The organism is Geodermatophilus amargosae, from assembly GCF_041028265.1.
Classification (GTDB): domain Bacteria; phylum Actinomycetota; class Actinomycetes; order Mycobacteriales; family Geodermatophilaceae; genus Geodermatophilus; species Geodermatophilus amargosae_A.
Genome location: NZ_JABGCW010000004.1, coordinates 1 through 57,360, shown reverse-complemented (window position 1 = coordinate 57,360; position 57,360 = coordinate 1). Strand labels below are relative to the sequence as shown.

General features: G+C 75.3%; 52 protein-coding genes (1 of these 52 only partly in view). 25 read left to right on the top strand and 27 right to left on the bottom strand.

The annotated features are described in order from the left end of the window. On the top strand, nt 1–397 hold the 3' portion of the coding sequence (locus HLV61_RS05805) for a metallopeptidase family protein (protein ID WP_369253444.1). The gene continues 83 nt to the left of window position 1, outside the view; 397 of the gene's 480 nt are visible here — the last part of the coding sequence; its start codon lies beyond the left edge, outside the window; its stop codon occupies nt 395–397. A gap of 18 nt (nt 398–415) precedes the next feature. Here the strand turns inward: HLV61_RS05805 and HLV61_RS05800 are convergent, their stop codons facing one another. Then, nucleotides 416–1,330 carry a hypothetical protein gene (locus HLV61_RS05800; protein WP_369253443.1) on the bottom strand — a complete coding sequence of 305 codons (915 nt, stop codon included), beginning with the start codon at nt 1,328–1,330 and terminating at the stop codon, nt 416–418. Between the two features lie 61 nt (nt 1,331–1,391). Between HLV61_RS05800 and HLV61_RS05795 the strand changes: the two genes are divergently transcribed. Further along, a complete protein-coding gene (locus tag HLV61_RS05795; protein ID WP_369253442.1) occupies nt 1,392–2,399 on the top strand; it encodes a hypothetical protein in 1,008 nt (335 codons plus the stop codon). Here HLV61_RS05795 and HLV61_RS05790 read toward each other — a convergent pair. Together HLV61_RS05790 and HLV61_RS05785 are read right to left on the bottom strand one after the other, a co-directional pair. Further along, nucleotides 2,374–3,273: a hypothetical protein gene (locus tag HLV61_RS05790; RefSeq protein WP_369253441.1), complete on the bottom strand. Its 900-nt coding sequence runs from the start codon at nt 3,271–3,273 to the stop codon at nt 2,374–2,376. The two genes, HLV61_RS05795 and HLV61_RS05790, sit on opposite strands and share 26 nt — an antisense overlap. A 146-nt stretch (nt 3,274–3,419) precedes the next feature. After that, complete coding sequence (locus HLV61_RS05785) at nt 3,420–3,671, bottom strand: WhiB family transcriptional regulator (protein WP_170149355.1); 252 nt, start codon at nt 3,669–3,671, stop codon at nt 3,420–3,422. 304 nt (nt 3,672–3,975) lie between these two features. Between HLV61_RS05785 and cofD the strand changes: the two genes are divergently transcribed. From cofD to rfbA, 3 genes are all read left to right on the top strand, one after another. Then, complete coding sequence (cofD, locus tag HLV61_RS05780) at nt 3,976–4,938, top strand: 2-phospho-L-lactate transferase (protein WP_369253440.1); 963 nt, start codon at nt 3,976–3,978, stop codon at nt 4,936–4,938. Beyond that, entirely contained in the window at nt 4,919–5,998 is a 1,080-nt protein-coding gene (locus HLV61_RS05775; RefSeq protein WP_369253439.1) for a coenzyme F420-0:L-glutamate ligase, read from the top strand. Before cofD ends, HLV61_RS05775 begins: the two co-directional genes overlap by 20 nt. A gap of 107 nt (nt 5,999–6,105) precedes the next feature. Continuing rightward, a complete protein-coding gene (gene rfbA / locus HLV61_RS05770) occupies nt 6,106–6,978 on the top strand; it encodes a glucose-1-phosphate thymidylyltransferase RfbA (RefSeq protein ID WP_369253438.1) in 873 nt (290 codons plus the stop codon). Here the strand turns inward: rfbA and HLV61_RS05765 are convergent. From HLV61_RS05765 to HLV61_RS05750, 4 genes are read right to left on the bottom strand one after another with little or no spacing between them, the layout of a single operon-like run. After that, nucleotides 6,975–7,967, bottom strand: a complete 993-nt coding sequence (locus HLV61_RS05765; protein ID WP_369253437.1) for a DNA-3-methyladenine glycosylase family protein — start codon at nt 7,965–7,967, stop codon at nt 6,975–6,977. The genes rfbA and HLV61_RS05765 overlap by 4 nt on opposite strands. Nucleotides 7,968–7,998: 31 nt before the next feature. After that, on the bottom strand, nt 7,999–8,769 hold the full coding sequence (locus HLV61_RS05760) for an SDR family NAD(P)-dependent oxidoreductase (RefSeq protein ID WP_369253436.1): 771 nt from the start codon (nt 8,767–8,769) through the stop codon (nt 7,999–8,001). Nucleotides 8,770–8,822: 53 nt separating this feature from the next. Next, the gene (locus HLV61_RS05755; RefSeq protein WP_369253435.1) at nt 8,823–9,929 is read right to left on the bottom strand and encodes a mannose-1-phosphate guanylyltransferase; all 1,107 of its coding nucleotides are present in this window, start codon (nt 9,927–9,929) and stop codon (nt 8,823–8,825) included. 38 nt (nt 9,930–9,967) lie between these two features. After that, on the bottom strand, nt 9,968–11,215 hold the full coding sequence (locus HLV61_RS05750; RefSeq protein ID WP_369253434.1) for an acyltransferase family protein: 1,248 nt from the start codon (nt 11,213–11,215) through the stop codon (nt 9,968–9,970). 613 nt (nt 11,216–11,828) lie between these two features. Between HLV61_RS05750 and HLV61_RS05745 the strand changes: the two genes are divergently transcribed. The 3 genes from HLV61_RS05745 to HLV61_RS05735 all read left to right on the top strand — a co-directional run bounded on the left by HLV61_RS05745 (nt 11,829) and on the right by HLV61_RS05735 (nt 16,030). Next, nucleotides 11,829–13,163: a lipopolysaccharide biosynthesis protein gene (locus tag HLV61_RS05745; protein WP_369253433.1), complete on the top strand. Its 1,335-nt coding sequence runs from the start codon at nt 11,829–11,831 to the stop codon at nt 13,161–13,163. Between the two features lie 179 nt (nt 13,164–13,342). After that, entirely contained in the window at nt 13,343–14,809 is a 1,467-nt protein-coding gene (locus HLV61_RS05740; RefSeq protein ID WP_369253432.1) for a DUF2142 domain-containing protein, read from the top strand. 183 nt (nt 14,810–14,992) lie between these two features. Next, nucleotides 14,993–16,030: a glycosyltransferase gene (locus HLV61_RS05735; protein WP_369253431.1), complete on the top strand. Its 1,038-nt coding sequence runs from the start codon at nt 14,993–14,995 to the stop codon at nt 16,028–16,030. A gap of 181 nt (nt 16,031–16,211) precedes the next feature. Here HLV61_RS05735 and HLV61_RS05730 read toward each other — a convergent pair whose 3' ends face one another. The 3 genes from HLV61_RS05730 to HLV61_RS05720 form a co-directional block, all read right to left on the bottom strand. Further along, nucleotides 16,212–16,568, bottom strand: a complete 357-nt coding sequence (locus tag HLV61_RS05730; RefSeq protein WP_369253430.1) for a DUF2304 family protein — start codon at nt 16,566–16,568, stop codon at nt 16,212–16,214. Further along, nucleotides 16,565–17,281 carry a glycosyltransferase family 2 protein gene (locus tag HLV61_RS05725; protein ID WP_369253429.1) on the bottom strand — a complete coding sequence of 239 codons (717 nt, stop codon included), beginning with the start codon at nt 17,279–17,281 and terminating at the stop codon, nt 16,565–16,567. Before HLV61_RS05725 ends, HLV61_RS05730 begins: the two co-directional genes overlap by 4 nt. 160 nt (nt 17,282–17,441) lie before the next feature. Further along, entirely contained in the window at nt 17,442–18,368 is a 927-nt protein-coding gene (locus tag HLV61_RS05720; protein ID WP_369253428.1) for a glycosyltransferase family 2 protein, read from the bottom strand. 187 nt (nt 18,369–18,555) lie between these two features. On the opposite strand from HLV61_RS05720, the gene glf reads away from it, so the two are divergent. Further along, the gene (glf, locus tag HLV61_RS05715; protein WP_369253427.1) at nt 18,556–19,743 is read left to right on the top strand and encodes a UDP-galactopyranose mutase; all 1,188 of its coding nucleotides are present in this window, start codon (nt 18,556–18,558) and stop codon (nt 19,741–19,743) included. Nucleotides 19,744–19,762: 19 nt separating this feature from the next. After that, nucleotides 19,763–21,727 (top strand): glycosyltransferase, encoded by a 1,965-nt coding sequence (locus HLV61_RS05710; RefSeq protein WP_369253426.1) that lies wholly within the window; start codon nt 19,763–19,765, stop codon nt 21,725–21,727. 69 nt (nt 21,728–21,796) lie between these two features. Here the strand turns inward: HLV61_RS05710 and glfT1 are convergent, their stop codons facing one another. From glfT1 to wzm, 3 genes are read right to left on the bottom strand one after another with little or no spacing between them, the layout of a single operon-like run. Continuing rightward, nucleotides 21,797–22,696: a galactofuranosyltransferase GlfT1 gene (glfT1, locus tag HLV61_RS05705; RefSeq protein WP_369253425.1), complete on the bottom strand. Its 900-nt coding sequence runs from the start codon at nt 22,694–22,696 to the stop codon at nt 21,797–21,799. Then, on the bottom strand, nt 22,693–23,469 hold the full coding sequence (gene wzt, locus HLV61_RS05700) for a galactan export ABC transporter ATP-binding subunit Wzt/RfbE (protein ID WP_440284471.1): 777 nt from the start codon (nt 23,467–23,469) through the stop codon (nt 22,693–22,695). The genes glfT1 and wzt overlap by 4 nt, the downstream gene beginning before the upstream one ends. 2 nt (nt 23,470–23,471) lie before the next feature. Further along, nucleotides 23,472–24,305, bottom strand: coding sequence for a galactan export ABC transporter permease subunit Wzm/RfbD (gene wzm, locus HLV61_RS05695; RefSeq protein WP_369253424.1), 834 nt, complete (start codon nt 24,303–24,305; stop codon nt 23,472–23,474). A gap of 276 nt (nt 24,306–24,581) precedes the next feature. Here wzm and HLV61_RS05690 point away from each other — a divergent pair, with 276 nt between their 5' ends. Genes HLV61_RS05690 through HLV61_RS05665 form a run of 6 tightly spaced genes read left to right on the top strand, consistent with a single transcriptional unit; the run spans nt 24,582 to nt 29,789 of the window. Beyond that, the gene (locus tag HLV61_RS05690; protein WP_369253423.1) at nt 24,582–26,174 is read left to right on the top strand and encodes an LCP family protein; all 1,593 of its coding nucleotides are present in this window, start codon (nt 24,582–24,584) and stop codon (nt 26,172–26,174) included. Nucleotides 26,175–26,200: 26 nt separating this feature from the next. Beyond that, complete coding sequence (locus tag HLV61_RS05685) at nt 26,201–27,001, top strand: TIGR03089 family protein (RefSeq protein ID WP_369253422.1); 801 nt, start codon at nt 26,201–26,203, stop codon at nt 26,999–27,001. 57 nt (nt 27,002–27,058) lie between these two features. Continuing rightward, entirely contained in the window at nt 27,059–27,862 is an 804-nt protein-coding gene (locus HLV61_RS05680) for a CoA transferase subunit A (protein ID WP_369253421.1), read from the top strand. Beyond that, on the top strand, nt 27,859–28,527 hold the full coding sequence (locus HLV61_RS05675; protein ID WP_369253420.1) for a CoA transferase subunit B: 669 nt from the start codon (nt 27,859–27,861) through the stop codon (nt 28,525–28,527). Before HLV61_RS05680 ends, HLV61_RS05675 begins: the two co-directional genes overlap by 4 nt. Before the next feature lie 19 nt (nt 28,528–28,546). Continuing rightward, nucleotides 28,547–29,368: a DUF1028 domain-containing protein gene (locus tag HLV61_RS05670; protein WP_369253419.1), complete on the top strand. Its 822-nt coding sequence runs from the start codon at nt 28,547–28,549 to the stop codon at nt 29,366–29,368. A 1-nt stretch (nt 29,369) separates the two neighbouring features. Then, on the top strand, nt 29,370–29,789 hold the full coding sequence (locus HLV61_RS05665) for a GtrA family protein (protein WP_369253418.1): 420 nt from the start codon (nt 29,370–29,372) through the stop codon (nt 29,787–29,789). Between the two features lie 67 nt (nt 29,790–29,856). On the opposite strand, the gene HLV61_RS05660 is transcribed toward HLV61_RS05665, so the two are convergent. From HLV61_RS05660 to HLV61_RS05645, 4 genes are all read right to left on the bottom strand, one after another. Beyond that, nucleotides 29,857–31,026 (bottom strand): acyl-CoA dehydrogenase family protein, encoded by a 1,170-nt coding sequence (locus HLV61_RS05660; RefSeq protein ID WP_369253417.1) that lies wholly within the window; start codon nt 31,024–31,026, stop codon nt 29,857–29,859. Between the two features lie 9 nt (nt 31,027–31,035). Beyond that, nucleotides 31,036–32,223 carry a polysaccharide pyruvyl transferase family protein gene (locus HLV61_RS05655; protein WP_369253416.1) on the bottom strand — a complete coding sequence of 396 codons (1,188 nt, stop codon included), beginning with the start codon at nt 32,221–32,223 and terminating at the stop codon, nt 31,036–31,038. A gap of 105 nt (nt 32,224–32,328) precedes the next feature. Next, nucleotides 32,329–32,847 carry a 5-(carboxyamino)imidazole ribonucleotide mutase gene (gene purE, locus HLV61_RS05650; protein WP_440284470.1) on the bottom strand — a complete coding sequence of 173 codons (519 nt, stop codon included), beginning with the start codon at nt 32,845–32,847 and terminating at the stop codon, nt 32,329–32,331. A gap of 1 nt (nt 32,848) precedes the next feature. Then, complete coding sequence (locus HLV61_RS05645) at nt 32,849–34,063, bottom strand: 5-(carboxyamino)imidazole ribonucleotide synthase (RefSeq protein WP_369253415.1); 1,215 nt, start codon at nt 34,061–34,063, stop codon at nt 32,849–32,851. A gap of 228 nt (nt 34,064–34,291) precedes the next feature. Between HLV61_RS05645 and HLV61_RS05640 the strand changes: the two genes are divergently transcribed. The 3 genes from HLV61_RS05640 (at nt 34,292) to HLV61_RS05630 (ending at nt 39,360) form a co-directional block, all read left to right on the top strand. Further along, nucleotides 34,292–34,855 carry a hypothetical protein gene (locus HLV61_RS05640; RefSeq protein WP_369253414.1) on the top strand — a complete coding sequence of 188 codons (564 nt, stop codon included), beginning with the start codon at nt 34,292–34,294 and terminating at the stop codon, nt 34,853–34,855. Beyond that, nucleotides 34,852–37,167, top strand: coding sequence for an LGFP repeat-containing protein (locus HLV61_RS05635; RefSeq protein ID WP_369253413.1), 2,316 nt, complete (start codon nt 34,852–34,854; stop codon nt 37,165–37,167). The genes HLV61_RS05640 and HLV61_RS05635 overlap by 4 nt, the downstream gene beginning before the upstream one ends. A gap of 168 nt (nt 37,168–37,335) precedes the next feature. After that, complete coding sequence (locus HLV61_RS05630; RefSeq protein ID WP_369253412.1) at nt 37,336–39,360, top strand: DUF6541 family protein; 2,025 nt, start codon at nt 37,336–37,338, stop codon at nt 39,358–39,360. Between the two features lie 52 nt (nt 39,361–39,412). Here HLV61_RS05630 and HLV61_RS05625 read toward each other — a convergent pair whose 3' ends face one another. Further along, entirely contained in the window at nt 39,413–40,111 is a 699-nt protein-coding gene (locus HLV61_RS05625; RefSeq protein ID WP_369253411.1) for an SGNH/GDSL hydrolase family protein, read from the bottom strand. A 95-nt stretch (nt 40,112–40,206) separates the two neighbouring features. On the opposite strand from HLV61_RS05625, the gene HLV61_RS05620 reads away from it, so the two are divergent. Continuing rightward, a complete protein-coding gene (locus HLV61_RS05620) occupies nt 40,207–40,761 on the top strand; it encodes a GtrA family protein (protein ID WP_369253410.1) in 555 nt (184 codons plus the stop codon). A gap of 44 nt (nt 40,762–40,805) precedes the next feature. Here the strand turns inward: HLV61_RS05620 and HLV61_RS05615 are convergent, their stop codons facing one another. Beyond that, the gene (locus HLV61_RS05615; protein WP_369253409.1) at nt 40,806–43,766 is read right to left on the bottom strand and encodes an AAA family ATPase; all 2,961 of its coding nucleotides are present in this window, start codon (nt 43,764–43,766) and stop codon (nt 40,806–40,808) included. Next, nucleotides 43,763–44,929, bottom strand: coding sequence for an exonuclease SbcCD subunit D (locus HLV61_RS05610; RefSeq protein WP_369253408.1), 1,167 nt, complete (start codon nt 44,927–44,929; stop codon nt 43,763–43,765). Before HLV61_RS05610 ends, HLV61_RS05615 begins: the two co-directional genes overlap by 4 nt. Between HLV61_RS05610 and wsfD the strand changes: the two genes are divergently transcribed. Continuing rightward, the gene (gene wsfD, locus HLV61_RS05605) at nt 44,882–46,690 is read left to right on the top strand and encodes a glycan biosynthesis hexose transferase WsfD (protein WP_440284469.1); all 1,809 of its coding nucleotides are present in this window, start codon (nt 44,882–44,884) and stop codon (nt 46,688–46,690) included. The two genes, HLV61_RS05610 and wsfD, sit on opposite strands and share 48 nt — an antisense overlap. A gap of 28 nt (nt 46,691–46,718) precedes the next feature. Here the strand turns inward: wsfD and HLV61_RS05600 are convergent, their stop codons facing one another. The 7 genes from HLV61_RS05600 to HLV61_RS05570 all read right to left on the bottom strand — a co-directional run bounded on the left by HLV61_RS05600 (nt 46,719) and on the right by HLV61_RS05570 (nt 53,514). After that, nucleotides 46,719–47,474: a decaprenylphospho-beta-D-erythro-pentofuranosid-2-ulose 2-reductase gene (locus HLV61_RS05600; protein WP_369253406.1), complete on the bottom strand. Its 756-nt coding sequence runs from the start codon at nt 47,472–47,474 to the stop codon at nt 46,719–46,721. Further along, nucleotides 47,471–48,838: an FAD-binding protein gene (locus tag HLV61_RS05595; RefSeq protein WP_369253405.1), complete on the bottom strand. Its 1,368-nt coding sequence runs from the start codon at nt 48,836–48,838 to the stop codon at nt 47,471–47,473. Before HLV61_RS05595 ends, HLV61_RS05600 begins: the two co-directional genes overlap by 4 nt. Next, complete coding sequence (locus HLV61_RS05590; RefSeq protein ID WP_369253404.1) at nt 48,831–49,835, bottom strand: decaprenyl-phosphate phosphoribosyltransferase; 1,005 nt, start codon at nt 49,833–49,835, stop codon at nt 48,831–48,833. Before HLV61_RS05590 ends, HLV61_RS05595 begins: the two co-directional genes overlap by 8 nt. Continuing rightward, entirely contained in the window at nt 49,832–50,368 is a 537-nt protein-coding gene (locus HLV61_RS05585; RefSeq protein WP_369253403.1) for a phosphatase PAP2 family protein, read from the bottom strand. The genes HLV61_RS05590 and HLV61_RS05585 overlap by 4 nt, the downstream gene beginning before the upstream one ends. Nucleotides 50,369–50,598: 230 nt before the next feature. Further along, nucleotides 50,599–51,942 (bottom strand): acyltransferase family protein, encoded by a 1,344-nt coding sequence (locus HLV61_RS05580; RefSeq protein WP_369253402.1) that lies wholly within the window; start codon nt 51,940–51,942, stop codon nt 50,599–50,601. 158 nt (nt 51,943–52,100) lie between these two features. Next, nucleotides 52,101–52,628, bottom strand: coding sequence for a PH domain-containing protein (locus HLV61_RS05575; RefSeq protein ID WP_369253401.1), 528 nt, complete (start codon nt 52,626–52,628; stop codon nt 52,101–52,103). Nucleotides 52,629–52,659: 31 nt separating this feature from the next. Next, entirely contained in the window at nt 52,660–53,514 is an 855-nt protein-coding gene (locus tag HLV61_RS05570) for a biotin--[acetyl-CoA-carboxylase] ligase (protein WP_369253400.1), read from the bottom strand. Between the two features lie 19 nt (nt 53,515–53,533). Between HLV61_RS05570 and HLV61_RS05565 the strand changes: the two genes are divergently transcribed. The 4 genes from HLV61_RS05565 to HLV61_RS05550 form a co-directional block, all read left to right on the top strand. Further along, a complete protein-coding gene (locus tag HLV61_RS05565; protein ID WP_369253399.1) occupies nt 53,534–55,162 on the top strand; it encodes an acyl-CoA carboxylase subunit beta in 1,629 nt (542 codons plus the stop codon). After that, nucleotides 55,159–55,398, top strand: coding sequence for an acyl-CoA carboxylase subunit epsilon (locus HLV61_RS05560; RefSeq protein ID WP_369253398.1), 240 nt, complete (start codon nt 55,159–55,161; stop codon nt 55,396–55,398). Before HLV61_RS05565 ends, HLV61_RS05560 begins: the two co-directional genes overlap by 4 nt. A gap of 73 nt (nt 55,399–55,471) precedes the next feature. Next, nucleotides 55,472–56,074 (top strand): Maf family protein, encoded by a 603-nt coding sequence (locus HLV61_RS05555; protein ID WP_369253397.1) that lies wholly within the window; start codon nt 55,472–55,474, stop codon nt 56,072–56,074. A 153-nt stretch (nt 56,075–56,227) separates the two neighbouring features. Then, the coding region (locus HLV61_RS05550) for a serine hydrolase (protein ID WP_369253396.1) at nt 56,228–57,360 on the top strand (1,133 nt) is incomplete at its 3' end.

The following is a 57,360-nucleotide window of genomic DNA, read 5'->3' as shown; positions in this document are numbered from 1 at the left end:
CGTGCCCGACGAGGTCCCCCTCGCGCGCAGCCGCGCCGAGCAGTTCGACGACCTCGTGCTCGACGTCGTCGAGGACCTCGAGCACCGCTGGGAGCGGGAGCTGGCCGGGGTGGAGTTCGCCGTCGAGGACGTGCCGTGGGTCGACCACACCAGCCCCGACGAGGTCGTGCTCGACCCCGACGTGCTCGACGACGGCACCGTGCCGCTGGCGCGGGTGCTGCCGCCCCACCGCGAGGACGGCCGGGAGGTGCCGGCGCGGATCATCGTCTACCGGCGGCCCCTGGAGGTCCGGGCGCACGACCGCGACGACCTCGCCGACCTGGTGCGCGACGTCGTCGTCGACCAGGTGGCGGTGCTCCTCGGCCGCGATCCCGAGGAGATCGACCCGACCGGCTGACGACGCCCCGCGGCCGGGTCAGCCCCGGTCGACCGGGCTGCCGAGCTCGCGGGCCATCGCGCGCGCCTCGTCGAGGCGGGCCCGGGCGAAGGCGACGTCCAGGCCGTCCCCGCGGTCGGTGCGCGTCAGCCGGGCCACCAGCTGCTCGAGGGCGACGGCGTGCCACAGCAGCCCCACGTCGGGCTCCTCCCAGCCGGCGGTCCGCGACAGCACCACCTCGCCGATCTGCGCGCGGTCCTGCGCGTCGGGGGTCGTGGCCCACAGGGTGAGCAGGTCGCGGTGCCGCGGGGCGGAGCGGACGCCGGACCACTCGAGGACCACCAGCCGCTCCTCGCCGTCGGGGTCCCCGGCGTCGATGACCACGTTGGCCGCGCGCAGGTCGCCGTGCGCGACCTCGGACAGCGGCAGCTGCGCCGCGGCCACCCGGACCGCCCGCAGCTCCCCGAGCCGCACGCCACCGCGGACGAGCCGGGAGCCGTCCTGCAGCGTGCCGCGGGTCCGGCGCAGGGACCCGCCGGCCGGGGGCTGCCACGGCTCGCCCGCCGGGGCCGGCAGCGGCGCGATGCGCACCGCGGCCTCGACCGCCGCGGCGGTCCAGCGCGGCCCGCCGGAGGGGGCGGGGTGGACGCGGCGGGAGAGCAGCCAGCGGCCGTCGTCGGCGGCGGCCACCACCTCGGGGACGCCGACCCGGCGCTCCTCGGCCCAGCGCCGGCCGCGCAGCTCGGCCAGCAGCCGGCCGCGGCCGCTCTCGGTGACCGCGAGGTCCAGGACCCGGTCGGCGAGCACGCCCTGCACCAGGCCGAGCCGGACGGACAGGTCGGCCACGGCGAGGACCGGCTCGGACACCCCCAGCTCGGCCAGGAGCGAGACGACCCGCTCGCGTGCTCCCGACGCTGCTCCCGACGAGGCCGACCCCGGTCCGTTCTCCGCCACCCCGGGATCCTGGCAGCAGCCCCGGCGCGCCGCAGGGAGCCCGGCCGGAGGAGCCCCTGGGATGCTCCTCGGGATGGAGTCCCCCGCGCCGCTCGCCGCCTGGGTCGTGCTCGGCGCGGCCCTCCTGGCGCTCGCGGCGGTCGTCGCGGGGCTGCTGCTGACCCGCCGGCGGGACGGACCCGCGCCGCCCCCGGCGCCCCCCGCGCCGGCCCGCTCCCCCGGCCCGCGCTGGGCGGTCGACGACCTGCCCGGGTTCCTCGAGGCGCCCCCGGGGACCCCCGGCCCGCCGCCGCGGGGAGCCGCCCCGCCGCCTCTGCCGCCGGTCCCGGCGGGCCCGGACGCGGCACCGCGCACCGTCGCCGGGCTCGCCGCCGCGGTGCTGACGCTGGTCGTCGTCCTCGCCGGGCTCGCCCTGGGCGGCGGCGCGCCGACGGAGCGGGCCGCCGGCGCTCCCCCGGCGGCGACCGCCCCGCCGACGACGGCACCGCCGGCCGCCCCGACGACGGCCCGCCCGGACCTCCCGCCCGTCCCCACCGACCCGCTGCCCGGCGAGCGTGGCGCGGGTCTGCTCGCCGCGCGGTCGGTGCCCCTCGGCCGCGACGGCGCCACCGCCCGGCTGGCCCTGGGCGGGCTCGTGCTCGAGCAGCGCGCCGTCGGGGTCACCGTCGGCTACCCGTCGGTGAGCGTCAGCGTGGGGACGGACGGCACGGCGCTGGCGCACCTGCGGCTGCCGGCCTGGAACTGCCTCGGGACCACCGCGCCGGCCGATCCGCGGGCGGCCGGCTGCACCTCCACCGGGACCGAGTACGCCGACCTGCCCTCCCCGGCGCTCGGCGTGACCCGCGACGGCGGCGCGCTCCGGCTCACCGGCCGCTTCCCCACCTACGTCCGCCCCTCCGCGACCCCGCCGGCCTACACCGGGCGGGTCTACGACCTGACCGTCACCGTCGCCCCGGACGGGCCGGCCGTCGACGGCGAGGCACCCGCGGGCGGCGCGCTGTTCCTGGGCACCGAGCGGGCCGAGGCGCTGCCCGACCCGCTGCTCAGCCGGATCCGCGTCGCCGGCTGACCGGCAGCGCCGGGGCCAGCCGCGTCGCCCGGTCGAGCACCGGCCGCAGCACCCGGCCCCGGCCGGAGACGGTGACGCCGACGAGGGGCGCGCCGCGCACCGTGTCCAGCCCGCCGACCTCCGAGCGGCCCCACCACGGCAGCCGGTCGGCGCCGTCGACCAGCGTGAGCAGCCCGGCGCGCAACCGCCCGCCCACCCGGACCGTGGCGACCTCGACCTGGCCGAGGGCGGCGTGCAGGCGGGCCGCCGCACGGACCAGGTCGCGGGCGCGCGCGTCGGGCTCGGCCGCGAGCAGGTCCGGCAGCACCCGGTCGATCGCGCGCGGCTCCCGGCTGCGCAGGACCGGTCCGGAGGCGGCGTCGTCGAGACGGTCGACCAGCAGTCGGCTGCGGGAGGTGGCCACCCGGGCGTCGGGCCGCAGCCGCGCCATCTCCCGCACCACGGGGTCGCCCAGCGGCAGCCCGGCCAGCCGCAGCCGCCAGGGCCGGTACAGCCCGGCGAGCAGGTCCAGCACGCCCGCGGCGAGCCGCTCGGCGGCGTCGTCGTCGCGGGCGAGCAGCCGGCCGGGCGGCCGGCCACCGGGCAGGGGGACGCCGTCGCCGAGCAGGGTCGCGGTGACCACCGGGCCGGCCGTGGCCAGCGCCAGGAGGGCCAGCGCGTCGGGCCGGCCCGACCCGCGCGGCCCGACGGCGACCGCGGCGGGCAGCAGCCGGGGCCGGGGACGGGCCGCCTGCACCGAGAGGACGGCGGTCAGCCAGGGCGCCGCGGCGGTCACCGGGGCGGCGAGGTCCCGGGCGAGCGGGACGGCGGCGCGGACCTCGGCGGCGACGCGCGCCCTGCCCAGCACCGTCCGCGTGTCCCTGTCGCCGGTCACCGGCCCATCGGACCACACGGGCCGGCCCCGCCCGGGGACGCCGCAGCCCCCGACGGCGGTGCCGTCGGGGGCTGCGGTGGTGGACTGGGGGGTCGCACGCCGGTGTGCAGGACGTCCCGTTCAGCCCCCTGCGCGGGGGCCGTCGTTCAGATGGCGCGGCGGCGCAGGCGGCGACGCTCCCGCTCGGACAGGCCGCCCCAGATGCCGAAGCGCTCGTCGTTGGCGAGGGCGTACTCGAGGCACTCGGCCTTGACCTCGCAGCCGGTGCAGATCTTCTTCGCCTCGCGCGTGGAACCGCCCTTCTCGGGGAAGAACGCCTCCGGGTCGGTCTCGGCGCACAGCGCGCGCTCCTGCCAGGACTGCACGTCGTCGGTCAGGCCCATGCCGAGCATGCCCATCAGACCCTGGTCGGCCGACCCGCTCTCCCGGGAGACCCGATCCGACCCGCTGACGTAGTCGCTCAGCCACGAGACCTCTGCCATGACGATGCGTCCCCTCTCGCTCTCGTCCTCCGACGCGGATCCCCCCGCGCCGCACACCGCCGGAATTACACGCGTGTCGTTGCCCGAGCGTCAACTTCGCCCGGTGTAAGCGGTCGACCACACCGGCCCCACGCGTCACACCTCGTTCGTCACATCTCGTGCACTCCCTCGACACGCCCGTCGAACAGTGGACAAGTGCCCATGGGGCACGATGACTTTCGTGGAGATCGTCGTACTCGCCGGTGGCGTCGGCGGGGCCCGTTTCCTGACCGGTCTGCGGGAGGTCGCACCCCCCTCGTCGGTCACCGCGGTGGTCAACACCGGCGACGACGTGACGATGCACGGGCTGCGCATCTGCCCGGACCTGGACACCGTCGTCTACACCCTGGGCGGCGGCATCGACCCCGAGCGCGGCTGGGGACGGGCAGGTGAGTCCTGGACGGTCAAGGAGGAGCTGGCCGCCTACGGCGCCGAGCCCACCTGGTTCGGCCTCGGCGACCGCGACCTCGCCACGCACCTGGTGCGCACGCGGATGCTCGACGCCGGCTATCCGCTCTCCGACGTCACCACGGCCCTCGCCGACCGGTGGCAGCCGGGGGTCACGGTGCTGCCGATGAGCGACCAGCGGGTCGAGACGCACGTCGTGGTCGACGACCCCGCCACAGGCCGGCGCAGCGCCGTCCACTTCCAGGAGTGGTGGGTCCGCCACCGCGCCGAGCCGCAGCCGCACGCCTTCGTGCAGGTCGGCGCCGAGCAGGCCCGTCCGGCCCCCGGCGTGGTCGAGGCGCTGGCCCGCGCCGACGCCGTCGTGCTCGCGCCGTCGAACCCGGTCGTGTCGGTCGGCACCATCCTCGGCGTGCCCGGCCTGCGCGACGCGCTGCGGGCCACTCCGGGCCGCGTCGTCGGGATCTCCCCCGTCGTGGCCGGCGCCGTGGTGCGCGGCATGGCCGACCGCTGCCTGCCGGTGCTCGGCGTCGAGGTCAGCGCCGAGGGCGTCGGCCGGCACTACGGCGCGCGCTCCGACGGCGGCCTGCTCGACGCCTGGCTGGTGCACACCGGCGACCCCGCGCAGGTCCCCGGCGTGGACGTGCGCGCGGTGCCGTTGCTCATGAGCTCCCCGGAGGCGACCGCCGCGATGGCCCGGGCCGCCCTGGACGCCGCCGGTGTCCGTCTCGATGGATGAGCCGGCCGGGATCGCGGTCCTCCCGGTCCGCGGTCTGCCGGAGTTCACGGCCGGCGACGACCTGGCCGCGGCCGTCGCCGGGGCCGCGCCGTGGCTGGCCGACGGCGACGTCGTCGTCGTGACGTCCAAGGTGGTGTCCAAGGTCGAGGGCCGCGTGGTGCCGGTGCCGCCGGGCGCCGACCGCGAGGCCGTGCGGCAGCGGGCCGTCGACGAGGAGACGGTGCGCGTGGTGGCCCGCCGCGGGCCGCTGAAGATCGTCGAGACGCGGCACGGCTGGGTGGTCGCCGCGGCCGGCATCGACGCCTCCAACGTGCCCGGTGACTCGCTCGTGCTGCTCCCCGCAGACGCCGACGCCTCCGCGCGCGGGCTGCGCGACCGGTTGCGGCAGCTGCTCGGCGTCGAGGTGGCGGTGGTCGTGAGCGACACCTTCGGCCGCACCTGGCGCGAGGGGCTGACCGACGTCGCGGTGGGGTCGGCCGGCATCACGGCACTCACCGACCACCGCGGCGCCGTGGACGCGCACGGCAACCGGCTGGAGACCACCCAGACCGCCGTCGTCGACGAGGTGGCCTCGGCCGCGGACCTGGTGAAGGGCAAGCTCGACGGCGTCCCGGTCGCCGTCGTCCGCGGCCTGGCGTACGCGACGCCGGCCGAGGACCCCGGCACCCGGCCGCTGGTCCGCCTGGGCGCCGGCGACCTGTTCCCCTACGGCAGCCGGGACCTGGTGCCCAGCCGGCACCCGGCCGCCGACCTGGTCCCCCGCGACGGCGACCGCGAGGCGGTCGCCGAGGCCTTCCGGGTGGCCAGCGCCGCGCTGCCGGAGTTCCCCGTGGTCCTGCGCCACGGCGGGGAGGGCGACGGCGTGGTCGACGTCCACCTGCCGCAGCGCGCGGCCACCACCGGCGAGCGGATCGCCGCCGCGCTCAACCTGGGCGCGCTGCTGGGCGCCGTCGTCGTGCAGCTGCACGCGGAGGGCTGGGCGACCCGATGGGAGCCGGTCGGCACGCAGGGCGGGTCGTCCCTCGTCGGCCGGCTGTGGCTGGGCAGCGCCCGGACCTGAGGTGGACGCGCGCGGTCGCCCACCGCGACGCCCGCGGCCGCCCGGCACGCGCTGCTGCGCGGTGACCAGGCGGCGAGCCGACCGGCACGGTCGGTAGCGTCCGCGCCATGCGCGGCATCATCCTGGCCGGCGGCACCGGCAGCCGTCTGTTCCCGATCACCCAGGCCGTGAGCAAGCAGCTCATGCCCGTCTACGACAAGCCGATGGTCTACTACCCGCTGTCGACGCTGATGATGGCCGGCGTCCGCGAGGTGCTGGTGATCACCACCCCCGGGGACCAGGCCGCCTTCCGGGGCCTGCTCGGCGACGGCGCCCGGCTCGGGATGCGGATCGAGTACGCCGTGCAGGAGCGGCCCGAGGGCCTGGCGCAGGCGTTCCTCATCGGCGCCGGTTTCGTCGGCGACGAGTCGGTGGCGCTGGTCCTGGGCGACAACATCTTCTACGGCGCCGGGCTCGGGACCGCCCTGGGACGGCTGCCCGACCCCGACGGCGGGCACGTGTTCGCCTACCACGTGGCCAACCCGCGGGACTACGGCGTGGTCGAGTTCGACGGCACCGGCACGGTCCTCTCCATCGAGGAGAAGCCGGCCGCGCCGAAGAGCTCCTACGCCGTGCCGGGCCTGTACTTCTACGAGTCGTCGGTGGTCGAGGTGGCCCGCGGCATCCGGCCGAGCGCCCGCGGCGAGCTCGAGATCACCGCGGTCAACGACCACTACCTGCGCGAGGGCCGGCTGACCGTCACCGTGCTCGACCGCGGGACGGCGTGGCTGGACACCGGGACCTTCGCCTCGTTGCGTCAGGCGACGGAGTTCGTGTCGGTGGTCGAGGAGCGGCAGGGCCTCAAGATCGGCTGCATCGAGGAGGTCGCCTGGCGGCAGGGCTGGCTCGACGAGGACGGCCTGCGCCGCGCCGCCGAGCCGCTGGCCAAGAGCGGCTACGGCGACTACCTGCTGGGCCTGCTGGAGGACGGCCGCCGCTAGATGCGGCGGTGGTTCGTCGGGGCGTTCCGCGGGCCGCGGCGGGGCGGCATGCTCCCGCCGAGGTGCAGCAGCCGCACCACCCGCTGCCGGTGCCCGCGCCAGGGCTCGAGCAGCTCCATCATCCCGTCGTCGTCGGTCCTGCGGCCGGCGAGCGACCAGCCCACCAGGTTCTTCAGGTGGTAGTCGCCGTAGCTGACGGTGTCCGGGCAGCCGAAGGTGCGCTGGACGACCTCCGCGGCCGTCCAGACGCCGATGCCGGGCACCGTGCGCAGCTTGCGCTGCAGGGTCGGTGAGTCGCAGTCGTCGTCGGGCTCCAGGGCGTGGGCGACCGACGCGACGTGCAGCAGCGCCCGGCGGCGGGCACCGTCGAGGCCGCAGCGGTGCCAGTCCCAGTCGGGGATCTCGCGCAGGCGCCGCGGCGAGGGCAGCACCCGCATGCCCTCGGGCGCCGGGCCCGGCGCGGGATCGCCGGCCAGCCGCAGGAGCGCCCGCCACACGCGGTGCGCCTCGACCACGGTGACCTTCTGCTCCAGCACCGCGGGCACGAGGGCGTCCCAGGTGCGGCCGGTGCGGCTCAGCCGCAGGTCCGGCACGCGCCGCGCGATCTCCCGGACCAGGCGGTGGTGTCCCGGCTCGAAGCCCTCGGGGTCGTCGCCGGCGCCCAGCCAGCCCGGCACCGCCGTCCCCGCCCACTCCGCCCCGGGGCCCCATGCCTGCACCCGCACCTCGCCGCAGCGGGCGGTGATGCGGACCGTGGCCGGGCCGCACGGGGTGGTCGTCGTCCGCCAGACGGCATCCCCCTCCCACTGCATCGCCGGGTCCCCGGCGCTGCGCTGGTGCGGCCGCAGCACCGCCCTGAGGTCGACGTCCCAGTCCGGCCGCCAGCAGTCGCTGAAGTCCGGATCGGTGCCCGTGCCCGACGGTGCCGGACCCCGGGGGGCGGGGAGCGCGGGTGCCGGCGGGGTCGGGGCCGGCGGTGCGGTGGTCATCCGGGTCTCCGGGGAAGAGGGAGCCGTCAGGTCAGCGGGGCGCCATCCGCAGGGCGCCGTCCATCCGGATGACCTCGCCGTTGAGGTAGCCGTGCTCGATGATGCCGAGCGCCAGCCGGGCGAAGTCGTCGGGGCGGCCGAGGCGCTTGGGGAACGGGATGCCGTTGGCCAGCGCCGTGCGGGCCTCCTCGGGCAGCCCGCCCAGCAGCGGCGTGTCGACGAGGCCCGGCGCGATGGTGCAGACCCGGACGCCGACGGTGGACAGGTCGCGCGCCGCCGGCAGCGTCATGCCGACGATGCCGCCCTTGGAGGCGCTGTAGGCGATCTGACCGATCTGCCCGTCGTAGGCGGCGATCGAGGCGGTGTTGACCACCACGCCGCGCTCGCCGTCCTCCTCCGGCTCGGTGGCGGCCATGGCCGCGGCCGACAGGCGCAGCACGTTGAAGGTGCCGACCAGGTTGACCATCACGGTGCGCAGGAACGGGGCGAGGTCGTGCGGGGTGTTGCCCTTGCCCACGGTGCGCTGCGCCCAGCCGATGCCGGCGCAGTTGACCGCGATCCGCAGCGGCCGGTCCTTGCCGGTGGCGTCGGCGACCGCGGCGGCCACCTGGTCCTCGTCGGTGACGTCGGTGCGGACGAACGTCGTGTGCCCGCCCAGCTCGGCGGCCAGCGCCGTGCCGCGCTCCTCGTCGAGGTCCAGGACGGTCACCGCGGCACCGCGCGCGGCGAGCGCACGGGTGGTGGCCTCCCCGAGGCCCGAGGCCCCACCGGACACGACAGCTGCGACGTCGGAGCTCTGCATGGGAGGCATGCAACCACGCCGCACGACGGATCCCCCGCCGGGTTCCCGTCGCGTCAGCTGAAGCGCGTGCCGTGCCGTTCCTCGACGGTGGCCAGCAGCTGCTTGACCCGCTCGGCGTCGGACACCGGGCACACCATCGTGACGTCGGCGGTGGCCACGACGACGCTGTCCCGGACACCGACCAGGGCCACCAGGTGCCCCGGGTCGTCGCTGAAGACGATGTTGCCCGCGCTGTCGAGGGCCACCGCCAGCCCGCCGACCGCGTTGCCGTCGGCGGTGGCCAGCGTCTGCGCCAGCGCCGGCCACGAGCCGACGTCGAGCCAGTCGACGTCGAGGTCGGCGACCAGCACGCGGCCCGGCTCGGTGGCCGCGGGCTCCAGGACGGCGTAGTCGACGCTGGTCTTCGGCAGCGTGGGGAACACCTCGGCGAGGACGGCGTCGCGCTGCGGTCCGGCCGGGGCGGCCACGACGCGGTCGAGGCCCTCGGCGGTGGCGGGCAGGTGGTCGGCGAGCGCGTCGAGCACGGTGCGGGCGCGCCAGACGAACATCCCCGAGTTCCACAGGTACTCCCCGGAGGCCAGGTAGACCTCGGCGGTCGCGCGGTCGGGCTTCTCCTTGAAGGCGGCCGCCTCGGCCACGCCGGGTACCCCGGTCGCCGCGCCGCGGCGCACGTAGCCGAAGCCGGTGGCCGGGGAGGTGGGCCGGATGCCGAGGGTGACCAGCGCCCGCGGCCGCGCGGTCAGGGCGTCGAAGGCGGTGCTCAGCGCGGCGGCGAACGCCTCGACCGGCCGGATGACGTGGTCGGCGCTGACGACGGCGAGCTCGGCGTCGGGGTCGGTCTCGGCCACGAGCGCGGCGGCCAGCCCGACGGCGTTGGCGGTGTCGCGGGCCACCGGCTCGAGCACCAGCCGGTCCGGGCGCAGCCGCGGCAGGGCGGCCTGCACCTGCGCGCCGTAGCGGGCCGCGGTGCAGACCCAGATCCGTTCCGCCGGGAGCACCGCCTCCAGCCGGGCGAAGGCCTCGGCCAGCAGGCTGCGTGCGCCGCCCGCCCCGTCGGAGTCGTCGTGCACGACGTCGAGGAGCTGCTTGGGCCGGGTGGCGCGGGACAGCGGCCACAGCCGTGTGCCCGACCCACCCGCCATGACGACCGCGTGGCGCACGGCGGGTCCTCCCGATCTGCTGCCGGCGGGTGGCGGGCTCAGACCCGCACGGAGACCCCGTTCTCGGGGGATCCTGCCGGAGCCGGGACCGCCTCCGGCACGCGGGTGGCGCGGGCGCGGCGCCCCTGGGCGGCGACCGCGTCGCGGGCCGGGCGCTCGACGTAGAGCCAGCTCAGCGTCGCGAACACCAGCGTGACCGCGACGACCAGCACGTTGAACAGCAGCAGGCCGTGGGTGTGGCCGCCGGAGAGCACGAGCAGCTGGCTGACGGGGAAGGCGTAGACGTAGACGCCGAAGGACACGTCGTGCTCCACCACCGCACGCGGCGACGGCAGCACCGCACCCAGCCACAGGAGCACGTAGGCGAACAGCGGAGCGGCCAGCTGACCACCCCACGCCGGCTGCCAGGCGATCGCCGCGAGCGCGAGGACGAGAGCGGGGACGGCGAGGCTCCAGCGGAGCGGGCAGCGGTCCTTGAGGACGAAGAGCACGGCGCCGCCGAGGAAGTAGGGCAGCAGCCTCATCAGCAGGACGAACTCGCCGTTGCCGCCGAGGTAGACGGACACGACCGGCATGGTCGCGTGGACGAGCACGCTGAGGAGGAACAGCGTCACGATCGGCCACGCCCGACGGCGCACGACCGGCACCACCGCCACGACCCCGACGACGATGTAGCAGAGGAACTCGAAGTACAGGCTCCACAGCGAGCCGTTCCAGACACCCGGGTACGGGGCGGAGGCCAGCGTCCCGGCCACGGAGTAGTCGTTCATGCGCAGCAGCGCGTTGTCGAAGAGGTGGGCGAGCGGCGTGGTCGGCGTGGTGAGGAAGCCCTCCAGGCTCCCGCGCTCGACCAGGTAGGCCACCGGGGCGAAGGCGAAGGCGACCACGACCAGGCTGACGAGGAAGCCCGGGAAGATGCGGACCACGCGGTTGATGAGGTACCGCCCGCCGTCCGAGCGCAGCCGGGATCCGGTGATCAGGTAGCCCGAGAGCACGAAGAACCCGATGACGGCCCAGCCCCCCAGGCCCTCGCCGGCCCACATGGGCCCCTCGCCCCGGCCGGACAGCGGCACGGTGTGCGCCACCAGGACGGCCGAGGCCAGGACCAGCCGGATCAGGTTCAGGCTGTTGCGCCGGGGGTCGAGGGTGACGGCCGGACGGCGCCGCCCCCGGGTGGGCAGGCGCAGGGCCGGACGGCGCAGGTTCGACAGGCGCAGAGGACGCCGGACCTCGTCCGCCGCCTGAGGGCCGCCGTCCCCGACGGCGAGCGCTGTCTCCCGTGCCATGTCTCTCCCTGCTCGCTGACGGTCCCGCGGCCGACCTCACCGCAGTCGTGTCCCGCACACGGACGCCGCGCGTTCCGATCTGCTGGGCGGTCGTCTGCGGACAGCAGTACAGCGGGTGCGGACGGTGAAGGACCCGTCCGGAACGGAACGGTACGGCCACCGACGCCGGGAGATGAGCCGAAACGCCCCGACGGCGTCCCGTCCCCCACTCGGGGCCCGGTCGTCACACCCGTCCCACGGGACGCCTGCCGGGGTACCGCCGGCGCGGGTGTCCGGTCGGCGGCCGACCCCAGGCACCACGCCGACCTCACTCGTCACCCGCGCCCCTCAGGCGGGCGCTGCGGAGCACGAGCACCCGACGGGAAGCTAGCCTCGGCGCGATGTCCAGCTCTGCCGGCGGCGCCCCCACGCCCTGTGGGACCCGGTTCCTCCCGGCGATCCCGTCCGGGAACCGGGCCCGGCGGCAGCCTCCGCGGTGCGCCCGTCCCACGGCCGCCGGCGCGTGAGGCTCCGGCAGCGCGGCACCGGCGTCCGGCCCACGCGACCGGGAGCCCGGCACCTCGCCGCACATCCGCAGCACCGCGCGCGCCCCCCGCGCGCGGGGAAGGAAGCCATGTCAGTCGATCCGCTCGATGACCGGCCCGCTGAGCGGGCGGTCGTCCGGCTGTGGCGGTCGATCCCCCTCATCGGCCAGCTCGGCCCCGTCGCCGCCGGCCTGATCGTCCTCGGCCTCGGCTCCTTCGCCTACCTGACGGTGACCGGCCGGGCCCTCGGCCCCGTCGACTTCGCGCCCGTGGCGACCCTCTGGGTCATCTTCAACGCCGCCGGCCTCGCGCTCTTCCAGCCGATCGAGCAGGAGGTCAGCCGGGCCACGGCGGCACGGCGGGCGGTCGGCGAGGGTGCCCGCCCGGTGCTGGCCAAGGCGTCCACCTACGCGCTCGCCGCCGTGGTGCTGTGCGGTCTCGTGGCCCTGGCCGGCTATCCCCTGCTGCGAGAGCACGTCTTCGCCGGCGACGGCGTCCTGGTGCCCATCCTCGTGCTCGGCCTCGTGGGCCTGGCGTCCGAGCACGTCCTGCGCGGCGTCTTCGGCGGGAACGAGCGCTTCGGCCGGTACGGCTCGCAGCTCGGCATCGACGGCGCGCTGCGCATCGTCGGGCCCCTCCTCCTGGCGGTCACCGCGACGACGTCGGTGTTCGCCTTCGGCCTGGCGCTGGTCCTGGCACCGCTGCTGGCCGCGGCACTCAGCGCCGGACCGCTCGGGGACCTCGGCCGGCCCGGCCCGGCGCTGGCCTGGCGCGACATCCTGCCGCCCCTGCTGGTCCTCACCGGCGGCGCGGTGCTCTCCCAGCTCATCGTCAACGCGGCGCCGATCGCCGCGCAGGTGCTCGCCGAGCCCGGGGAGGCCGAGACGGCGGGCATCTTCATCTCCGCGCTGGTGATGACCCGCATCCCGCTCTTCTTCTTCGGCGCCGTGCAGGCGGCCTTCCTGCCCACCCTGGCCCGGCTCGCCGCCCAGGGACAGCGCGCCGCCTTCGCCCGCCAGCTGCGTCAGGTGCTGCTGCTCGTCACCGCCGTCGGCGGTCTGTTCGTCCTCGTGATGGCGGTCATGGGCCCGTTCGCCCTGCGACTGCTCTACGGCGAGGAGTTCGTGGCCACCCGCGCCGTGCTCGTCCCCCTGGCCGTCGCCGCCGCGCTGTACATGGTCGCCCAGGTCATGGCCCAGACACTCATCGCGCTGCGGGCCTACCGCTCGGCGCTGATCGGCTGGGGCGCCGGGTCCGCCGTCTTCGCCCTCGCCCTCCTCGTGCCCTCCCAGCTCGAGCTGCGGGTGGGCGCCGCCTTCCTGCTGGGCTCGCTGGTCGCGCTGGTGGTGCTGGTGTTCGCCGCGAGGTCCCGCCAGAGCCGCCTCGTGGAGGTCGCCCTCCCGGAGCAGGGGGCCGTGCAGTGACCCGGCCCCAGCAGAGCGCGGACGCCACGCCGCCCCTCGACCGGGTCGACCCCCGTCCCGACGTCGACCGGCGTGCGACCCCCGGCGACGGCGCACCCGCCCGCGGAGCGACCCGTCACGGGGCGTCCCGGAACGCCGCACGGGACGGGTCGGCGCCGCGCGCCCGGCTCCGGTGGTGGGTGGCGTTCGCGGTGTTCAGCGCCCTCGGGGGGCTGTGGGCCCTCGCCGGCCCGGTCTTCAGCGTGCCCGACGAGCCGGCCCACGTGGTGTACGCGGCCGCCGCGGTCCGGGGCGACCTGTTCGCCCCGACCGAGGGGATCGACACCACGGTCACCGTGCCGGCCACCTACGCCACCGCGCACACGGCCGGTCGCTGCTTCATCTACGACGGCACCGTCCCCGCCGGCTGCGCGGAGCTCTTCGTGCCCCGCGAGGGCTCGGCCGAGGTGGTCACCACCGCCGGGCGGTACCCGCCCGCGTACTACCTGTACGCGGGGTCGGCCACCCTGATCCTGGACGGCGCGCCCGCGATCTACCTGATGCGCCTGCTGACGGTCCTCCTCTGCGCCGCGCTGCTCGCCTCGGCGCTGGCCTCGGCGTGGGAACGGTCGTCGGCCTGGCCGGTGGTGGGCGTCGTCCTCGCCTGCACGCCCATGGTGCTGTTCTTCACGGGCGCGGTGAACCCCCAGGGGCCGGAGCTGGCCGCCGGGATCGCCCTGTGGTCCGGTGCGCTCGCGCTCTTCCGCCCGCGCGGGGACGGTGACCCCTCCGCTGCCGGGTCCCGCCCGCCGGGGCGCCTCGTCGCCCGGTGCCTGGCGGCCGCCGCGGTGCTGGCCGTCATCCGTCCCCTGTCCGTCCTGTGGCTGCTCCTGATCGTCGCCGTGACGCTCCTCGCGGTGGCCACGTCCCGGTCGGTGACCGGCGTCCTGCGGTCGCGCAGCGCCCTCGCCGGCATCCTCGCCGTCGGCGCCGTGGTGGTGACCACCGGACTGTGGGTCCTCGCCCGTGACGCGCTGCGGCAGTGGGAGCGGCCCACGGACCTGGAGACCAGTCGCGCCGCGCTGTTCTCGATCAGCAAGCTCGACATGGAGCTGTACGAGATGGTCGGGGTGTTCGGCTGGCTCGACACCTGGTCACCGGGTGTGGTCTACGTCATCTGGTTCGGGGCGGTCGGTGCGCTGGTCGCCCTCGCCCTCGCGCTGGGCAGCCGGCGGGAGCGACTCGCGATCGCGGCGGTCGTCCTGGTCAGCGTGGTGATGCCGGTCGCGTCCGAGCTCTCCTCCTACCGGGAGAGCGCGTTCGCGTGGCAGGGGCGCTACATCCTGGCCTTCAGCGCCGGCCTGGCGGTCCTGTCCGGCTCCGTGCTCGCCGGGCGCCTCGGGCCCGCCGTGACGCGCCCGCTGGTCCGCGGGCTGCTCGTCGCCGCCGGGATCGCCCAGGTCGTGGCCTTCGTCGCCAACCTCAACCGGTACGTGCACGGCGTGCACGGGTTCTGGTGGATCGACGAGCCGGGCTGGGCGCCGCCCCTGCCGGCGGGCCTGCTCGTCGCCGCCTTCGTCGCCACCGTGGCCGTGGGGGTGGTGGCGCTCGACCGGGCGACGCGCCGGCAGCCGACCACCGGCGAGGTCACCCCGGCCGCCTGCTGACCCGCACCGGGTCGTCACAGCCGTCCCGGTGGGGAGCACGCGCCCCTCCGGCACGGGCCCCGTCGTGCACGAGACCTCTACCCTCGTCCCTGATCCCTGGACCCGGCCGCCGTCGCCCGCGGCCGTCTGGCTCTCCGCCTCCGGCGGACCGCTGGTCCATGCTCCCGGAGGAACGCAGCTCCCATGCCACTCGACAACGCGTCGGCACCCGTCCGCGTGACGGCCGTGGTCCTGGCCTACCGCGACCAGCCCTTCCTCGAGGACTGCGTGAAACGCATCCTCGCCTCCCGGGACGTCGTCGTGGACCTCGTGCTGGTGGACAACGGGTGCACCTATCCCGACCTGACCCCGATGACGACCCTGCCGGGGGTCCAGGTGCTGCGGCCGGGGACGAACACCGGGTTCACCGGCGGCTGCAACCTGGCGGCCCGGCACGCGACCGGTGACGTGCTCGTCTTCGTGAACTCCGACGCGCTGGTGGAGCCCGACGCGCTCGCGGAGCTCGCCGCCGCGGTCGCGGACGAGGAGGTCGGCCTGGCCTGCGCCAGCCTGCGCCTCGAGCAGGAGCCGGACCTCCTCAACTCGGCCGGGAACCCCGTGCACGTCCTCGGCCTGTCCTGGGCGGGGTACTTCCGGGAGCCGGCCGCCTGCCACACGGAGGACCGCGACGTGGCCAGCGCGAGCGGCGCGGCCCTCGCCGTGCGGCGCGAGGTCTGGAACGCGCTCGGCGGCTTCACCGAGGAGTTCTTCGCCTACTGCGAGGACACCGACCTCTCCCTGCGCGCCTGGCAGCGCGGGTGGCGGGTCCGCTACGCCCCGCGGGCCGTCGTCGCCCACCACTACGAGGCCAACCGCAACACCGCGAAGTTCCACCTGCTGGAGCGCAACCGGCTGGCGATGCTCTACACGCTCTACGAGCGCCGGACCCTGCGCCTGCTCCTCCCGCCGCTGCTGGCCCTGGAGGTGGCCATGCTGGTGGTGGCGACGGCGGGCGGGTGGCTGCCGGCCAAGCTGCGCGGCTACCGCTGGCTGTGGGCCAACCGCACGTGGCTGCGCGAGCGCCGCGCCGAGGTGCAGGCGGTGCGGACCGTGCCCGACCGCGCCGTCGCCCCGCTGCTGACCGCGCGCTTCGACGCCTCGGTCATCGACCTGCCGAAGGGCGCCGGCCTGCTGAACGCGGTGATGGAGCGCTACTGGAACTGGGTGCGCGAGCGGATCTGACTCCGCCCGCGGGCCGCGCCGCCGCACCGGACCGCGCGGTCGCGCCGCGTCCGCGGCCGGCCCAGGCCGATCGGTCGCGCCCGGTACGAGGACTCGACGGCCCCCTGGCACGACGACACCACGGGCGCCCGGCGTGGTCGCCGGGCGCCCGTGGTGTCGGTGCTGCGGGAGTGCGGTGGGGTCAGGACCCGATGGCGCGCCGGGGCTGCATGCGCACCTCGGCCTCGGACAGGGCCACCTGGCGCGCGAGGAGCACCAGCCGGGACTCCTGCTCGCGGAACCGCACGCTGGTGCTGCCGACCAGGTAGATGATCACCAGCGCGAGGACGTAGAGGAGCAGGTCCGTTCCTCGGGTGACGCCCACCCACTCGGCCGCGACCTGCAGCGTGTCGGGGAAGATGACGGCGAGCACCCCGGCGACCGTGGTGAGCAGCGCGAGGAGCTTGCGCCGGGCCTGCCCGCGCAGCGAGGCGCGCGCCCGCAGCGACAGGAAGACCGCCCCGAGGAGCGCGGGGACGAGCAGGAACTTGATGATCATCGACGCTTCCCGTGGGTCAGTCGGTGGGCGAGGGTCTCGGCCAGGATGTTGACGCTGTTCAGCAGCGGCTGGCCCTTCGCGCGCGAGTAGTCCGTGTAGAGGATGTGCACCGGGTGCTCGACCACGCGGTACTCGGGGCGGGTGAGCTCGTGCTCGAGCTCGGAGGCGTAGGCCATGCCCGCGTGCGAGAGCTTGATCCGCGCGGCCACGTGGCGGGCGACGATCCGCAGCCCGTTGTGCGCGTCGGTGAGCTTGGTGCCCTCCCCGCGGTTCATGAGCTTGGTCGCCAGCTGCAGGATGGTCTTCCGCAGCGGGCTCATCTGCGTCTTGCTGTCGAGGAAGCGCGAGCCCATGACGACGTCGTAGCCCTGCCGGATCAGCCGGATCATGCCCAGCAGGTCCTGCAGCTGGTGCTGGCCGTCGGCGTCGAAGCAGGCGATGTAGCGCGCGTCGGTGAACCGCAGCGCGGCCTCGAAGCCCGTCTGGAGCGCGCCGCCGGCACCGAGGTTCACCGGGTGGGACACCCGGAAGGCCCCGGCCTTGTCGATCTCCTCCGCGGAGGTGTCGGTGCTCGCGTCGTCGACGGCGATCACCTGCAGGCCCGCGTTGATCAGCTCGGCGACGACCCCGCCCACGACGGGGGCCTCGTTGTACACCCGGACGACGACGACGGTGTCGTCCCACGTCTCGGCGGGCAGGCTCGGCTTGTCCACGGCACCACGTCCCTGTTCGCGAGCTCGCTCGGGCTCGACAACGTCCATCGGAGCGATGCTAGGCCCGCCCCGACCCCTCCCGGGACCGCCACGGCCTCCGGCCGTCACAGGAGCAGCAGGAGGACACACCGGACCCACCGGGCGCAGGGTGCGGAGTGGGTCAGCTCTCCGTCACGGACGGATCGGGCACCACCGGGAGCCGGCGCTGGAACCGCGCCCCGGCGGCCACCCGCCCGCTCGCGTAGGACACCAGCATCCGGCCCCCCAGCCCGGCCCGCAGCGCCGCCCGCAACGGCGCGTTGCGCCGGCCGGGGTACCGGGCGGCGAGGTAGCGCAGCGCGCTGGTGTGGTGCACCCGCTGCATCCGGTGGGGGTCGCGGCGGGTGGCGTGCCCGCCCTCGTGCACGACGACGGCGGTCGGTGCGTACACGTGCAGGTAGCCGGCGCGGCCGAGCCGCTCGGCGAGGTCGACGTCCTCGAAGTACATGAAGTAGCCCGGGTCGAAGCCGCCGACCGCGGCGAACGCCTCGAGGTCGACGAGGAGGCAGGAGCCCGACAGCCAGCCGGCGGTGCGCTCGCGCGGCGCCTCGCGCTCCCGGCGGTAGCGCGCCGTCCACGGGTTGCCCGCCCAGGCCCAGCCGAGCAGCGCGTGCCCGGCGCCGGTGGACAGCCGCGGCAGGTCGCGCGCCGAGGGGTACAGCTCGCCCTCGGGAGTGCGGATGGCCGGGCCCACGGTGGCCGCGCGCGGCCAGCGGGCGGCGACGGCGAGCAGCTCGTCGACCGCGCCGGGCTCGAAGCGGACGTCGGGGTTGGCCACCAGGGCGTAGCGGCCCGGGGCCCCGGCCAGGCCGGCGTTGACGGCCGCGCCGTAGCCGACGTTGCCCCCGGTGCGCAGCAGCCGCACGTGCGGGTGGCGGGCGGCGACCTGCTCGGGGACGCCGTCGGTCGAGCCGTTGTCGGCGAGGACGACGTCGACCGGCCGGGTCGTGGCCTCGGCCAGCGAGGTGACGAAGCCCTCGAGCGCCTCCCCGGGCGAGTACGTCACCGCCACGGCCCGCAGCGGGAGGACGTCAGGGGAGCCGGGCACGAGGCGACTCTAGAAGGGCCCCGTCCTCCGCACCCCGCGCAGGCCCGGGCCGGACCCGGCAGCGGGGCCGGCCGGCCGTGGCCGGGTGTGACCGGTGGGACGTGGGGGACGGTCCCGTCACGAAAGGCCGTGTGCCACCCCGCCGGCAGCCGGGACGGCGGGGCCTGCGCCGGTACAGTCGCCAGGCGTGACCTCAGCGAGACCTGACCTCGTCGTCGTCGGCTCCGGCTTCTTCGGACTGACCGTGGCCGAGCGGGTGGCCAGCCAGCTGGACAAGCGCGTGCTCGTCCTCGACCGACGCGACCACATCGGTGGCAACGCCTACTCCGAGCCCGAGCCCGAGACCGGCATCGAGATCCACCGGTACGGCGCGCACCTGTTCCACACGTCCAACGAGCGGGTCTGGCAGTACGTCAACCGGTTCACCGAGTTCACCAAGTACCAGCACAAGGTGTACTCGATCTACCAGGGCAAGACGTACTCCCTGCCGATCAACCTGGCCACCATCTGCCAGTACTTCGACAAGAGCTTCTCCCCCTCCGAGGCCCGGGCGCTCGTGGCGGAGCAGGCCGGCGAGATCGACACCGCCGAGGCCGCGAACCTCGAGGAGAAGGCGATCTCGCTGATCGGCCGCCCCCTCTACGAGGCCTTCATCCGCGGCTACACCAAGAAGCAGTGGCAGACCGACCCCACCGAGCTGCCCGCCGCGGTCATCGCCCGCCTCCCGGTGCGCTACACCTTCGACAACCGGTACTTCAACGACACCTACGAGGGGCTGCCGGTCGGCGGTTACACCGCGTGGCTGCAGAAGATGGCCGACCACCCGAACATCGAGGTGCGCCTGTCGACGGACTGGTTCGACGTCCGCGACGAGCTGCCCGCCGACGTGCCGACCGTCTTCACCGGCCCGATCGACAAGTACTTCGGCTACGAGGCCGGCGAGCTCGGCTGGCGCACGCTGGACTTCGAGACCGAGGTCCTGCCGATCGGTGACTTCCAGGGCACGTCGGTCATGAACTACGCCGACGAGGACGTGCCCTTCACCCGGATCCACGAGTTCCGGCACTTCCACCCCGAGCGGGAGTACCCGGCCGACAAGACCGTCGTGGTGCGGGAGTACTCGCGCTCCGCCGAGACCGGCGACGAGCCGTACTACCCGATCAACACCCCCGAGGACCGCGCGAAGCTCGAGCGCTACCGCGAGCTGGCCAAGAAGGAGGCCGCGGAGAAGGGTGTGCTCTTCGGCGGCCGGCTGGGCACCTACAAGTACCTCGACATGCACATGGCGATCGGGTCGGCGCTGAGCATGTTCGACAACCGCATCCGTCCCTTCTTCGACCAGGGCGGCTCCCTCGACGGCCGCCTCGACGACTGACAGCGAGGACTGACTCCCCATGACGACCACCGCACCCCAGGTGGGCGACGCGCCCGTCAGGCCGGACGCCGTCAGCGAGCCGGCCGCCACGGACCTCACCCCGGACAAGGCCGTCACCCTCGTGCAGCGCGTGCTCATGCCGCGCCCGGCCGACCAGCTCAAGGTCCGCAGCCTCTACCTCGACGAGGCGAACTCGACCGCCCGCGTCCAGCAGGACGGGCGCCACTCGGGCGTCATCGCGGCCGGCTCCGAGGTCTCCTTCGCCACCTACTTCAACGCCTTCCCGGCCAGCTACTGGCGCCGGTGGAGCGTGCTGGGCTCGATCGTCCTGCGGGTCACCGTCTCCGGGACCTGCCGGGTCGACGTCTACCGCTCCAAGGCCGACGGCGAGTCGATGCACGTCACCGGCGTCTCGCACCAGGGCGGGGAGCAGACCGTCGAGCTCGAGCTGGACCTCGCGCCGTTCATCGACGGCGGCTGGTACTGGTTCGACGTCACCGCGGAGAGCGAGACCACCATCCGCGAGGCCGGCTGGTACGCCCCGCAGGCCCCGGTCGAGGAGCCGCGGCTGGCCGTCGGCATCTGCACCTACAACCGCCCCGTGGACGCGCTCGCCGCGGCCCGGGCGCTGGTCGAGGACGCCGCGGTGCTCGAGCGCCTGGAGCTGGTGACGATCGCCGACCAGGGCAACAACCACGTCAAGGACGCCGCGGGCTACGCCGAGGTCAAGGCGGCGCTGGGCGACCGGCTGCACGTGGTCGAGCAGCCCAACCTCGGCGGCAGCGGCGGCTTCGCGCGCACCATGCACGAGGCGTTCACCCGGAGCGAGGCCACCCACGTGGTCCTGCTCGACGACGACATCATGATCGAGTCCGACAGCCTCCTGCGGGCACGCGCCTTCGCCGCCTACGCGAAGTCCCCGATGCTGGTCGGCGGCCAGATGCTGGCGCTGCAGAACCGCTCGGTGCTGCACTCCATGGGCGAGATCGTCGACCGCGAGACGTTCTTCTGGACCAACGCGCCCAACACCGAGTACCACCACGACTTCGGCAAGGAGACGCTGCGCGAGTCGCCGGACCTGCACCGGCGCATCGACGTGGACTACAACGGCTGGTGGATGTGCCTGATCCCCCGGACCGTCGTCGACCGCATCGGCATGCCGCTGCCGGTCTTCATCAAGTGGGACGACGCCGAGTACGGCCTGCGTGCCTTCGCCGCCGGCTTCCCGACCGCGTCGCTGCCCGGCACCGCCATCTGGCACCTCTCCTGGGGCGACAAGGACGACGCCAGCGACTGGCAGGCCTACTACCACATCCGCAACCGCCTGATCGCCGCGGCGCTGCACTCTCCGCACAAGCACGGCGGCAAGCTCTTCCGCGAGATGCTCAAGGCCGACCTGAAGTTCCTCATCAACCTGCAGTACTCGACGGTCGAGCTGCACCACATGGCCTACCGCGACTTCCTCGCCGGGCCGGAGACGCTGTTCAGCGGCATGCCGGGCTCGGTCGTGCGGGCACGCGAGACCCGGGCCACGCACGCCGACGGCCGGGTGCTGCCCTCCACGGCGGACCTGCCGCTGCCGTCGATGCCGACGGCGAAGGCGGTGCGCTTCCGCCGGATCCCGGTCAACCCGCTGTCGATCGGCAGGACGCTGCTCAGCGGGCTGGTGCACAACGCCCGGCCGGTGGACCCCGGCAACATGGAGACCCCGCAGCTGAACCTGGCCTTCCAGGACGCCCGCTGGTTCCTGCTCTCCCGGCTCGACAGCGCGACCGTGGGCACCGCCGACGGCCGCGGGATCACCTTCCGGCGCCGCGACCCGGCGACCTTCCGCCGGCTGGCGGCGACGTCGGGGCGGATGCTGCGCCGGATGTCCGCGGAGTTCCCGGAGCTGCAGCGCCGCTACCAGGCCGCGGCCGGCGAGCTGACCTCGATGGACCGCTGGACCGAGGCCTTCGAGGAGTGGGGCTACCAGCGCGTCTGAGCCCCGCGCTCGACGGAGGGCCCCGACCGGGGATCCGGTCGGGGCCCTCCGTCGTGCGCGGCAGTCCCGCTAGGGACGGGTGAGCCGCTCGCGGCGCCCGGCGCGGGTGAGCCGCCGCCACTCCCGCCAGCCGGCGCGGTCGCGGCGGGAGACGAGGAAGAACCAGCCGAAGCGCACCGTCTCCAGGGGCCGCAGCCAGCGCATGCCGGGCTGGGCCATCAGGTAGCCGCGGTTGCGGTAGGTGAAGTACCGCTTGACCTCGTCGGCCGGGTACTGCGCCGACAGCCGCCCGCCGAGGATCGGCGCGAACTCCGTCGTCCCCTCGGGGTGCAGGTAGGCCGCCTGGGTGCAGGTGCCGAAGCGCAGGCCCGCGCGCAGCATCCGGCGGTGGATCTCGGTCTCGTCGCCGCGGAAGAACAGCCGGTAGTCCGGGACGCCGACGACGTCGAGCGCCTCGGCCCGGAACAGCGCCCCGTTGAACAGCGAGGCGTAGCCCGGCAGCAGGTCCAGGCCGTCGAAGTCGCTGCGCCGGCGGCGCCAGGCCAGGCCGCGGCGCAGCGGGAAGGCCAGCCGGTCGGGGTCGGCGAGGTCGGTGACCAGCGGGCTGACCTCGGCCAGCCCGTGCCGCTCCGCGGCGGCCATCAGCGTGGCCAGCACCGTCTCGTCGGCGGGCCGGCCGTCGTCGTCGGCGCACCAGACCCAGTCCGCGCCCAGCGCGAGGGCGTGCAGCATGCCGTAGGCGAAGCCGCCGGCGCCGCCGAGGTTGCGCCGGCTGGGCAGGTGCGTCGCCGGCAGCCCGCTGGCCGCGACGACGTCGGCGGCCGACCGGTCGGGCCCGTTGTCGACGACGACCACGTGGTCGACGCGGCGGGTCTGGGTGGCGATCGCGGCGAGGCTCTGCGCGAGCAGCTCGCGGCGGTGCCGGGTGACGACGACGGCGACGACGCACCCGCCGGCGGGAGCCGTCACGCCGGCAGGCCCTTGTAGGCGCGCAGGACGTCGTCGAGGTCGCCCTGCTGCTTGATCCGGCCGTGCTCCATCCAGATGGCGGTGTCGCACAGCTCGCGGAGGAACTCGTCGGAGTGGGAGGCGAACACCAGCAGTCCGGAGCGCTCGACCAGCTCGACCAGCCGCTGCTTGGACTTCTCGAGGAAGGCGGCGTCGACCGCGCCGATGCCCTCGTCGAGCAGCAGGATCTCCGGGTCGATGCTGGTGACCACGCCGAGGGCGAGGCGCACCCGCATGCCCGTGGAGTAGGTGCGCAGCGGCATGCGCAGGAAGTCGCCGAGCTCGGTGAAGTCGGCGATGTCGTCGACCCGCTCCTCCATCTGCTTCCGGGTCATGCCGAGGAACAGGCCCCGGATCATGATGTTCTCGAAGCCGGAGATCTCCGGGTCCATGCCCACGCCGAGGTCGAAGACCGGCGCGACGCGGCCGCGGATCTCGGCCACGCCACGGGTGGGCTCGTAGATGCCCGACAGCAGGCGCAGCAGCGTGGACTTGCCGGCCCCGTTGTGGCCGACCAGGCCGACGCGGGCGCCGTGCTCGAGGTTGACGGTGATGTCCCGCAGGGCCTCGATGACGGGCACCTTGCGGCCGCTGTCGATGTTGCCGCCGACCAGGCCCATCACGGTCTTCTTCAGCGAGCGGCTCTTGGCGTCGAAGATCGGGAAGTCGACGCAGGCGTCCTTGGTCGCGATGCTGACCAGGTCGCGGGCGTTCCCCGTGCTGTTGTCGGTCACGATCACACCCAGTAGGAGACGCGGGAGCGGTAGCGGCGCAGGACGACCATCGTCAGCACCCAGCCGACCACCGTGATGACGAGGACGACCACCCAGTGCCGCAGGTACTGGTCCTGTCCGAGCAGTGGCCGCCGGATGATCTCGATGTAGTGCAGGAACGGGTTGAACTCCGCCAGCCGTGCCCGCTCGGCGATGGCCGGGTTCGGGCTGTTCACCAGCTCGTCGTAGATCCACACGATCGGCGTCAGGAAGAACGCCAGCTGCACGATGCTCTGCGTGATCGGCAGGATGTCGCGGAACCGGGTGGTGATGATGCCGACCGCGAGGGCCACCCACGCACCGTTGAGGGCCAGCAGCACGAACGCCGGGACGGCGGCGACGACCGTCCAGGACAGCGGCTGCGGGAAGACCAGCAGCATCACGAGGTAGACGAGCAGGTTGTGGGCGAAGAACAGCGTCTGCCGCCACACGAGGCGGTAGACGTGCACCGACAGCGGGGCCGGCAGGTGCTTGATGAGGCCCTCGTTGGCGATGAAGACCTCGGAGCCCTCGGAGATGCAGCCGCTGATGAAGTTCCAGACGACGAAGCCGACGAGGACGTGCGGCAGCAGCCGCGAGAGCTCGACGTCGAACAGGCCGGAGTAGAGGATGCCCAGCGCCACGGCGGTGACCGCCATGCTGATGGTGATCCAGATGGGACCGAGGACCGAGCGCCGGTAGCGCTGCCGGATGTCCTGCCAGCCCAGGTGTCCCCAGAGGGACCGCTGCTCCCAGCCGCGCCTCAGGTCCGCGACGGCGGCGGCGAGCGTGCGTCCGGCCGGTTGTGCGAGTGCCACGCCGGTCCACGCTACCTGCGCCGGACGCGCCGGCCCCGCCGTCGACCGGACCACGGGGGCACCGGGGGCACGTGGGACCGCGGGGCCGGATGAGGACGCGTCCGCGCCGGCGGACGGTGGTGCATCCGCCCCGGCGGGGCGTGGCGCCTGCGGACGGCGGGACGCGCGGTGCACGACGGGCACCCGGGGCCAGACGGACGACACCGGCGCCGAGACGGAGCGTTCCGCCGTGTCGCGGCCCTCCGCCGCGCCCCGCCCGCCCCTAACCTCGGTGCCGTGAGCCGAGACCGCAACGAGCACGGTGGAGCCCCGGGGCGTCCGATCCCGGCGCGGCTCGACCCGCGCGCCGGCCGTCCCTCCCGTGGTCGCGCCCAGGGTCCGGCTGCCGAGGAGTCGCGCGCCGGCCGCGGGACCTCCGCGCCCCGCCGCCGCAACGCCCGCGCCGCCGTCGTCGCCCGCGGCGTCGCCGCCGTCCTGTCGGTGGTCCTGCTGGGCGCCAGCGGCTGGGGCTGGTACCTCGGGCGGGTCGCGGAGGCCACGGTCAACCGCACCGACGCCATCCCGACCGCCGGCAACTCCGACGCCGGGGGCGCCACCGAGGCGATGAACCTGCTGCTGGTCGGCAACGACAGCCGCGCCGACCTCACCCCCGCGCAGCTCGCCGAGCTCAGCGCCGGCACCGACTCCGGCATCAACACCGACACGATGATCCTGGTGCACGTCCCGGCCGACGGGTCGCGCGCCTCGTTCGTCTCGTTCCCGCGCGACTCCTACGTGGAGATCCCCGGCCACGGGATGGACAAGCTCAACGCCGCCTACGCCTACGGCTACACCGAGGTCGACGAGACCGCGTCCGAGGCCGACAAGCAGGCCGGCGGCGCGCAGCTGCTGATCCAGACGCTCAGCCTGCTGACCGGCCTGCGGATCGACCACTACGCCGAGGTCGACCTGCTCGGCTTCTTCAACCTGACCAGCGTCGTCGGCGGTGTCGAGGTCAACCTCTGCTACGCGGTGGACGACTCCGAGTACTCCGGCGCGGTCTTCCCCGCCGGGGAGCAGACGATCGCCGGCGCCGACGCGCTGAAGTTCGTCCGCCAGCGCCACGGCGTCCGCCCGGACGGCACCACGGCCCTCCCCCGCGGCGACCTCGACCGCATCGTCCGCCAGCAGGTCTTCATCGGCGGCGTGCTGCGCAAGATGCTGTCGGAGGACGTGCTGCTCGACCTGGGCAAGCAGCGGGAGCTGATCCAGGCGGCGTCGGAGTCGCTCACCATCGACCAGGACCTCGACCTGCTCGACCTGGCCCAGCAGATGCAGTCGGTGACCGCCGGCAACATCGAGTTCCAGACCATCCCGATCATCGGGGACGACCGCGACGACGACGGCCGCTCGATCCTGCGGCTGGCCGACGAGGACACGCTGCACGACTTCTTCGCCGACCTCTCCGCCGAGCCCGAGGCCCCGGTGGCCGAGGCGCCGGCGGCCCCGGTCACGGTGGCCCCGTCGGAGGTGACGGTCGACGTCTTCAACGGCTCGGGCGTCTCCGGCCTGGCCGCCGAGGCCGCCGACCAGCTGGAGACCGCCGGCTTCGCCGTGGGGACCACCGGCAACGCCGACAGCAGCGACTACTCGGCGACGACGATCCGGTACGCCGCGGGCGACGAGGCACTGGCCACCACGCTGGCCGCGCAGATCCCCGGCGCCGTCTCCGAGGTCTCCGACGACGCCACCTCCGGGACCGTCCAGCTGGTCCTGGGCGAGGACTTCGACGCCATCGGCCAGGCCACCCAGCCGCCCGCCGACACCGGCGAGACCCCCGCCCCGGTCGAGGAGCCCCGGACGGCGGCCGACACCAGCTGCATCAACTAGCCGGCGGGGCCTGGGAGGGTGAGGGCATGAGCCCCGCCCCCAGGACGCCGTCGGACCTGCTCGCGGCCGCGCTGCGGCGCGACGCCGCCGCGCCGCTGGTCACCGCCTACGACGACGCGACCGGCGAGCGGGTGGAGCTGTCGGGCACCACCCTCGCCAACTGGGTGGCCAAGACGGCGAACCTGCTGCAGGACGAGTTCGACGTCGGCCCGGGCAGCACCGTCGCGCTCGCGCTGCCGGTGCACTGGCAGACGGCCGCGGTCCTGCTCGGCGTGTGGAGCTGCGGCGCCACCGTCCTCGACACCGCCGCCGAGGACGACGGCCACCTCGACGCCGCCGACGTCGTCCTCGCCGCGCAGGACCGGCTGGCGCCGCTGGAGGAGCAGGACCTGCCCGACCTGCTCGGCCTCTCGCTGCACCCGCTGGGCCTGGGCATGACCGGGTACGCCGGCCCCGCCCGCGACTTCGCCCTCGAGGTGCGCGTGCACGGCGACGTCTTCACCCCCTACGTGCCCCCGGACCCCGCCGCGCCCGGCCTGCGCGCCGGCGGTCTCGAGCTCCCCCTGGGCGGGCTGGTCGCGGCGGCCACCGAGCTGGCCGGGCGACTGGGCATCGCCGACGGCGACCGGCTGCTCGTCGACGACGCGACCGCCGTCGAGGCCGGGCCGGTCGCCTGGCTGCTCGCACCACTGGCCGCCGGGGCCTCGATCGTGCTGTGCCGCAACGCCGACCCGGCCGCCCTGGGCGGCCGGGCGGCGGCCGAACGGGTCACCGCTACGCTCGGCGTCCGGATCGAGGGCTTCCGCGAGCTGGGCCGTCCTGCCTGAGGACGTGCGCCGCCGCGCACGAGGAGACGGTGGTCGACGAATGGACGGTGTCGCCTGATGGACAAGGTCGTGGCGAGCGCCCGCGAGGCGGTGTCCGACGTCGGTGACGGCGCGGTGCTCGCCGTCGGCGGGTTCGGGCTGTGCGGTGTGCCGATCGCGCTGATCGACGCGCTGCTCGAGCAGGGCACCCGCGGGCTGACGACGATCTCGAACAACTGCGGGGTCGACGACCAGGCGCTCGGCGTGCTGCTCTACGCCGGCCGGATCCGCCGCACGATCAGCTCGTTCGTGGGCGGCAACAAGGAGCTCGCGCGGCTCTACCTCTCCGGTGAGCTGGAGGTCGAGCTCACCCCGCAGGGCACGCTGGCCGAACGGCTGCGCGCCGGCGGCGCGGGCATCCCCGCCTTCTACACGCCCACCGGCGTGGGCACGATGGTCGTCGACGGCGGGATCCCGGTGCGCTACGACGCCGACGGCACCGTCGTCGAGACCAGCGCGCCGAAGGAGACCCGGGCCTTCGACGGCCAGGAGTACGTGCTCGAGACCGCGCTGACCGCCGACTTCGGCCTGGTCCGTGCCGCGGTCGGCGACCGGCACGGCAACCTGGTCTTCCACGAGTCGGCCATGAACTTCAACCCGCTGGCCGGCATGGCCGGGCGGGTCACGATCGCCGAGGTCGAGGAGCTCGTCGAGCCCGGGGAGATCACCCCCGAGCACGTCCACCTGCCCGGGGTCTTCGTCGACCGCGTGGTCGTCGTCGGCACCGAGGGCAAGAAGATCGAGCGGCGCACCACCCGCCCCCGGCAGTCCGCCGCACCGCTGGCCGCCGCCGGCGAGGAAGCCACGGAGGAGGCCCGATGACCCTGACCCGCGACCAGCTCGCCGCCCGCGTCGCCCAGGAGCTCGAGGACGGCGCCTACGTCAACCTCGGCATCGGCATGCCCACGCTGGTGCCCAACCACGTCCCCGACGGCGTGCACGTCGTCCTGCACTCGGAGAACGGCGTGCTCGGCGTCGGGCCGTACCCGTTCGAGGGCGACGAGGACCCCGACCTGATCAACGCCGGCAAGGAGACCGTCACGATCCTGCCGGGTGCCAGCTTCTTCGACTCCGCGACGAGCTTCGGCATGATCCGCGGCAAGCACCTCGACCTGGCCATCCTCGGCGCCATGCAGGTCAACCCCCGCGGCGACCTCGCCAACTGGCTGATCCCCGGGAAGATGGTCAACGGCATGGGCGGGGCGATGGACCTCGTCCACGGCGCCCGGCGCGTGGTGATCATGATGGAGCACGTGGCCCGCGACGGGTCGCCGAAGCTGGTCGAGGAGTGCTCGCTGCCCCTGACCGGCAAGGGCTGCGTCGACCGCGTCATCACCGACCTCGCCGTCGTCGACGTCACCCCGGAGGGGTTCGTGCTGCGCGAGGTCGCCCCCGGCGTCACCGCCGACGAGGTGGTCGAGAAGACCGGCGCCCCGCTGCGCGTCCCGGGCGACGTCCCGACCATGGCGCTGCCGGCCACGGTCTGACCGCGGCACCGCTCCCCCGGTGACGTTCTCGGTCGTCGCCCGCGACCCGGACACCGGGGAGATGGGCATCGCCGTGTCCTCCTGCATCCTCGCCGTGGGCCGGGCGGTGCCCGGCGCCCGGCCCGGCGTCGGCGTCGTCGCGGTGCAGGCCCGCAGCCCGCGGGGCACCGGGCACGTGCTGCTGTCCGGGCTGGCCGAGGGGACGGCGCCGGCGGTGCTGGTGCGCCGGGCCGCGCACGCCGCCGAGGACCAGGACCGGCAGATCGCGGTGCTCGACGCGGCCGGCGCGGTCGCCGCGGACACCGGGCCGGGCTCCTTCCCGGTCAGCGGCCACCTGCTCGGCGAGGGCTGGAGCGTGCAGGGCAACATGCTCGGTTCCCCGGAGGTGCTGCCGGCGATGGCGCAGGCCCTCGAGGCCGCCCGCGGCGGCCTGGCCGACCGGCTGCTGGCCGCCCTGACCGCGGGCCAGGACGCCGGCGGGGACCTGCGGGGACGGCAGTCCGCGGCGCTGCTCGTGGTCAGCGGCGAGCCGGCCACCGAGGAGGACGACGGCGTGCGGATGGACCTGCGCGTCGACGACTCCGGGGACCCGGTCGCCCAGCTGCGGATGCTGCGCAACCTGCAGCGCGCCTACGACGAGCGCGACTATGAGACCCTCGCCCTGTTCGCCCCCGAGGGCGCCCGCGACCTCTACGCCGCCCTGGCCGCCTCCCGGCGCGGCGACCGGGCCGCCGCCCGTGCCGCCCTCGAGGCGGTGCGGGCGCGGCCCGGCTGGTCGGCGTGGCTGGCCTCGATGGCCGGCGACACCCGGCTGGCCGCCGTGTCCCGGCTGCTGGGCTGACGTGGGCGGCCCGGACCCCGCCGGAGACGGCGCTCCCGATCCCCTGCTGGGCCAGCTCGTCCGCTTCGTCGCCGTGGGGGCGCTCAGCGCCGTCGTCGACCTGAGCGTCTACACCGTCGGCCTGCACGTCGGGTGGCCCACGTACGCGGCACGCGCCGTCAGCTTCGTCTGCGGGACGTCGACCGCCTACGTGCTGAACCGCCGGTGGGCCTTCAGGGTGGCGGGCGGGGCTCGCCGGGCCGGCGGTTTCGTCCTCCTCTACGGGACGACGTTCGGCGTCGTCCTCGGGGTGAACGCACTCGCACTGGCCCTGCTGCCGAGCGCCTGGTGGAGGGTGACCGCGGCATGGGTGCTCTCCCAGGGGCTGGGCACCGCCTGCAACTTCGCCGTCCTGCGCACGGTGGTGTTCCGGCGCTCCTGAGCCCGGTCTCGGGAGCCCCACCCCGTGGCCCGGCACCCGACGCGCCGGGGCGCCGTCCCGGCGGCCGTCACCGCAGCAGCGAGCGGGCGATCACCATCCGCTGGACCTGGTTGGTGCCCTCGTAGATCTGGGTGATCTTGGCGTCGCGCATCATGCGCTCGACCGGGAAGTCCTGCGTGTAGCCGGCGCCGCCGAAGAGCTGGACGGCATCGGTGGTGACCTTCATGGCGACGTCGGAGGCGAACGCCTTGGCCGCGGCGCACAGCCGGCCGAGGTCGGGGTCGACCTTGCCGCCGGAGTGGCCCGTCTCGCCGCGCGCGGCGGCGACGTAGACCAGGTGCCGGGCGGCCTCGATCTGCATGGCCATGTCGGCGAGCATGAACTGCACGCCCTGGAAGTCGCTGACCGCCCTGCCGAACTGCTTGCGCTCGCGGGTGTACTCGACCGCGGCGTCGAGCGCGCCCTGGGCGACGCCCACGGCCTGCGCGCCGATGGTCGGGCGGGTGAAGTCCAGCGTCCGCAGCGCGGTCTTGAAGCCGGTGCCGGGCTCGCCGATGATCCGGTCGGCCGGGATCGTGCAGTCGGTGAGGTAGAGCTCACAGGTGGGCGAGCCCTTGATCCCCATCTTGCGCTCCTTGGGGCCCACGGCGAAGCCCGGGTCGTCGCGGTGCACGACGAAGGCGGAGATGCCGTTGGCCCGCTTCTCCGGGTCGGTGACGGCCATGACCGTGTACCACTCGGAGATCCCGGAGTTGGTGATCCAGGCCTTCGTGCCGTTGAGCACCCAGGTGTCGCCCTCGAGCCGGGCGCGGGTCGTCATCGCGGCGGCGTCGGAGCCGGCCTCCCGCTCGGACAGGCCGTAGCTGATCATCGCCCGGCCCTCGGCGATCGACGGGAGCACCCGCTGCTTCAGCTCCTCCGACGCGGACAGGATGACCGGCATCGAGCCGAGCTTGTTCACCGCCGGGATGAGCGACGCCGAGACGTCGACCCGGGCGACCTCCTCGATGACGATGCAGGTGGCGATCGCGTCGGCACCCTCGCCGCCGTAGGCCTCCGGGACGTGCGTGGCGTGGAACCCGGCGGCGGTCAGCGCCTTCTGCGCCTCGACCGGGAACCGCGCCTCGGCGTCCACCTCGGCCGCGTACGGCGCGATCTCGCGCTCGGCGAGGTCGCGGACCGCGGCCCGGATCGCGTCGTGCTCCTCGGTCAGCTGGTACAGCCCGCTCGTACTCACGGGTAGATGCTAGGACGTCCCAGCACTCACCAGCAGACGCCGGTCCGGACCGGGTGACGGGACGGCCGGTCCAGGGAGCGCGGGCCCGTACAGCCGGCCGGCGACGGCCAGCTTGTGCGACCGGACCCGCGCGCCGGACGCGGCCAGGGTGCCCGGCCGGTCGGCCTCCAGCTCGGCGACCTCCCCGCGGCCCGGCTCGAGGAGGTGCCACGCCGACCCGGCCTCGATCAGGGAGCCGTGCTTGACGTCGTAGTAGCCGGGGCGGACGGGGACCGCGACGCCCCGCGCCCCCACCGCCGACGCGATCAGGTGCGGGTGGAAGCGCGTGCTGAACCACCGCTGGGAGGCCGCTGCGGGCACGCCGTGCTCGAGCAGCTCCACCCAGGGCACGAACTGCAGGCCGGGCAGCAGTCCGGCGAGGCGGTCGAAGATGCCGCGGTCGACGCGCGGGATGCACTCGAGGACGGCGGTGCGGGCCGGGTCGGCGCCCCAGCGGTCGAGGTGGGCGAGGCACTGCTCGGTGAGTCGCTCGCAGCCGGGCCCGTCGAGCAGGTCGCCCTGCACGCAGACGACGGCGTCGATCCCGGCGGCCCGCTCGGCGTCGACCAGCGTCGGCATCTCGGCGAGCCACAGGTCGTCACCCGAGTGGGTCTCCGGCCGGCCGAGCAGGTCGGCGCTGGTGCGGTCCCGCACGTCCACGGTGTCCAGGCGCCGCACCAGGCGCCGCACCAGGGCGACCGTGTCCTCGCCGAGCGGCGCGAGTCCCTGGCCGGTCATGGCGGTGACCGCCCCGCGCCGCGCCGCCCAGTCCAGGGCCGCGAGCAGGCCGAGGTGGCGCGGCCAGACGCCGTTGACGAAACCGCCGCCGAGGAGGTGCACGACGGCCGCCTGGCCGAAGCGGCGCAGCCCCGGGACCCACCGCGGGGCCTGCCCGTGGTCGTCGAGCGCGCGGCCGACGAAGGCGGCGACCTCCCAGGCGTCCTCGGACGGCGCCTCCCAGCAGAGCCGGAAGAGCGTGTCGACGCAGCGCAGCCGCGGGTGGGCGTCGGCCAGGAGCGCCTGGGCGCCCGCCGGGTTCGGGCAGTCGAGCCAGACGTCCACGTCCGGCGCCCGCTCGGCGAGCAGCCGCAGCCACGAGCGGGTGATCAGCTCGTCGCCCAGGTTGGGGTGCCCGGCGGTGGAGATGAGGTAGTACACGCCGACTCCGGTTCTCGCCGCGCCGGAGGGGTCCGACGGTGTCATCAGTCACCTGACAGTAAGACCCCGATCACGACGCGTGAGGCATCGGGACGAGCGTGTCCGTCACGTCCGCGGCGGCCGGGCCTGCGAGAGGCGCTCCTGCAGCGCGCCGTCGCGGGCGACGACGGAGTCGGCGAGGTCGGCCTGGAACCGCTCGACGGCGGCCCGCAGCGTGTCGTCGGACGCGGCCAGGATGCGCACCGCCAGCAGGCCGGCGTTGCGGCCGCCGCCGATCGACACCGCGGCCACCGGCACGCCGGCGGGCATCTGCACGATCGACAGCAGGCTGTCGAGGCCGTCGAGCCGGTCCAGCGGGCGGGGGACGCCGATCACCGGCAGCGGCGTGGCCGCGGCGAGCATGCCCGGCAGGTGCGCGGCTCCCCCGGCGCCGGCGACGAGCACCCGCAGCCCGCGCCCGGCGGCTGCCGTCGCGTAGTCGAGCATCCGCTGCGGTGTGCGGTGCGCCGACAGGACGTGCACCTCGTACGGGACGCCGAACTCGGCGAGGGCCTGCGCGGCCGGCTCCATCGTGGGCCAGTCCGAGTCGCTGCCCATGACGACGCCGACGAGTGGCTCGGTCACCTCAGTGCTCCTCGGGAGGGGGGAAGGCGAAGGCCGGGTCGACCTCGCCGTCGGCGAGGTAGCGGGCCGCGGCGACGGCACGGGCGCGCACCTCGGCGAGGTCCTCCCCCAGCGCCGTCACGTGGCCGAGCTTGCGGCCGGGGCGCTGGCCCTTGCCGTACCAGTGCAGCTTGACGTCGGGCCAGTGCGCCATGAGGTGGTGGACCCGCTCGTCGATCCCCGGGCCGTCCCAGTCCGCCTCGGAGGCGCGGCCGCCCAGCACGTTGGCCATGACGACGACCGGCGCGGTCATCGCCGTCGACCCGAGCGGGTAGTCGAGCACCGCGCGCAGGTGCTGCTCGAACTGGCCGGTGCGGGCGCCCTCGATCGTCCAGTGCCCGGAGTTGTGCGGGCGCATGGCCAGCTCGTTGACCAGCACGCCGTCCGGCGTCTGGAACAGCTCGACGGCCATGACGCCGACGACGCCGACCCGGTCGGCGATCCGCACGGCGAGCTCCTGGGCGGCGCCGGCGGTCTCCTCGTCGAGGCCGGGGGCCGGGGCGAGGACCTCGGTGTTGATGCCGTCGCGCTGCACCGTCTCCACGACCGGCCAGACGGCGACCTGCCCGAACGGTGAGCGGGCCACCAGCACGGCCAGCTCGCGGACCAGCGGCACGCGCTCCTCGACCAGCAGGCTGCCGTGCGCCTCGAGCAGGCCGGCCGCCTCGTCCGCCGCCTCGACGACGAAGACGCCCCGGCCGTCGTAGCCGCCGCGCGGGGTCTTGACGACCACCGGCCAGCCCACCGAGGCCGCGAGGTCGGTGACGCCCTGCAGGGTCTGCACCTCCGCCCAGGCCGGCTGCGGCTCCCCGGCGGCGGCCAGCGCGCGGCGCAGGACGAGCTTGTCCTGGGCGTGCACCAGGGCGTCGGGGCCGGGGGCGACGCGGACGCCCTCGGCGGCGAGGGTGCGCAGGTGCTCGGTCGGCACGTGCTCGTGGTCGAAGGTCAGCACGGTGGCGCCGTCGGCCACGGCCCGCAGCGCGTCGAGGTCGCGGTGGTCGCCGATGCGCACGTCGGCGGCCACGAGGGCGGCGGACTCGCCGGGGTCGGTGGCCAGCACGCGCAGCGACTGGCCGAGGGCGACGGCGGCCTGGTGCGTCATCCGGGCCAGCTGTCCGCCGCCCACCATGGCCACGACGGGCAGGCCGGTGCGGGGATCGACGTCCTGGGCGCTCATCGGGAGCAGGCTAACGGTGGCCGGCGGACGCTCGGACGCGCCGCCCGCCCAGGTGGCGACCCTCCGGACCCGATCCGTCACAGGGCGTGTGGTCCCCGGGATCGCCGTAGCCTCGTGTCACACTCCGATCACGGTGCGTTCGCCCAGGCGAGCGCACCGTCCGAGCGTGCGGGGGTCCCCGGCGCTCCTCGTCGAGCGGCTGCGGCCGCCCGGATGCTGTGAGGTCGCGTGAGAGCCAACCGCCGCCGAGCCCTGCTCGGGTCGGCCGTCGTGCTGCTGGGCGCCGGTGCGGTGGGCGCCGCGCTGGTGCTCTCCCCCGGCGCGGTGGGCGAGACGTCGTCGGCCGCGGCGACGCCGACGGCTCCCCTGCCGGCGAACGGGTCCGGAGCGGCGACGCCGACGGCTCCCCTGCCGGCGGACGCTCCCGAGGCGGCGACCCCCACCGCCCCGTACACCCTCGGCCCCGAGCCGACGTCCGTGGCCACCGACGAGCCGCGGCCCAGCGACGCCGGCATCGACGTCGTCCTCAGCTACGTCGGGTACGAGCCCTCGACCGGGACGGTGCAGGCCAACGGCCTGGTCGCCGGCGTGGTCGCCGACGGCGGCCTGTGCACCCTCACCCTGACCGACGGGGACGACGAGGTGACCGCGACCAGCGAGGCCTTCGCCGACGCGACCACCACCTCGTGCGGACTCGTGGAGACCGGGCCCGGCATCGCGTCCGGGACCTGGGAGGCCGTCCTCAGCTACTCCGGCGTCGACTCCGCCTCCGTGCAGGTGACTGTCCCGTGACCCGGCTCGCCGTCTGGAGCCGGCTGCTCGGCCTCGTCCTCGCGCTGGTCACGGTGGCGGCGCTGACCGCCTCCGGGACCGGTGAGCCCGCCGCGACCCCCGACCTGGAACTCGCCGCCGACACCAGCCAGTTCGAGGCCGGCAACATCATCAGCGACGCGGTCTTCTTCGATCCCACGACGATGACCGACGCGGAGATCTCGGCCTTCCTCAAGGCCAAGGGCGCGAGCTGCCGGCGCGGCGCCGACGGCAGCCCCTGCCTCAAGGACTTCCGGCAGGACACCACGACCAAGGCCGCCGACGGCATCTGCGACGGCACCTACGCCGGGGCACCCGGCGAGTGGGCCTCGCAGATCATCCTGAAGGTGGCGCGGGCCTGCGGCGTCAACCCGCAGGTCCTCCTCGTGCTGCTGCAGAAGGAGATGGGGTTCCTCACCGCCACGAACCCCACCGCCAAGATGTACGAGCGGGCCGCCGGCTACGCCTGCCCGGACAACGTCGGCGGCAGGTGCGACCCGACCTACGCCGGACTGCAGAACCAGCTGTACCGCTCGGCGTGGCAGTACCAGCGGTACGCCGCCTACCCGCAGAACTACGCCTACCGGGCCGGGCGCGCCAACACCATCCAGTGGGACGTCGAGGCCTCCTGCGGCACCTCGAGCGTCTACATCCAGAACCAGGCGACCGCCGGCCTGTACAACTACACGCCCTACCGCCCGAACGCCGCGGCGCTGGCCGCGGGCTACGGCCCCTCCACGAACAGCTGCGCCGCCTACGGCAACCGCAACTTCTGGCTGTACTTCACCGACTGGTTCGGGTCGACCCAGTCCCGTGGCGGCGACGCGATCCTGGCCGCCCACGCCGAGCGCGGCGGCGCCACCGGGCCGCTCGGCCCGGCCGCCGGGTCGGTCCGCTGCGGCCTGGTCTTCGGCGGGTGCGTGCAGAACTACCGGTCGGGCAGCATCTACTGGAGCCCGGCGTCGGGCGCCCGTGCCGTCCTCAACGGCCCGATCGCCGACGCCTGGGCGGCCCGGCAGTGGGAGCGCAGCCTCCTCGGGTACCCGGTGACCGACACCCGGTGCGGGCTGGCCGGCGGCGGCTGCCTGCAGTCCTTCCAGACGGGCACCCTGTACTGGAACGGCGCCACGGGCGCGCACACGGTCTCCCCCGGCCCGCTGATGGACGCGTGGGCGGCGCGGGGCTGGGAAGGTGGCGCGCTCGGCTACCCCGTCGGCGAGCCGGCCTGCGGCCTGACCGGCGGCGGGTGCGTGCAGAACTTCCAGACCGCCAGCATCGCCTGGTCTCCCGGCACCGGCGCGCACCCCGTGTCCGGGTCCGTCGCGGAGGTCTGGGGCCGGTACCGCTGGGAGCAGGGACAGCTCGGGTACCCGTCGGGCGACCAGACCTGCGGCCTGACCGGCGGCGCCTGCCTGCAGGCCTTCCAGCGCGGCACGGTGTACGTCACCCCGGCCGGCGGGACGCACGCCGTCCTCGCCGGCCCGGTCGCCGACGCCTGGGCCGCGCAGCGCTGGGAGTCCGGTCCCCTGGGCTACCCCGCCTCCGCGCAGACCTGCGGCCTCACCGATGCCGGGTGCCTGCAGTCGTTCACGGGCGGGACCGTCTACTGGACCCGCGACACCGGCGCGCACCCGGTGCTCCCCGGCCCGATAGCCGATGCCTGGGCCACCCAGCGCTGGGAGTCCGGCCCGCTGGGCTACCCCACCGGCAGCCGTACCTGCGGCCTGACCGGCGGCGGCTGCCTGCAGTCCTTCGAGAACGGCACGTACTACACGACCGCCGCGACCGGCACCCACGCCGTCCTCGCGGGGCCGATCGCCGACGCCTGGGCCACCCAGCGCTGGGAGTCCGGCCCGCTGGGCTACCCCACCGGCGACCAGGTCTGCGACCAGGCCGACCGCTGCCGCCAGACCTTCACCGGCGGCACCCTGTACTCCACCCCGGCCACCGGCGCGCACGCCGTCACCACCGGCCCGATCGCCACCGCCTGGACCGCCCAGGGTGCCGAGACCGGCCCGCTGGGCTACCCCACCAGTGGCCGGACCTGCGGGCTGACCGGCGGGGGCTGCCTGCAGGCGTTCGAGAGGGGCACGTACTACACGACCAACGCCTCCGGCACCCACGCCGTCCTCGCGGGGCCGATCGCCGACGCCTGGGCCGCGCAGCGCTGGGAGACCGGTCCCCTGGGCTACCCCACCGCGGACGCCCGCGAGACGCCCGAGGGGCTCGTGCAGGACTTCGCCGGCGGGCAGCTGCTGCTCGACCGCACGACCGGTCAGGTGACCAGGCGCTGAAGCCCGAGCCGTCCGCAGAGCCCTTGTACCCTGACGCCGTAGCGCGAACGCCTCCGGCGAGGCGCGCGCCGACCGCCTGCCCGACGCCGCGACGTGTCGGGGCTCCTCCGTCCCGCCCCGTCCGCGGGCACCACACCCGCGAGGTGGCTTCGTGAGCTGGACCCGTCCGTGACCTGGCACGATGCGCTGAGGCTGCTGCTGGCCCTCGCGGCCGTCCTCGGACCCGGGGCGGCGCTGCTGGCGGTGGGGCTGCGGCGCGGGCCGCTGGAGACCCTGGCCGCGGGACCCGCGGCGTCGGTGCTGCTCTGCTACGTCACCGCCCTGCTCGCCGCACCGCTGGGGATCCCCTGGGGCCCGCTCCCCGTGGTCGTGGTCACCCTCGTGGCGACCGCCGTCGCCTGGCTGCTGCGACGCCGCGCGGTCGCCGCCCGGGAGGTCGCCGCCCGGGTCGCGGTCCCGCTGTGGGCCCGGGTCCTGCCGGTCGCGGGCGTCGTGGTCAGCGCCGCCGTGGGCGGGTGGACCTTCCTCCGCGGCTTCGGCACCCTGTCGGTCCTGCCGCAGGAGCACGACATGGTGCTGCAGACCCTGCTCGTCGGGTACATCGAGCGCACCGGCAACGCCGCACCGTGGCAGTCCAACCCCGTCGACCTGCTGACCGGGGAACCGTCGGGCTTCTACCCCAACGGCCTGCACATGCTCGCCTCGCTGGCCGCCACCGGTCCCGCGGAGTCGGTCGCCGCGCTCAACGCCGTCTCGGTGGTCCTGTTCGCCGTGGTGCTGCCGCTCGGCATGGCGGCCCTCGCCCACCTGCTGAGCCCTCCGCACCTGCGTCCCGTGGCGATGGCGGCGGCCGCGCTGACCAGCGTGCTCGCCTACCGGCCGGTGTTCGCCCTGCTGCACGACGGGGGTGTCCTGGCCAACGCGGCCGCGCTCGCGCTCACGCCGGGAGTCGTCTACGCGGCCGTCAGCGCGGCCACGGTCCACCGGGGTGCGGCAGTGGCCGCCGGAGCCGGGCTGGTCGGCGCCGTGGTGGTGCACCCCAGCGCGGCACCCACCATCGTCCTCACGGCCGGCGTCTGGGTCGTGGCCACGCTGCTGAGCCGGCGCGACGGCGTCCGCGCCGCGCTCCGCTCGCTCACGTGGGTCGTGGTCGCGGCGGTCCTGGCCGTCGTCGTGCTGGTCCCGTTCCTCCTCACCGCCTCGAGCACCGCGGCGTTCGTGGCGTCGTTCCCCCGGCAGACCCCTCCGGCCTCCCTCGGGGGCGCGCTCGGGACGCTGGCGTCCTTCTACTACGGCGGCTACTACGACCCCGCGGGGATGCTGTCGCAGGCCGTGCTGGCGCTGCTCTCACTGCTCGGCGTGCTGCTCTGCGTGTTCCACCGCTCCAACGTCGCCCTGCTCGCGGCGTTCGGGACCTGGGCGGTCGTGCTCCTGCTGTGGCTGATCAACCCGGCCACGCCCCTGGTCGCCTCGCTGGGCGGCGTCTACTACAACACCTACGGCCGGTTCTCCGGGGGACTGGCGATCCTGCAGTGGCTCACCGTCGGCGTCGCCGTCGGCTACGCCGCCTCGTACCTCGCCACTGGGTGGCGGTGGGCGGCCGGCCGGCTCCGGTCGGGGCGGTGGGCACACCGTGCCGGCCTCGCGACGCCGGTCGGGGCCGCCGCGGCGCTGCTCGTCTTCCTCCTGGTCACGGTCGACTACGCGTCGGTGAACAGCCTCACGCTGCGGCAGCGCTACGCCGAGCCCGAGTTCGTCCGGGTCGACGAGGACGACCTGGCGGCGGGTCGCTGGCTGGCCGAGAACGTCGAACCGGGCCAGCGGGTCATGAACAACGCCAACGACGGGTCCACCTACGCCTACGTCTTCTCCGGCGTGCCGATCGTCGAGACCGCCACGCTCGGCAGCCCGTACGCGCCCTACACGACGGACCTGCTCCTGCACCTGGACGACGTGGACCGGGACGACGACGTCCGGCAGACCGTCTGCGACCTGGACATCGCCTGGGTGCTCGCGGACGAGGAGGCTCCGGTCATCGGCGCGCCGGAGAGCGTGACCCCGCTGTCCGACGGCGGGGTCTACGACACCCCGCGGGGCTTCGAGCGCCTCGACGACCTGGAGGTGGCCGAGCGGGTCCACACCAGCGGGAACGTGGACGTCTACCGGCTCGACCTGGACCGCCTCGGCTGCTGACGGGCGGGGCCCGGCCCGCTGACGACCGGTCCCTCCCCGGCGCAGGGGCGCGTCAGCCGGCGCCGGCCCGGGCGAGGACGGCGGCACGCAGGCTGCGGCCCACCTCGTCGGCCACCTCCTGGGTGGGGTGGACGCCGTCGACGGTGTCGCCGGGCACCCAGCCCTCGCCCTCCCGGGCGGCCTCCCACGGGTCGACGAAGGTCCAGTCCTGCTCCGTGGCGAGCTGTCGCAGCCGCTCGTTGTAGGCGGTGGTGGTCTCGGCGTGGTCGGCCGACGGCGGGATGGCCGAGACGACGACGGCGCCCGTCCCCATCGTCTGCGGGATCGTCAGGAGGTCGTCCCGGCTGGCCTCCCAGCCGATGCCCCGCGCGATGTCGTTGGTCCCGGCCATGAGCAGGAGGACGTCGCCCTCGACGGCGGTGATCCCCCGCAGCATGTCCCCCGTGGTCGCCCCGGGCACCGCCCAGCCACCCCCGAGGACGAGCGGCTCCCCGAGCGCGGCGGGCACCCACGAGCCCTCGCCGCGGACCTCGCCGTCGGCCATGGGCTGGGAGCCTGCGGTGAGGGAGTCGCCCACCACGACGAGGACGACGTCGCGCGGCTCCGTGTCCTCGGCCTGCACGTCGGGGGTGGCCGTGGACGCGGCCGTGGACGCGGCCGTGCACCCGGTCGCGGACAGCAGCACCAGGAGCACGACCGCGCGGAGCCACCGCACGGGCTGCGGCCGGGACCGGCCGGGGCGAGGACGCATGGGCGCGATTGTCCCGTGGACGACCGGCAGGGCCGTGGACCGCTCCCCCGCGCGCTTGCCGGCCGGCAGGCCGCCGGCCCGTACAGTCGGTGCTCATGGCGCTCCTCCCGGCCCTCCGCCGCCGCGCCGGGAGCACCTGGCACCTGCTGCTCAAGGAACTGAGCGCCTTCGGGGCCGTCGGCGCGGTCTGCTTCGTCCTCGACGTCGGCCTCTTCCAGCTCCTCTACGCCTCGGGCACCGGCGCGGTGACGGCGAAGCTGGTGTCCACGCTGGTGTCCACCACCGCGGCCTACGTCGGGCACCGGTTCTGGTCCTTCGCGCACCGCGAGCGCACCGGCTACCGCCGGGAGTACCTCGTCTTCGCGGTGGTCAACGGGCTGACGCTGCTCATGGGGCTGGCGGTCGTCGCGTTCGTGCGCCACCCGCTCGGCCAGGAGCACGCGCTGGTCCTGCAGGCCGCCAACGTCGCCTCCATCGGGCTGGGCACGGTCGTGCGCTGGTTCGCCTACCGCCGCTGGGTCTTCCCGCCGAGGCGGGAGCCGGCCACGGGGCCGGTCGTCGAGCCGGCCGCCGGGCCGGCGCCGGCGCACCCGCGGGCCCGCGCCGGGCGCCGGGTGGCCACCGCCGACCCGGCCGTCACCGGCGTCTGAGTCGCCGGCCGCCGCCAGGTCGACGCGCGGCCCGTGCCGCTGCCTCAGCCGGCCAGCCGGGACCCCGACCGTCCGGCGACGACCTCCAGCCGGGTGGGGATGCGGGTGCGCAGCTCCTCGAGGTGGCTGATCACGCCGACGGTCCGTCCGCCGCGGCGCAGCTCGTCGAGCACGCCCATGACCGCGTCCAGGGCCTGGGCGTCGAGGGTGCCGAAGCCCTCGTCGACGAAGAGGGTGTCCATCTGCACCCCGCCGGCCTCGGCGGTGACGACGTCGGCCAGCCCGAGCGCCAGGGCGAGGGAGGCCATGAAGCTCTCGCCGCCGGACAGGGTCTTGGTCGGCCGCCGCACGCCGGTGTACTCGTCGAGGACGTCGAGGCCCAGGCCGCCGCGGGCGCCGTGGCGGCCCATCGCGTCGCTGTGCAGGAACGTGTAGCGCCCGCGGGACATCTCCTGCAGTCGCCGGCTGGCCACCTCGGCCACCTGCTCGAGCCGCGCGGCGAGCACGAAGGACTGCAGCCGCATCTTGAGCGTGTTGGCGCCGCGGCCGCCGACGAGGTCGGCCAGGCCGGAGACCTGCTCGGCGCGGGCACGCCGCTCGGACAGCTCCACCTCGGCGGAGACGACGTCGCCGGCGAGCGCGTCCAGCGCGCCGGCGCAGCGGCGGGCCTGGTCGAGGGCGGTCACCGCCTCCTCGCGGCGGGCGGTCAGCTCGGCGCACCGCCGCTGCTCCGCCTCCACGTCGGGACGCTCGCCCAGGTCGGCGAGCTCGGGGTCGGCGAGGGTGGCGACCAGGACGGAGCGGGCCTCGTCGTGCGCGCGCAGCCGCCGGTCCAGCGCGGCCAGCTCGCCGTCCTCCAACAGGGCGGCCGCCGCGTCCAGGACGTCGGGGAAGCCCGCCTCGGCAGCCCGCTTCCCCGCGGTGACCCGGGCCTCGTCGGCGGCCGCGAGCGCCCGGCGCTCCTCGTCGGCGGCGGCGACCGCGGCCTCGCAGCGGCCGGCTTCGGCGGTCAGGCGGGCGATGCGGGCCGGCAGGTCGCGGTCCCCGCCCCGGGCGGCGTCGAGACGCGCGGCCAGCTCCGCGTGCGCCCCGGCGCGGGCGGCGTGCTCGGCGGTGACGCGCTGCAGCGCCTCCCGGTCGGCGGCCAGGGCGGTGGTGGCGGCGTCGCGCCGCTGCACGGCCGCGGCGAGGTCGCGGCGGGCGGGCTCCACCCCGCGCGCGAGGGCCGCCACCTCGCCCAGCTCCGCCGCGGCGGCGGCCGCCCGGCCGGCCAGCTCGGCGTCGGGCAGGTCGCCGGCCCGCGCGCGCAGCACGGCGAGCTCCCGGCCGAGCTCCTCGACCGCCGCGCCGGCCGCGGTGCGCCGCTCGTCGGCGGCGTCGACGGCGGCGCGGGCGCGCTCCTCGTCGTCGGCGGTGACCGCGGCGCCGGCCGGCACCGCCGGGCGCGGGTGCTCGGCCGAACCGCACACCGGGCAGTCGGCGCCCTCGGTGAGCCCGGCGGCCAGCTCGGCGGCCATCCCCTCGAGCCGGGCGGTGCGTACCTCGACCAGCCGCTCCCGTGCCTCGAGCCAGGCCAGGCGGGCGGCGTCGGCCGCGGCGCGGGCCCGGTCGAGCCGGCCGGTGACCGCGGCGGCGGCGGTGGCCGCCCCGAGCGCGGCGCGGGCGGCCTGCTCGGCGGCGGTGAGACCGGGCAGGCGCGCCTGCGCGGCCAGGGCGGCGTCGAGCCGCTCCTGCGCCGCGGCGACGCGGGCCGGCTCCTCCTCGACGGCGCGGGTCCCCTCGGCGACGCGGGTGGCCAGCCGGGCGTCCTCCCGGGCGAGACGCCCGGCCTCGGCGGCCAGGTCCGCGGCGCGGTCGGCCTCGGGCAGCAGGGCGCGGGCCGCGGCGGCGGCGTCGCGCAGCTCCCGGGCCGGCGCGGGACCGGCCGGGCGGCCGCCGGCGACCGCCGCCCACGCGGCCCCGGCGGCCGCCCGGTCGGCAGCGGCGCGCTCGGCGGCCCGGGCCGCGCGACCGGCGGCCTCCAGCACGTCGCGCAGGACCTCCGCGCGGCGGCCGGCGTCGGCGCGCGCCCGCAACGGCGCCAGCTCCGGCTCGCGGGCGGTGAGCCGCTCGAGCTCGGCGCGGGCGCGGTCGCGGCGGGTGTGCCGGTCGGCCAGCGCCCGGGCGGCGGTCAGCTCGGCATCGACCCGCGCGCCGGCGGCGGCCGCCTCGTCCGCCTCGGCCCGGGCGCGGGTCAGCCGCTCGGCCGCGCGGGTCCGGACCTCGCGTACCCACGTGCCGACCGAAGCCCCGGGGCGGGCGCCGACCAGCTCGGGGGCGAGCTCCTCGGGCACCTCGACGTCGGCGATCTGGGCGACGCGGTGCAGCAGCGTGCTGACCCGGTGCCGGTCGGCCCGCAGCTCCTCCTCGGCGGCCCGCCGCTCGCCGGCGAGCCACTCCTCGGCGCGGGCGAAGCGGTCGACGTCGAAGAGCGTGCGCAGCAGCCGGCCGCGCTCCTCGGGCTCCGCGCGCAGGAACCGGGCGAAGTCCCCCTGCGGCAGCAGCACCACCTGGCAGAACTGCTCGGCCGACAGTCCCAGGCGGATCCGCAGGTACTCCGAGCCCTCGTCGATGCGGGTGCTCACCGGCTGCCACCCCTCGGCGGTCCGGCGCTGCACCGTCAGCTTCGCCTGCTCGGTGGTCTCCCCGGCGCCACGCTTCTTCGGGCGGGTCTGCTCGGGACGGCGGACCACCAGCAGCCGCTCGCCGGCCAGGGTGAGCTCGCAGGACACCTCGGTGCGGGTGGCGGCGTCGGCGTGGTCGCTGCGCAGCCGGCGGGCCTCGCCGCGGGCACCCGGGACCGTGCCGTAGAGGGCGAACACCACCGCGTCGAGCAGCGTCGTCTTGCCCGCCCCGGTGGGACCCCAGAGCAGGAACAGCCCGTCGCGGGCGACGTCGTCGACCCGGACGACCTCGGTGCCGGCGAAGGGGCCGAAGGCGGTCAGCGTGAGGGTGTGCAGCCTCACCGGGCGAGCTCCTCGCGGGCCGCCGCGCCGAGCGCCCGGGCCAGCAGGTCGCGCTCGGCGGCGGTGGTCCCGACGCCGCCGCGGACGTGGCTGACGAACTCGCCGACGACGTCGAGGTCGTCGCGGCCGCGCAGCCGCTCCTGGTAGCTGCGGCCGTCCCCGCCGCCGCTGCCCCCGATCCACTCCAGGTGGACGCAGTGCGCGAACCGGCCGCGCAGCGCGCGCATCGGGTCCGCCGGGCGGACCGGGTCGGTGAGCCGAGCGGACACCCATGCCTCCTCGGCGGCGGTGTGGGCCGGGTCGGCGAGCAGGTCGTCGAGCGCACCGGTGAGCACGGTCAGCGGGCGCGGCGCGGGCAGCGGCACGGACCGGACCCCGGCCAGCCCGCCGACGTCGAGGTCGACCAGCCACACCTGCTTGTCCTGACCGGCCTCGCCGAAGGAGTACCCCAGCGGCGAGCCGCTGTAGCGCATCCGGTCCGACAGCGTCTGCGGGCGGTGCAGGTGGCCCAGCGCCACGTAGTCGACCCCGTCGAACACCGACGCGGGCACCACGTCGACCCCGCCGACGCAGATGTCGCGCTCGCTGTCGCTGGCCACGCCGCCGCCGACGAAGGCGTGCGCCATCACCACCGAGCGGACGCCCGGCCGGAGGAACAGGTCGGCGCGCACCCGGTCCATGGCCGCGCGCAGCACGGCCTCGTGGCTGCGCGCCGTGTCGTCGCCCCGCCCACCCGAACCCAGCTCGTGGCGGGCGATCTCCGGCTCCAGGTAGGGCAGCCCGTAGACCGCCACCTCGCCGTGCGCGTCGGCCAGCAGCACCGGCTCGTCCAGGCGCCCGGTCTCCGCCCGGACGTGCAGCCCCGCCTTGGTCAGCAGCGAGGAGAACGTGCCCAGCCGCCGCGCCGAGTCGTGGTTGCCGGGGGTGAGCACGACCGTGGCCCCGGCGCCGACCAGGCGGCCGACCACCCGGTCGAGGACGGCCTGCGCGTCGGCCGACGGCACCGCCCGGTCGTACACGTCACCGGCCACCACGACGGCGTCGACGCCCTCCGCGACCACGACGCCGGCCAGGCCGGACAGCACCGCCTCCTGCTCACCGAGCAGGTCCGCGCCGTGGAGGGACCGCCCGATGTGCCAGTCGGAGGTGTGCAGCAGCCGCATGGAGGGGAGGGTAGGTCGGCTCGCCGACACTGCTCCCCCGAACGCGCGGAACGCGCGGAACGCCCGACTCCGGTCCGGTCAGGTCCGGTCACGGCCGGCCGGGGCGTGACCGCCCTTGCGTCGGACGCCGCCGTGCTGTGGATTGACCCTGCAGCCGGACATCGTGACCCACGTCGGGCAGGCAGGCGAAGCGCTCGCCGATCCGGGGGAACGAGGGCGTCGACACGGTCGGCCGGGAGGAGGGTCACCACGACGCGAACCGAGGGAGCGGTCCAGGACCGCGGTCGCCACCGCCCGCCCCGGTGGTCCCGGCTCGCCGTCTCGCTGGTCGCGGCCGTCCTGGCCGCCCTGGTCGTCGGCCTCGCCACCGGGCTCCTCACCGGCCGGCCCTCGGGGGCGGCCGACAACGGCGACGGGATCCGCCTCTTCTGCGGCGCCGGACTGATCCCGGCCACGCCCACGGAGGAGGCGAACTGGATGGGTGGTGTCGTCCTCGACTTCACCTCGGGCGCGGCTCCGTGTGCCGATCCCGCTCCGTCTTCGGCCGGCGTCCTGCTCGGGGCCGCGGTCGGCGGATCCGCCGGCCCGTGGTCGCTCACCCGGCTGGGCTGGCTCTACCTCCTGGCAGTGGCCGCCGTCACCGCCCTCGGCGTCTGGGCGGCCACCGCCGCCGGGGTCGGGCGGGCACTGCTGGTCGTGCCCGCCCTCGTCCCGCTCGCCGGCCCGGACTTCTCCCGGTTCTTCCTGTCCACCTACGGCGAGCCGGCCGGCCTCCTCGGTACGTACGCACTGTGCGTCGGCGCGGCGGCCATCACGGGCACCGGCCCGTCGCACCGTGCCGCCCGGGGCGCTGCCCTGCTCCTCGTCGCCGGGGGCGGCCTGCTGGCCGCGACGGCCAAGACGGCGTACGCGCCGGTCATGCTGGTCGCGGTCCTGGTCTGCGCGGCCACCGCCGTCACCACCCGCGGCGGCCGCCGGTGGTCGCGACACGTCATCGGCCCCGCGGTGGCCGTCGCCGTCGTGGGTGCGGCGGTGCTGCCGGTCGGAGCCGCCCAACAGTGGCAGGCCCGCAACTACGCAGGGGTGAACACCCACAACCTCGTCTACACCCTGCTGCTGCCCGAGGTGGGGCCCGAGGCGGCGGCGATGGTGGGTCTGCCCCCCGCCGCGTCGTCCGGGGCGGGCCGGTCCTACTACCCCGACGGACCCGCGGGGGTGCCGGGCGCGGACGTGGTCGCCGCTGATCCGGACGGGATCAGGACCGCCGCCTGGAAGACGCTGGCCACCCACCCGGCGGCGCTCCTGCGCGCCGTCGGCGTCGCCCTGCAGTCCACCCAGGGCAGGGACCTCGACTACCTGCCGAGGGAGCGCTGGACGGAGGACACACCCCGGCCCACCGCGGTCGCTCCCGTGGGAGAGCAGGGTGCGACCGCCGGGAACCTGCGCGGCTGGCTGGGCGGGATGCGACTGCCGTGGTGGCCCTCCCTGCTCACGGCGCTGGGGATCGCCGCAGGTCTGGCCTCCGTGCGGATCCGGCCGGAGGGCGCGCGTGCGCTGGCCCGGACGGCGGGACTGGCGGCCTCGACGGCACTCGGGGTTGCCGCGGTCGCCGTCCTGGGGGACGGCTACTTCGAGGTCGCCAAGCACACCTGGCTGGCCGCCTACCTGCTCGACGTCACGGCGCTGTCGCTGGCGGGTGCGGTGCTGGCCGGCGTCCCCACGCTCGCCCGGAGGACCGGCGCGTGGCGGACGGGCCGGTGAGGGTCCCGCCCCGGATCCCCGCCGGGGATCAGACCGGCAGGCGCCGGAAGACGGCGCGCGGGGTGTGCCGCAGGGCGCTCATGACCCAGCGCATGGCTCCCGGGACCCACACCGTGTGCCGGCCCCTGCGGATCCCGGAGACGATGGCCTCGGCGACCGCGTCGGGCGTGGTCGCCAGCGGTGCGGCGGTCATGCCCTCCGTCATCTTGGTGCGCACGAAACCGGGCCGGACCACCAGCACGGAGACACCCGTGCCGACGACGGAGTCGGCCAGGCCGCTGAAGAACGCGTCGAGTCCCGCCTTCGTGGACCCGTAGACGAAGTTCGAGGCACGCGGCCGCTCACCGGCCACCGACGACAGCGCGACGATGACGCCGTGCCCCTGGGAGCGCATCAGGCCGGCCAGTTCCGTGCCCACCACGGTGGGAGCCACGAAGTTGACCTGCGCCAGCGCGGCGACCGCCCCGGAGTCGGCGCGCAGCCGGTCGGCGTCCCCCAGCTGGCCGAAGGCGACCAGTGCGACGTCGACGTCCCCACCTGCCGCCGCCGCGGTCACCATCCGTGCCGGCGAGCCCGGGTCGTCGGCGTCGAAGTCGACGACCTCCACGGCAGCACCGGCCGATCGCAGCTCCGCCGCCACGGCGGCGCGGCGCGGGGTGTCCCGGGCGGCCACCACGACGCGCAGGGGACGCTCCCGCAGGTACCGGTGGGCGGTGGCCACCGCGATGTCGGAGGTGCCGCCGACCAGCAGCAGCGAGCCGACCGACCCGAGCGCATCGATCACAGCGAGAGCCTCCTGGCCAGGTCCGAGGTGAAGACACCGTCGGGGTCCACCCGTCTGCGGACCGCCCGGAAGTCCTCGAGCCGCGGGTACATCTGCTCGAACGTCTCCCGTCGCAGGCGGGAGTCCTTGGCCAGGTAGATGCGCCCTCCGGCGCCCAGGACCAGCTCGTCGAGCCGGTCGAGCAGCGTGGCGAGGCCCGTGACGACCGGGATGTCCAGGGCGAGCGTCCACCCGGGTGAGGGATAGGACAGCATCCCCGGGTTGCCCGCCCCGAAGCGCTTGAGGACCGCGAGGAAGGACGCGTGGCCGGAGTGGCTGATCCGCCGCAGCGCCTCGCGCATCGCCTCCTCCTGACCGAACGGGACGGTGAACTGGTACTGCACGAAGCCCCGGGGGCCGTAGACGCGGTTCCAGTGACCGACGCCGTCGAGCGGGTGGAAGAAGGCCGGGATCCCCTGCAGCTGGCCCCTCCTCCGCCTCGGTGACGTGCGGTACCACAGCTCGTTGAACGCCGTGACGGTCGCGACGTTGAGCACCCCCGGCGGGAACACGTCCGGGACCGAGAGCCGGACCGGACCGGAGTAGCGCAGGGGGTCGGTCCGCTTGCCGGCCGGGAGCTCGTCACGGGCGGCGAACCGCCCCCGGGTGAGCACCGAGCGCCCCATGCGGCGGCCCGTGGCGACGCAGTCGATCCACGCCACCGAGTAGTCGTAGAGGTGGTCGGTCTCCGACAGCAGCGTCATCAGCGAGTCGAGGTCCGGTGTCCGGTCGGTGTCGACCAGGACCTGCGACGACTCGATCGGCTTCATCCGGACCCGGGCGCGCAGGATCACCCCCGTCAGGCCCATGCCGCCCGCGGTGGCCCAGAACAGGTCCGCGTCCCGCTCGGGGCCGACGCGGCGCACCCGGCCGTCGGCCGTGAGCAGGTCCAGCCACCGGACGTGCTGGGCGAAGCTCCCCGCGACGTGGTGGTTCTTGCCGTGGATGTCCGCGGCGATGGCCCCGCCGACGGTGACGTACCGGGTGCCGGCGGTCACCGGGACGAAGAGGCCCATCGGTACGAACAGGGTCATCAGCCGGTCCAGCGAGATCCCGGCCTCGACCTCGACCTCGCCCGCCGCGAGGTCGACGGCCAGCACGCGGTCGGAGGCGGTCATGTCCAGGACGCCGCCCCCGGCGTTCTGGGCGGCGTCGCCGTAGCTCCTGGCCAGCCCGCGCGCGAGCAGGCCACGGGGCGTACGGCCGGCCAGCAGGGCGAGTGCGCCCTCGTCGTCGTGCACCGGCGTCAGCAGCGCCGGCGTCGCGGCGGTGCGTCCCCATCCGTGCAGCGGCACGGGCCGCGCGGCAGTCCCGGGGTCAGCCACCGAGGACTCCCAGTCCGACGGTCAGTGCCCAGGTGAGCCCCAGGACGAGCAGGACCTTGTCGCGCAGGACGATCTCCTCCGGGGCGCCCGCGGTGCCCCTGTCGACGTCCACCGCGTACCGGAGGATCGCGAGGACGAACGGGCCGATGGAGATGGTCGCCCACGGGATCCCCGGCTGGGACTCCACCATCTCGAACGCCCACAGGCTGTAGACGGTGCACGTGACACCCGCCGACAGGCTCCACACGAAGCGCAGGTAGCTCGCCGAGTACTCCCGCAGCGTCTTCCGGGTCTCGGCACCGTCGCCGACCAGGACCAGCTCCGAGTAGCGCTTGCCCGCCACCATGAACAGGGAGCCGAAGGCGGCGACGAGGAGGAACCACTGCGAGATGGACAGGCCGGCCGCCACCCCGCCGGCGATCCCCCGGAGCAGGAAGCCGGAGGCGACGACCGCCAGGTCGAGGACCGGCTGGTTCTTCAGGAACGTGCAGTACGCCAGCTGGATGGCGACGTAGACCGCGAGCACCCACGCGAGGGCGGGGCGGGTGAGCAGCGCACCGGCGGTCAACGCGACGGCGAACAGCGCCGCGGCCACGCCGATCGCGAGCGGGCGCGGCACGATCCCGGCGGCGATCGGGCGGAGCCGCTTGCGCGGGTGCCGCCGGTCCTCGTCGAGGTCGATCGAGTCGTTGACCAGGTAGACGGCCGCGGATGCCAGGCAGAACAGGACGAAGGCGACCGCGGTGGGGCCGAGGACCTCCGGGTCCAGGATCCTCCCGGCGGCCAGTGGGGCAGCCAGGACCAGCAGGTTCTTGATCCACTGCCGAGGACGTACCGCCCGCACGAGACCCCACGCCGCCGATCCACGCCGACCCGCCGGGCGCGCGGGGAGGACGGGGACGGGCGGGGGTGGCACGGGAACGACCCGGAAGGGGACGCTGACGACCACCGTCGGCTCCTCCCGGCTCCATCCGCGGGCGGCGTCGGGCACCGTCATGCCCTCCTGGCCGGAGACAGGGTCCCGTAACGGCGGACCAGTCCGGCGGTCCCGGCGCCGAGCACCGCACCGGTGACGACGTCGGAGGGGTGGTGGACGCCCAGGAGGACCCGGGACACGAGCATGAGACCGGTGACCCCGGCCATGGCCGGCCGGCCCACCATGGGCCCGAAGCCGACCGCGGCCGCAGCCGTGGAGCAGCTGTGGGCGCTGGGGAACGACAGCCGGCTCGGTGTGGCGACGAGAGCGGGCACGTCCTCCAGCGCGGGGCGGACCCGGCGGACGACCCGCTTGACCAGGACACCGGAGGCGTGGGCGACGACGACGCCGGCCAGCCCGGTGGCCCACTCCTGGCGCCGGCGACCGGTGAGCAGGCCGCATGCGCCGAGCGCGAGCCACCCGAGGGCGTGCTCTCCGAAGTGGGACAGTCCGCGCGCCAGCGGGACCGCCGGCGTGCCGCCGAGCAGCCGCCGGGTCGATCGGAGCAGTGCGTGGTCGACCAGCACCACCGCGCTCGGGATCGGGACCGTCATCGAACGCCGACTGTAGCCACGGGCGACCCGTGTCAGCGCCGCGATCAGCGCGTATCCGGCCCGTCGGCCGCACCGTCCACCGGTCCAGGCCGGCTCGTCCGGCGTGCCGTCACCGTGCGTCCGGCTCCCGGGTCCTCACCGGCCAGGTGGACCTCGGCCGGCCGGGTGGCGACCCGGCCGATGACCTGCTCCGCAGCGGGCGCCGGCCCGACGCCCGGCGTCCCCCGCCGTCAGCGCGCGGCCGTCGTGTCCCTCGGCGGGACGACCGGCCCCAGGTGGAGACGGGCGGTCGCGACGTCGCTCATCCGGGGCCGGCCGGCGCGGGCGCCGTGACCGAGCGCCAGCCCGTGGACCCGGCGGCTGACGCGGCGCGGAGGCACCGACCCGGCCCGCGACCACGTCGCCCGCTCCGGCAGGCGCACCAGCAGGCGCTGGCACGGCTGCTCCACCAGGCGGTGCAGTCCCACGCTCAGGCCGAAGGACACGGCCATCGCCACGGGCGCCAGCAGCAGCAGCTTGGGCGACACCACGAAGCGGGTCTGGGGGGACTGCCACACGACGGTCAGCAGGACGTCGAGGACCACGAAGTGGACCAGGTACAGGCAGTAGGAGACCTTGCCGCCGTGGACGACGCCCGGGCGGGACAGCCACCGGGCCGGCCCCCGGTCGGTCAGCGCGAGGGCACTGATGAGCGCCGGGAACGCGACGATCGCCACGCCGTGGAAGTCGACCGCCGGGTTCCCCGCTCCGCGCCAGCGGGCCCAGACGGACAGGAGGACCACCGCCACCGGGGCGGCCCAGGCCACGCGGTGGGCCCAGGACTCCACCCGGTCCGTGCGCCGCAGGTCGCGGACACCGAGGGCCAGCAGGATCCCGGCGGTGAAGCCGCACGCGATCCGCAGCACCCAGTCCTGGGTCCAGTCCAGCGGTCCCGTCCGGTAGGCGACGAGCACCAGGGGCAGCAGTGCGGCGTGGGCGAGGGCGAGGTTGACGACCGGGTGCAGCCGCCGCAGCGGGCGCAGGAGCACGGCCAGGACCGGGAAGGCCAGGTAGGCGAGCCACTCGGCGCTGATGGACCAGCCGGGCAGCACGTAGCTGGCCGCGAGCAGGTCGTCGCGTCCCCACATCTGCGTCATGGTCAGCTGGCGGGCGAGCGTCAGCAGGTCCGCGTCGGGGTGCGGAGCCAGGACGTTGGCGTCCCGCCCACTCGCGCGGACCACCCAGATCCACGCGCCCATGGCGACGGTGACCACGGCCCACGCCGGCCACACGCGGGCGATCCGGTTCCAGAGGAACCGCCCGACCACGGCCGGGGTGGGACGGCGCCCCACCTCGTCGAGGTAGCTCAGCGCGATGACGAAGCCGCTGAGGACGAAGAAGAGCTCGACACCGATCCAGCCCCCGTCGATCACCGGACGGACGAACGGCATCTCGTCGAGGTAGGGCGTCAGCAGGGAACGGAAGTGGAAGAGCACGACCCATGCGGCCGCGACCAGCCGCAGCCCGGTCAGCGCGCGGATGTCGCGGCGAACGGTCGACCGCTGCCCCTGGGCCGCCTGCGTCACCGTGCTCATGTGGACCCCCACTCGACCGCTGCACCGGACTGGTTCGTCCCGCATCGCTACGTTATGAGGGTTGTTCCGTTACGTTGAGTTGCGCCACGACGGATTTGAGCGCCGCGCTTCGGCAGGACTTGCCATCACGCGCGAGGCGCCCGGCTCACCCGCACCGGTCACCACGTGGCCAGGGAGCCGTCCTCCTCGGGGAGCCGGTCCACCTCGTGGTCCATCACCTGGGTGAGCAGCGCCTGGAGGTCGTTCGGGTCCGGCACGGTCTCGAGCACCAGCGCTCCCCCCTCGCCGGCGGTCTCGACGGTCAGCGTCCCGGACCGCAGCAGCCGCTGGCCCAGCGTCTGGCGGGAGGACACGTCGGTGATCCGCGACAGCGGGACGTCGCGCCCGCGCCGCGTCAGGACGCCGCTGCGGACCAGCAGCCGGGAGGTGGTGACGACGGTGTGGGTGGTCCGCCAGCGCAGCACCGGCCGGGCGACGAGCACGGCGAGCACGAGCAGCGCGACGGCGAGCAGCGCCATCCGCAGCACGCCCTGCTGGCGGCCGGCCGGGACCAGCGCCGCGGTGTAGGAGCCGGCACCCACGACGACGAGGAGCCAGACGACCGGCCAGAACAGCGTCGCCCAGTGCGGGTGCAGGTGGACGACGACCTCCTCGTCGTCGGCGAGCAGTTTGTCGGGGTAGGGCATCCGGCCAGGATGACCGAGCCGGCCCCGCGCGTCAGGCTCCGGCGGGGCGTGTCCGGACGTGCTGCACGTCTCCGCTGGCCAGCTCCACGGTGCCCTCGACGGTGCGGACCACCAGCCGGCCGTCCCAGTCGACGCCGGTGGCCGTGCCGGTGAGCGTCGAGCCGTCGGGCAGCGTGACGGTCACCTCGGCGCCCACCGTGGAGCACCAGGCGAGGTAGTCGGCGGCCAGGCCGGTGGACACGGGGTCGCCGAGCGCCGCGGTCCAGGCCAGGTAGCGCCGCTCCAGTGCGCGGAGGAAGGCCAGCAGCACCGGCCCGCGGTCCACCGGGCTCCCGGTGACCAGCGACAGGGACGACCCGGTGGGCGGCAGCTCGTCGGCGCGGGTGGTGACGTTGAGACCGGTCCCGACGACGACCGCGGGGTGGGCGGGGGCGGACACCGCCTCGGCGAGGATCCCGGCCAGCTTCGCCCCGTCGACGGCGAGCAGGTCGTTGGGCCACTTGAGCGAGGTGCGCACGCCGGTGACCTCCCCGACGGCCTCGCCCAGCGCGACGCCGGTGAGCAGCGGCAGCCATCCGCGGCGGGCGGCGGGGACGTCGGGGCGCAGCAGCACCGAGACGGTCAGCCCGGCGCGCGGCGGCGAGGTCCAGGTGCGGTCGAGCCGGCCGCGGCCGGCGGCCTGGTGCTCGGCGACGAGCACCGACCCCTCCGGCACGCCGTCGTCGGCGGCTCGGGCCGCGAGGACGGCGTTGGTGGAGCCGGCCTCCTCGACGACCTCGAGGGAGCGCCACAGCCGGCTGTCGCGGACCAGGGCCGCCTGCAGGGCCGGGGCGTCGAGCGGCGGGCGGTCCAGCTCCGACCAGCGGGCGGAGGGCGCGTCGGGCACTCCCCTACGCTACGGCTCCGTGAGTGCGGCTGAACTGGAGAGCGCCGGCGAGCACGTCCCCGGCGACATCGACGTCCACACGACCGCCGGCAAGCTGGCGGACTTCGAGCGGCGGGTCGAGGAGGCCGTGCACGCGGGGTCCCAGCGTGCCGTGGACAAGCAGCACGCCGCGGGCAAGATGACCGCCCGCGAGCGGATCGAGGCGCTGCTGGACCCGGGCTCGTTCACCGAGCTCGACGAGTTCGCCCGCCACCGCTCCAGCAACTTCGGCATGGACGCCCGGCGCCCCTTCGGCGACGGCGTCGTCACCGGGTACGGGACCGTCGACGGCCGCCCGGTGTGCGTCTTCTCCCAGGACGTCACCGTCTTCGGCGGCAGCCTCGGCGAGGTGTACGGCGAGAAGATCGTCAAGGTGCTCGACATGGCCGTCCGCAACGGCTGCCCGGTCATCGGGATCAACGAGGGCGGCGGCGCGCGCATCCAGGAGGGCGTGGTCTCCCTCGGCCTCTACGGCGAGATCTTCCGGCGCAACGTGCACGCCTCCGGCGTCGTCCCGCAGATCTCGCTGGTGATGGGCGCCGCGGCCGGCGGGCACGTCTACTCCCCCGCGCTCACCGACTTCGTCGTCATGGTCGACAAGACCAGCCAGATGTTCATCACCGGCCCCGACGTCGTGAAGACCGTCACCGGCGAGGACGTCACGCTCGAGGAGCTCGGCGGCGCGCGCACCCACAACACGCGGTCCGGTGTCGCGCACTACCTCGCCGAGGACGAGACCGACGCGCTGGAGTACGTCAAGGCGCTGCTGAGCTACCTGCCGAGCAACAACCTCGACCCGCTGCCGGCCGTCGAGGTCGCCCCGGTCGACGTCACCCTGCCCGACGCGGTGACCGACTCCGACCGCGAGCTCGACACGTTCGTCCCGGACTCGCCGAACACGCCCTACGACATGCACACCGTCATCGAGCACGTCCTCGACGACGGCGAGTTCCTCGAGGTGCAGCCGCTGTTCGCGCCGAACATCCTGATCGGCTTCGGCCGGGTCGAGGGCCGGCCGGTGGGCGTGGTGGCCAACCAGCCCACCCAGTTCGCCGGCACCCTCGACATCGACGCCAGCGAGAAGGCCGCCCGCTTCGTGCGCACCTGCGACGCGTTCAACGTCCCGGTGCTCACCTTCGTCGACGTCCCCGGCTTCCTGCCCGGGACGTCGCAGGAGTGGGAGGGGATCATCCGCCGCGGCGCGAAGCTGATCTACGCCTACGCCGAGGCCACGGTCCCGAAGGTCACCGTCATCACGCGCAAGGCCTACGGCGGCGCCTACGACGTCATGGGGTCCAAGCACCTCGGCGCCGACGTCAACCTCGCCTGGCCGACCGCGCAGATCGCCGTCGTCGGGGCGCAGGGCGCCGTCGGGATCCTCTACCGCAAGGAGCTCGCCGCGGCCGAGGACCCCGAGGCCCGCCGCGCGGAGCTGGTCGCGGAGTACGAGGACACCCTCGCCAACCCCTACATCGCCGCCGACCGCGGCTTCGTCGACCAGGTGATCCTGCCGTCGGCGACCCGCATCCAGGTCACCCGCGCGCTGCGGCTGCTGGCCAACAAGCGCCAGACCCTGCCGCCCAAGAAGCACGGGAACATCCCGCTGTGACGACGACACCGTCGTCCGCTCCCGGCGACCCGCAGCGCCCGCTGCTGCGGGTCGTGCGGGGCGAGCCGACCGACGAGGAGCTCGCCGCGCTGACCGTCGTCGTGGCCGCGCTCTCGCAGCGCCGGCCGCGGCGGCGCCCGGTGCCGGTGGGCGCGTGGGCCTCGAACGCCGACACCCACCGCCGGCCGCTGCAGCCCGGCCCCGGCGGCTGGCGCGCCTCGGGGAGGTCCGCATGAGCGAGCCCGCGCGCTCATCCGGACCGGGGGCGGAGCCGCGCACGCGGCCGACGAGCGCCAGCGAGGAGGTCACATGAGCCGGAGGCTGGTGCTCGCGTCGGCGTCGCCGGCCCGCCTCGCCCTGCTGCGCCAGGCCGGTCTCGCGCCCGAGGTCGTGGTCAGCGACGTCGACGAGACCACCGTGACCGCGCCGCGGGTGGGCGAGCGGGTCGCCCTGCTGGCCGCGGCCAAGGCCTCCGCCGTCGCCCGGCGGCAGGACGACGCGCTGGTGGTGGGCGCGGACTCGCTGCTGGATTTCCGCGGCCAGGCGATGGGCAAGCCCACCGACGCGCAGGACGCCCGCGAGCGCTGGCGGCGCATGGCGGGCCGCTCGGGCGTGCTGCACACCGGCCAGGCGCTGTTCGACGTGCGCGGCGGGGCGATCGAGGCCCGCGACGTCGTCGTCACCTCGACGGTCGTGCACTTCGCCACCCCGACGGCCGCCGAGCTCGAGGCCTACCTCGCCACCGGCGAGCCGCTGGCGGTCGCGGGGGCGTTCACCCTCGACGGCCTCGGCGCTCCGTTCGTCCGGCGGGTCGAGGGCGACCCGGCCTCCGTCGTCGGGCTGTCCCTGGCGGCGCTGCGCGAGCAGCTGGGCCGGCGCGGCCTGGCGATCACCGACCTCTGGCGGCGCTGACACCGCACCCGTGGGGTGCCTGATGACCGTGTGACTGGTCGGTCACGTTCAGTTGCGACACCCGTGGCCGCGGTGGCACTGTCCCCCGGACTACAGGGGGTCGTCATCAGCAAGCTCGCCAGGTCGCTCGTCAGTCTGGGCGCCGTCCTCGTCGTGGCTCTCACCCACCTCGCCGTCGGGGCCGGTACCGCGCGGGCCGCGGGGCTGGCCGACCGGGTCGCCGCCGGCACCGCCTACGCCGCCTCCCGGGGCACCACCCTCGGGTTCGCCGTCCTCGACCGCGTCACGGGCGAGTACGCGGACAACGGGGCGCCGGCCCACCAGCGCATCGAGTCGGCCTCCGTGGTCAAGGTCCTCATCGCCGACCACCTGCTGCACCGGCGCGACCTCGGTCAGGTCCGGCTCACGCAGGCCGACCTGGACGACATGGGCCGGATGCTGCGGTCGTCGGACGACGCCGCCGCCAACCGGTTCTGGAGCGGCTACGGGACCAACGGCATCGTCAGCGAGGTGATCGCCCGCTACGGCCTGGCCGAGACGGGGCTGACGTCCAACGTCCGCTACTGGGGCAACACGCTGATCACCGCGCACGACATGGTCCGCTACTACCACCTCCTGCTCAGCGGCGGCCGCGGCCTGTCCGCCGCGTCCCGGGACTTCCTCGTCGCCGAGCTGCGACGGTCGACGCCCCGGGGCACCGACGGCTCCTGGCAGTGGTTCGGCCTGCGGGACGGGCTGCAGCGCGAGGACACCATCGGCCAGAAGCAGGGCTGGATGTGCTGCGTCAACGGCGCCGTCTACCGCCACACCAGCGGGTTCGTGGGCCCGGACGCGCGCTTCGTCGTGGTGGCCCTGAGCAAGGAGCCCTCGACCGCCGGCGCCGGGCACGTCGAGGCCTCGCTCACCGGAGCGATCGGCCGCGCCTTCCCGGAGGGCTCGCTGCCCCGGGGCTCGACCCTGATCGACCAGGTCTGGACCTGGTCCGGCGGCATGTACGGCCCGCTCGGCGCCCCGGCCGGGCCCGAGACCGCGGTGGCCGGCGGCAGCGGGGCGTTCCGCTGGTACCAGCGGGGGGCGATCTACTGGTCGCCGGGGACCGGCGCGCACTGGATGGTCGCCGGCATCCTCACCTCGTGGGTCCGCCAGGGCTACGAGAACGGCCCGCTCGGCTATCCGGTCAGCGACGAGGCCGCCACCCCCACCGGCGGCTCGCACAACTGGTTCCAGCGGGGGGCGGTCTACTGGTCCCCGCGCACCGGGGCGCACTGGATGGTGGCGGGCATCCT

Coding starts and splice junctions, on each gene's coding strand:
- HLV61_RS05675 (WP_369253420.1), top strand. CDS start 27,859: ATGACCCTGACCCGCGACCAGCTCGCCGCCCGCGTCGCCCAGGAGCTC.
- HLV61_RS05730 (WP_369253430.1), bottom strand. CDS start 16,568: ATGATCATCAAGTTCCTGCTCGTCCCCGCGCTCCTCGGGGCGGTCTTC.
- HLV61_RS05710 (WP_369253426.1), top strand. CDS start 19,763: ATGACGACCACCGCACCCCAGGTGGGCGACGCGCCCGTCAGGCCGGAC.
- rfbA (WP_369253438.1), top strand. CDS start 6,106: ATGCGCGGCATCATCCTGGCCGGCGGCACCGGCAGCCGTCTGTTCCCG.
- HLV61_RS05795 (WP_369253442.1), top strand. CDS start 1,392: ATGCTCCTCGGGATGGAGTCCCCCGCGCCGCTCGCCGCCTGGGTCGTG.
- HLV61_RS05735 (WP_369253431.1), top strand. CDS start 14,993: ATGCCACTCGACAACGCGTCGGCACCCGTCCGCGTGACGGCCGTGGTC.
- HLV61_RS05585 (WP_369253403.1), bottom strand. CDS start 50,368: ATGACGGTCCCGATCCCGAGCGCGGTGGTGCTGGTCGACCACGCACTG.
- HLV61_RS05645 (WP_369253415.1), bottom strand. CDS start 34,063: ATGAGCGCCCAGGACGTCGATCCCCGCACCGGCCTGCCCGTCGTGGCC.
- HLV61_RS05625 (WP_369253411.1), bottom strand. CDS start 40,111: ATGCGTCCTCGCCCCGGCCGGTCCCGGCCGCAGCCCGTGCGGTGGCTC.
- HLV61_RS05610 (WP_369253408.1), bottom strand. CDS start 44,929: ATGCGGCTGCTGCACACCTCCGACTGGCACATCGGGCGGTCCCTCCAC.
- HLV61_RS05555 (WP_369253397.1), top strand. CDS start 55,472: ATGAGCCGGAGGCTGGTGCTCGCGTCGGCGTCGCCGGCCCGCCTCGCC.
- HLV61_RS05580 (WP_369253402.1), bottom strand. CDS start 51,942: ATGAGCACGGTGACGCAGGCGGCCCAGGGGCAGCGGTCGACCGTTCGC.
- HLV61_RS05685 (WP_369253422.1), top strand. CDS start 26,201: ATGAGCCCCGCCCCCAGGACGCCGTCGGACCTGCTCGCGGCCGCGCTG.
- HLV61_RS05785 (WP_170149355.1), bottom strand. CDS start 3,671: ATGGGCATGCTCGGCATGGGCCTGACCGACGACGTGCAGTCCTGGCAG.
- HLV61_RS05750 (WP_369253434.1), bottom strand. CDS start 11,215: ATGGCACGGGAGACAGCGCTCGCCGTCGGGGACGGCGGCCCTCAGGCG.
- HLV61_RS05760 (WP_369253436.1), bottom strand. CDS start 8,769: ATGCAGAGCTCCGACGTCGCAGCTGTCGTGTCCGGTGGGGCCTCGGGC.
- HLV61_RS05575 (WP_369253401.1), bottom strand. CDS start 52,628: ATGCCCTACCCCGACAAACTGCTCGCCGACGACGAGGAGGTCGTCGTC.
- HLV61_RS05620 (WP_369253410.1), top strand. CDS start 40,207: ATGGCGCTCCTCCCGGCCCTCCGCCGCCGCGCCGGGAGCACCTGGCAC.
- HLV61_RS05745 (WP_369253433.1), top strand. CDS start 11,829: ATGTCAGTCGATCCGCTCGATGACCGGCCCGCTGAGCGGGCGGTCGTC.
- HLV61_RS05765 (WP_369253437.1), bottom strand. CDS start 7,967: ATGACCACCGCACCGCCGGCCCCGACCCCGCCGGCACCCGCGCTCCCC.
- HLV61_RS05590 (WP_369253404.1), bottom strand. CDS start 49,835: ATGACGGTGCCCGACGCCGCCCGCGGATGGAGCCGGGAGGAGCCGACG.
- HLV61_RS05680 (WP_369253421.1), top strand. CDS start 27,059: ATGGACAAGGTCGTGGCGAGCGCCCGCGAGGCGGTGTCCGACGTCGGT.